This window comes from Streptomyces niveus (assembly GCF_001723055.1).
Classification (GTDB): Bacteria; Actinomycetota; Actinomycetes; order Streptomycetales; family Streptomycetaceae; genus Streptomyces; species Streptomyces niveus.
Genome location: NZ_MDCR01000074.1, coordinates 1 through 57,671, shown reverse-complemented (window position 1 = coordinate 57,671; position 57,671 = coordinate 1). Strand labels below are relative to the sequence as shown.

46 protein-coding genes and 1 pseudogene (1 of these 47 running past the window's edge) are annotated in these 57,671 nt (G+C 72.1%); 19 read left to right on the top strand and 28 right to left on the bottom strand.

Annotation, left to right across the window (positions count from 1 at the left end; all coding sequences use genetic code 11):
- The 3 genes in view from BHU15_RS10465 to BHU15_RS10455 are tightly spaced (at most 53 nt apart) and all read right to left on the bottom strand, a layout consistent with a single transcriptional unit that may run on beyond the window.
- On the bottom strand, window positions 1-304 hold the start of the coding sequence (locus BHU15_RS10465; protein ID WP_079128054.1) for an ABC transporter permease. 824 nt of this gene lie to the left of the window's left edge; 304 of the gene's 1,128 nt are visible here — the first part of the coding sequence; the start codon lies at window positions 302-304; its stop codon lies off the left edge, out of view.
- Window positions 301-1,305, bottom strand: coding sequence for an ABC transporter permease (locus BHU15_RS10460; protein ID WP_069626950.1), 1,005 nt, complete (start codon window positions 1,303-1,305; stop codon window positions 301-303). The genes BHU15_RS10465 and BHU15_RS10460 overlap by 4 nt, the downstream gene beginning before the upstream one ends.
- Before the next feature lie 53 nt (window positions 1,306-1,358).
- A complete protein-coding gene (locus BHU15_RS10455; RefSeq protein ID WP_069626941.1) occupies window positions 1,359-2,870 on the bottom strand; it encodes a sugar ABC transporter ATP-binding protein in 1,512 nt (503 codons plus the stop codon).
- A gap of 174 nt (window positions 2,871-3,044) precedes the next feature.
- Between BHU15_RS10455 and BHU15_RS10450 the strand changes: the two genes are divergently transcribed.
- Window positions 3,045-4,250, top strand: a complete 1,206-nt coding sequence (locus BHU15_RS10450) for an ROK family transcriptional regulator (RefSeq protein ID WP_069626940.1) — start codon at window positions 3,045-3,047, stop codon at window positions 4,248-4,250.
- Window positions 4,251-4,592: 342 nt separating this feature from the next.
- Window positions 4,593-6,611 (top strand): N-acetylmuramoyl-L-alanine amidase, encoded by a 2,019-nt coding sequence (locus tag BHU15_RS10445; protein WP_171908347.1) that lies wholly within the window; start codon window positions 4,593-4,595, stop codon window positions 6,609-6,611.
- Window positions 6,612-6,698: 87 nt separating this feature from the next.
- On the opposite strand, the gene BHU15_RS10440 is transcribed toward BHU15_RS10445, so the two are convergent.
- The 4 genes from BHU15_RS10440 to BHU15_RS10425 form a co-directional block, all read right to left on the bottom strand.
- A complete protein-coding gene (locus BHU15_RS10440) occupies window positions 6,699-7,814 on the bottom strand; it encodes a baeRF3 domain-containing protein (RefSeq protein ID WP_069626938.1) in 1,116 nt (371 codons plus the stop codon).
- 226 nt (window positions 7,815-8,040) lie between these two features.
- Window positions 8,041-10,371 (bottom strand): glycosyl hydrolase family 95 catalytic domain-containing protein, encoded by a 2,331-nt coding sequence (locus BHU15_RS10435; protein WP_069626949.1) that lies wholly within the window; start codon window positions 10,369-10,371, stop codon window positions 8,041-8,043.
- A 146-nt stretch (window positions 10,372-10,517) separates the two neighbouring features.
- Window positions 10,518-11,018 carry a hypothetical protein gene (locus BHU15_RS10430; protein WP_023543627.1) on the bottom strand — a complete coding sequence of 167 codons (501 nt, stop codon included), beginning with the start codon at window positions 11,016-11,018 and terminating at the stop codon, window positions 10,518-10,520.
- A gap of 76 nt (window positions 11,019-11,094) precedes the next feature.
- On the bottom strand, window positions 11,095-11,337 hold the full coding sequence (locus BHU15_RS10425) for a DUF397 domain-containing protein (RefSeq protein WP_023543626.1): 243 nt from the start codon (window positions 11,335-11,337) through the stop codon (window positions 11,095-11,097).
- A 370-nt stretch (window positions 11,338-11,707) separates the two neighbouring features.
- On the opposite strand from BHU15_RS10425, the gene paaK reads away from it, so the two are divergent.
- Entirely contained in the window at window positions 11,708-12,994 is a 1,287-nt protein-coding gene (gene paaK / locus BHU15_RS10420; protein ID WP_069626937.1) for a phenylacetate--CoA ligase PaaK, read from the top strand.
- Between the two features lie 167 nt (window positions 12,995-13,161).
- On the opposite strand, the gene BHU15_RS10415 is transcribed toward paaK, so the two are convergent.
- Together BHU15_RS10415 and BHU15_RS10410 are read right to left on the bottom strand one after the other, a co-directional pair.
- On the bottom strand, window positions 13,162-15,396 hold the full coding sequence (locus BHU15_RS10415) for an MMPL family transporter (RefSeq protein WP_069626936.1): 2,235 nt from the start codon (window positions 15,394-15,396) through the stop codon (window positions 13,162-13,164).
- Between the two features lie 327 nt (window positions 15,397-15,723).
- A complete protein-coding gene (locus tag BHU15_RS10410) occupies window positions 15,724-16,830 on the bottom strand; it encodes a calcium:cation antiporter (protein ID WP_069626935.1) in 1,107 nt (368 codons plus the stop codon).
- A gap of 126 nt (window positions 16,831-16,956) precedes the next feature.
- Between BHU15_RS10410 and BHU15_RS10405 the strand changes: the two genes are divergently transcribed.
- Both BHU15_RS10405 and BHU15_RS10400 read left to right on the top strand, forming a co-directional pair.
- On the top strand, window positions 16,957-18,789 hold the full coding sequence (locus BHU15_RS10405) for a serine hydrolase domain-containing protein (protein WP_069626934.1): 1,833 nt from the start codon (window positions 16,957-16,959) through the stop codon (window positions 18,787-18,789).
- A 43-nt stretch (window positions 18,790-18,832) separates the two neighbouring features.
- The gene (locus BHU15_RS10400; RefSeq protein WP_069626933.1) at window positions 18,833-19,534 is read left to right on the top strand and encodes a DUF6882 domain-containing protein; all 702 of its coding nucleotides are present in this window, start codon (window positions 18,833-18,835) and stop codon (window positions 19,532-19,534) included.
- 126 nt (window positions 19,535-19,660) lie between these two features.
- Here the strand turns inward: BHU15_RS10400 and BHU15_RS10395 are convergent, their stop codons facing one another.
- The 4 genes from BHU15_RS10395 to BHU15_RS10380 all read right to left on the bottom strand — a co-directional run bounded on the left by BHU15_RS10395 (window position 19,661) and on the right by BHU15_RS10380 (window position 26,267).
- Window positions 19,661-21,238, bottom strand: a complete 1,578-nt coding sequence (locus tag BHU15_RS10395) for a phytoene desaturase family protein (protein WP_069626932.1) — start codon at window positions 21,236-21,238, stop codon at window positions 19,661-19,663.
- Window positions 21,239-21,310: 72 nt separating this feature from the next.
- Complete coding sequence (locus BHU15_RS10390; RefSeq protein WP_069626931.1) at window positions 21,311-22,252, bottom strand: TauD/TfdA dioxygenase family protein; 942 nt, start codon at window positions 22,250-22,252, stop codon at window positions 21,311-21,313.
- Between the two features lie 746 nt (window positions 22,253-22,998).
- A complete protein-coding gene (locus tag BHU15_RS10385; protein WP_069626930.1) occupies window positions 22,999-25,287 on the bottom strand; it encodes a serine/threonine-protein kinase in 2,289 nt (762 codons plus the stop codon).
- Window positions 25,269-26,267, bottom strand: coding sequence for an oxygenase MpaB family protein (locus BHU15_RS10380; RefSeq protein ID WP_069626929.1), 999 nt, complete (start codon window positions 26,265-26,267; stop codon window positions 25,269-25,271). The genes BHU15_RS10385 and BHU15_RS10380 overlap by 19 nt, the downstream gene beginning before the upstream one ends.
- A 99-nt stretch (window positions 26,268-26,366) precedes the next feature.
- Between BHU15_RS10380 and BHU15_RS10375 the strand changes: the two genes are divergently transcribed.
- Window positions 26,367-27,884: an ATP-dependent DNA ligase gene (locus BHU15_RS10375; RefSeq protein ID WP_069626928.1), complete on the top strand. Its 1,518-nt coding sequence runs from the start codon at window positions 26,367-26,369 to the stop codon at window positions 27,882-27,884.
- 634 nt (window positions 27,885-28,518) lie between these two features.
- On the opposite strand, the gene BHU15_RS10370 is transcribed toward BHU15_RS10375, so the two are convergent.
- Window positions 28,519-29,178: a response regulator gene (locus BHU15_RS10370; RefSeq protein ID WP_255293075.1), complete on the bottom strand. Its 660-nt coding sequence runs from the start codon at window positions 29,176-29,178 to the stop codon at window positions 28,519-28,521.
- A gap of 5 nt (window positions 29,179-29,183) precedes the next feature.
- Window positions 29,184-30,380: a sensor histidine kinase gene (locus BHU15_RS10365; protein ID WP_069626927.1), complete on the bottom strand. Its 1,197-nt coding sequence runs from the start codon at window positions 30,378-30,380 to the stop codon at window positions 29,184-29,186.
- A 168-nt stretch (window positions 30,381-30,548) separates the two neighbouring features.
- On the opposite strand from BHU15_RS10365, the gene BHU15_RS10360 reads away from it, so the two are divergent.
- On the top strand, window positions 30,549-31,454 hold the full coding sequence (locus tag BHU15_RS10360; RefSeq protein WP_303741185.1) for an SDR family NAD(P)-dependent oxidoreductase: 906 nt from the start codon (window positions 30,549-30,551) through the stop codon (window positions 31,452-31,454).
- A gap of 66 nt (window positions 31,455-31,520) precedes the next feature.
- On the opposite strand, the gene BHU15_RS10355 is transcribed toward BHU15_RS10360, so the two are convergent.
- Both BHU15_RS10355 and BHU15_RS10350 read right to left on the bottom strand, forming a co-directional pair.
- On the bottom strand, window positions 31,521-32,561 hold the full coding sequence (locus BHU15_RS10355) for a phosphatidylinositol-specific phospholipase C domain-containing protein (RefSeq protein WP_247748500.1): 1,041 nt from the start codon (window positions 32,559-32,561) through the stop codon (window positions 31,521-31,523).
- A gap of 451 nt (window positions 32,562-33,012) precedes the next feature.
- Window positions 33,013-34,941: a potassium channel protein gene (locus BHU15_RS10350; protein ID WP_069626924.1), complete on the bottom strand. Its 1,929-nt coding sequence runs from the start codon at window positions 34,939-34,941 to the stop codon at window positions 33,013-33,015.
- A gap of 240 nt (window positions 34,942-35,181) precedes the next feature.
- On the opposite strand from BHU15_RS10350, the gene BHU15_RS10345 reads away from it, so the two are divergent.
- Window positions 35,182-35,535: a trypco2 family protein gene (locus tag BHU15_RS10345; protein WP_069626923.1), complete on the top strand. Its 354-nt coding sequence runs from the start codon at window positions 35,182-35,184 to the stop codon at window positions 35,533-35,535.
- Window positions 35,536-35,538: 3 nt separating this feature from the next.
- Complete coding sequence (locus BHU15_RS10340) at window positions 35,539-36,501, top strand: hypothetical protein (RefSeq protein ID WP_069626922.1); 963 nt, start codon at window positions 35,539-35,541, stop codon at window positions 36,499-36,501.
- A 64-nt stretch (window positions 36,502-36,565) separates the two neighbouring features.
- On the opposite strand, the gene BHU15_RS10335 is transcribed toward BHU15_RS10340, so the two are convergent.
- From BHU15_RS10335 to BHU15_RS10325, 3 genes are all read right to left on the bottom strand, one after another.
- Complete coding sequence (locus BHU15_RS10335; RefSeq protein WP_069626921.1) at window positions 36,566-37,762, bottom strand: methyltransferase; 1,197 nt, start codon at window positions 37,760-37,762, stop codon at window positions 36,566-36,568.
- A gap of 65 nt (window positions 37,763-37,827) precedes the next feature.
- Entirely contained in the window at window positions 37,828-38,064 is a 237-nt protein-coding gene (locus BHU15_RS10330) for a hypothetical protein (protein WP_135066189.1), read from the bottom strand.
- Window positions 38,065-38,101: 37 nt separating this feature from the next.
- Window positions 38,102-38,803: a TetR/AcrR family transcriptional regulator gene (locus BHU15_RS10325; protein ID WP_079128050.1), complete on the bottom strand. Its 702-nt coding sequence runs from the start codon at window positions 38,801-38,803 to the stop codon at window positions 38,102-38,104.
- Between the two features lie 376 nt (window positions 38,804-39,179).
- Between BHU15_RS10325 and BHU15_RS10320 the strand changes: the two genes are divergently transcribed.
- From BHU15_RS10320 to BHU15_RS10310, 3 genes are read left to right on the top strand one after another with little or no spacing between them, the layout of a single operon-like run.
- Window positions 39,180-39,812 (top strand): hypothetical protein, encoded by a 633-nt coding sequence (locus BHU15_RS10320; RefSeq protein WP_069626919.1) that lies wholly within the window; start codon window positions 39,180-39,182, stop codon window positions 39,810-39,812.
- On the top strand, window positions 39,809-40,498 hold the full coding sequence (locus BHU15_RS10315; protein WP_069626918.1) for a class F sortase: 690 nt from the start codon (window positions 39,809-39,811) through the stop codon (window positions 40,496-40,498). Before BHU15_RS10320 ends, BHU15_RS10315 begins: the two co-directional genes overlap by 4 nt.
- 51 nt (window positions 40,499-40,549) lie before the next feature.
- A complete protein-coding gene (locus BHU15_RS10310; protein WP_069626917.1) occupies window positions 40,550-41,350 on the top strand; it encodes a GNAT family N-acetyltransferase in 801 nt (266 codons plus the stop codon).
- A gap of 20 nt (window positions 41,351-41,370) precedes the next feature.
- Here BHU15_RS10310 and BHU15_RS41220 read toward each other — a convergent pair.
- Window positions 41,371-41,980, bottom strand: a pseudogene (locus BHU15_RS41220) (response regulator).
- Window positions 41,981-42,071: 91 nt separating this feature from the next.
- Window positions 42,072-42,380: a hypothetical protein gene (locus BHU15_RS40060; protein ID WP_069626915.1), complete on the bottom strand. Its 309-nt coding sequence runs from the start codon at window positions 42,378-42,380 to the stop codon at window positions 42,072-42,074.
- A gap of 372 nt (window positions 42,381-42,752) precedes the next feature.
- Here BHU15_RS40060 and BHU15_RS10295 point away from each other — a divergent pair, with 372 nt between their 5' ends.
- Together BHU15_RS10295 and BHU15_RS10290 are read left to right on the top strand one after the other, a co-directional pair.
- The gene (locus BHU15_RS10295; RefSeq protein ID WP_023543603.1) at window positions 42,753-42,956 is read left to right on the top strand and encodes a cold-shock protein; all 204 of its coding nucleotides are present in this window, start codon (window positions 42,753-42,755) and stop codon (window positions 42,954-42,956) included.
- 378 nt (window positions 42,957-43,334) lie between these two features.
- The gene (locus tag BHU15_RS10290) at window positions 43,335-44,864 is read left to right on the top strand and encodes a DEAD/DEAH box helicase (RefSeq protein ID WP_069626914.1); all 1,530 of its coding nucleotides are present in this window, start codon (window positions 43,335-43,337) and stop codon (window positions 44,862-44,864) included.
- A 74-nt stretch (window positions 44,865-44,938) separates the two neighbouring features.
- Here BHU15_RS10290 and BHU15_RS10285 read toward each other — a convergent pair whose 3' ends face one another.
- Window positions 44,939-45,247 (bottom strand): SCO5918 family protein, encoded by a 309-nt coding sequence (locus BHU15_RS10285; protein WP_069626913.1) that lies wholly within the window; start codon window positions 45,245-45,247, stop codon window positions 44,939-44,941.
- A 296-nt stretch (window positions 45,248-45,543) separates the two neighbouring features.
- On the opposite strand from BHU15_RS10285, the gene BHU15_RS10280 reads away from it, so the two are divergent.
- The gene (locus BHU15_RS10280; RefSeq protein ID WP_069626912.1) at window positions 45,544-45,861 is read left to right on the top strand and encodes a hypothetical protein; all 318 of its coding nucleotides are present in this window, start codon (window positions 45,544-45,546) and stop codon (window positions 45,859-45,861) included.
- 10 nt (window positions 45,862-45,871) lie between these two features.
- Here BHU15_RS10280 and BHU15_RS10275 read toward each other — a convergent pair whose 3' ends face one another.
- From BHU15_RS10275 to BHU15_RS10265, 3 genes are all read right to left on the bottom strand, one after another.
- A complete protein-coding gene (locus BHU15_RS10275; protein WP_069626911.1) occupies window positions 45,872-46,531 on the bottom strand; it encodes an endonuclease in 660 nt (219 codons plus the stop codon).
- On the bottom strand, window positions 46,528-46,953 hold the full coding sequence (locus tag BHU15_RS10270) for a hypothetical protein (protein WP_135066204.1): 426 nt from the start codon (window positions 46,951-46,953) through the stop codon (window positions 46,528-46,530). Before BHU15_RS10270 ends, BHU15_RS10275 begins: the two co-directional genes overlap by 4 nt.
- Before the next feature lie 118 nt (window positions 46,954-47,071).
- Window positions 47,072-49,747, bottom strand: a complete 2,676-nt coding sequence (locus tag BHU15_RS10265; protein WP_069626909.1) for a SpoIIE family protein phosphatase — start codon at window positions 49,745-49,747, stop codon at window positions 47,072-47,074.
- Window positions 49,748-49,927: 180 nt separating this feature from the next.
- Between BHU15_RS10265 and BHU15_RS10260 the strand changes: the two genes are divergently transcribed.
- From BHU15_RS10260 to BHU15_RS10250, 3 genes are all read left to right on the top strand, one after another.
- Window positions 49,928-52,150 (top strand): DUF6351 family protein, encoded by a 2,223-nt coding sequence (locus BHU15_RS10260; protein ID WP_069626908.1) that lies wholly within the window; start codon window positions 49,928-49,930, stop codon window positions 52,148-52,150.
- On the top strand, window positions 52,147-52,995 hold the full coding sequence (locus tag BHU15_RS10255; protein ID WP_069626907.1) for an SMP-30/gluconolactonase/LRE family protein: 849 nt from the start codon (window positions 52,147-52,149) through the stop codon (window positions 52,993-52,995). Before BHU15_RS10260 ends, BHU15_RS10255 begins: the two co-directional genes overlap by 4 nt.
- Window positions 52,996-53,073: 78 nt before the next feature.
- Complete coding sequence (locus BHU15_RS10250; RefSeq protein WP_069626906.1) at window positions 53,074-54,861, top strand: ABC transporter ATP-binding protein; 1,788 nt, start codon at window positions 53,074-53,076, stop codon at window positions 54,859-54,861.
- Here the strand turns inward: BHU15_RS10250 and BHU15_RS10245 are convergent.
- The gene (locus tag BHU15_RS10245; protein ID WP_069626905.1) at window positions 54,858-55,685 is read right to left on the bottom strand and encodes a hypothetical protein; all 828 of its coding nucleotides are present in this window, start codon (window positions 55,683-55,685) and stop codon (window positions 54,858-54,860) included. The two genes, BHU15_RS10250 and BHU15_RS10245, sit on opposite strands and share 4 nt — an antisense overlap.
- Window positions 55,682-56,596, bottom strand: coding sequence for an ABC transporter ATP-binding protein (locus BHU15_RS10240; RefSeq protein WP_069626904.1), 915 nt, complete (start codon window positions 56,594-56,596; stop codon window positions 55,682-55,684). The genes BHU15_RS10245 and BHU15_RS10240 overlap by 4 nt, the downstream gene beginning before the upstream one ends.
- A gap of 133 nt (window positions 56,597-56,729) precedes the next feature.
- Between BHU15_RS10240 and BHU15_RS10235 the strand changes: the two genes are divergently transcribed.
- The coding region (locus tag BHU15_RS10235; RefSeq protein WP_069626903.1) for a sensor histidine kinase at window positions 56,730-57,671 on the top strand (942 nt) is incomplete at its 3' end.

Here is a 57,671-nt window from a genome sequence, read left to right as displayed (position 1 = left end):
ACAGCTCGGCCGCGACGACGACGCCGGCGGTGACGATGGCGCCTACGGAGAGGTCGAACTCGCCGCAGACGATGACCAGATACTGTCCGGCGGCCAGGATCACCAGGGGCGCCGCGCGCTTGACGAAGGAGAGGAAGCTGTCGGGTTCGTAGAAGCCGGGGTCGGTGACCAGGAGGGCGAGCAGCAGCACGACGAGCAGGACGTAGACGGGGATGCCGGTGCCGAGCGCGCGGACGACACGCTTGCCCGGCGTGGCCGCGGGCACGTTCTTCGCCGGGGTTCCGGTGTCGGTCGGGGCGCTCATGCGGTCCGCCCTTCCGGCAGGGCCTTCGGTGGCTTCGGGGTCCGTCGGGGCCGGGCGTAGAGGGCGACGGCGGCGATGATGACGACGCCGCGTACGACATTCTTGAAGAACGGGTCCACGGAGAGCTGGTTGAACACGCTGTCCAGTACGGCGAGGACGAACACGCCGCCGAGGGTGCCCGCCACTCCCCCGCGCCCGCCCGCGAGCGCCGTGCCGCCGAGGACGACGGCGGCGATCGACTCCAGGTCGTAGCGCGCCTCGGTGCCGGCCCACGGCGCGCCCGCGGCGAGGCGTGCGGCGAGGAAGAGCGCGGCGGCGCCGACGCACAGCGAGCACAGGACGTGCGCGAGGACGACGGTGCGCCCGGTGCGTACGCCGGAGAGCCGGGCGGCGTGTTCGTCGCCGCCGGTGGCGTACATGTGGTGGCCGAGGCGGGTGCGGCGGGTGATGAGCCACATCAGGGCGGCCACGGCGATGAGCAGGAACACGGAGACGGGAATGGGGCCGATACGGTCGTAGCCGAGGCGCTGGAAGGAGACGGGCACCTCCCCGGCGGGTCCGGTGTAGTTGTCCTCGATCCAGCCCCGCAGGATGAACGCCATGCCGAGGGTGGCGATGAACGCGTTGACCTTCAGCCCGGTGACGATCAGTCCGTTGACGAGTCCGACGGCGACGGACAGCGCGAGGACGGCGAGCACGGCGGTGACGACACCGCCGCTCGCCATGGTCTCGGCGGCGACGAGTGTGCCGAGGCTGATGAGGTAGGCGACGGAGAGGTCGAGGGAGCCGGTGAGGATGACGGCGGACTGGCCGACGGCGACCAGGCCGAGCGCGACGCAGTTCTGGAGGATCGCGACGGCGTTGCTGGTGGTGAGGAAGTTGCCGCCCTGGGCCGCGACGACGATCCAGCCGAGGATGGTCACGGCGAGTGCGGCGAGCCAGACGCCGACGACGGGGTCGACGGAGCGGCGGACAGTGCTCAGGCCCTTGCCGCCGGACAACGATGTCCGCTTCCGGGGCGGTCCGGACGGCGCGGGAGCGGATTCGACGGTGGTCACGCGGCGCCCTCCCGTCGGGTGTCCGGGGCGCCGGAGGGGCGCTGCGATCCGGCCGTCGCCAGGCGCATGATGCTCTCCTCCGTGGCCCCGGCGGGCAGTTCACCCACGAGACGGCCCTCCGACATCACATGGATCCGGTCGCTCATCCCGATCAGTTCGGGGAGTTCGGAGGAGATGATCAGCACGGCCAGTCCCTCGCGGGCGAGTTCGCGTACGAGGGTGTGGATGGCCGCCTTGGCCCCGACGTCGACGCCGCGCGTGGGCTCGTCGAAGAGCAGCACCCGCGGACCGGCCGCGAGCCACTTGGCGATGACGACCTTCTGCTGGTTGCCGCCGGACAGGAACTGGGCCTGCTGGTCCTCGCCGCGCGACTGGAGCCGTACGCGTCCCAGGAGTGCGGTGACCTCGCGGCCCGCCGGGGGTCTGCCCCGTACCGCGACGGCGCGGGTGACCAGCAGCGCGTTGTCGCGTACGGACTGGCGCAGGGCGAGACCCTCGGTCTTGCGGTCCTCGGTGACCAGGGCGATGCCCGCGCGGATGGCCTGGCGCGGCGTCGACGGCCGCAGCGGTCTCCCGCCGACGGTCATGGCGCCGGTGGTGAAGGGCGCGGCGCCGAACAGGGCGCGGGCCAGTGACGTACGCCCCGCGCCCTGGAGGCCCGCGATGCCGACGACCTCGCCGGCGCGCAGCGTCAGATCGATGTCCCTGATCCGGGAGTTGCCGCCGCCGGTGACGGTGAGCGTCACGTCGCCGATCTCGTCGTGGCGGGCGCGCGGTGGGTAGTACGCGGTGAGGTCGCGGCCGACCATCGCGCGGACGATGTCGTCCGGGGTGGTGTCGGCGGTACGCACGGTGGTGACACGACGGCCGTCCTTGAGGACGGTGACGCGCCGCGAGAGGTCGAAGACCTCGCCCAGGCGGTGCGAGATGTACAGGATGCCGAGGCCGCGCGCGGTCAGCCGCCGCACGAGGGCGGACAGGAGCGCGACCTCGTGGTCGGCGAGCGGCGCGGTTGGCTCGTCCATGACAAGCACACGTACGTCGGAGGCGAGCGCCTTCACGATCTCGACGGTCTGCTGCCGGGCGACGGACAGATCCCGTACGAGGGTGCGCGGCGTGATGCCCGTCTCGTCGATCTCGGCGAGCAGTTCGGCGGTACGCCGCTCCATGGCCGCGCGGTCGACGAGGCCGTAGCGGGTCGGCTCCCGGCCGAGGAAGACGTTCTCGGCGACGGTGCGGTGGGCCAGGAGCGCGAACTCCTGGTGGATGATGCCGATCCCGGCGGCCTGCGCCTGACCGGGGTGGCTGAAGGTGTGCGCCGTTCCGTCGAGCGTGATCGTGCCGGTGTCGGGGGCGTGTTCGCCGGCCAGGACCTTCATCAGGGTGGATTTCCCCGCGCCGTTCTCGCCCACCAGGGCGTGGACTTCGCCGGGTTGAAGATCGAGTCCCACGTCATGGAGCACACGCACCCCGAGAAAGCTCTTGGACACGCCCTGCATCGTCAGCATCCCCTGGCTCCTCGATGGCTCCTCGGTCGCGGTCTGCTGTGCAATGTCGTGACTGGGCTTTGACCTGTCAAGGGTCCAAGCACCGTTCATTTCAGCGGAGTTGGCTCGGACTTTGGTCGATGGACGAATCAACCGTGTCTTGTGAGCAGCGAAAGTCGTCCCTAAGGTGATGCCATGTCTGCGCTGCCGGATCACAGCAGTTACGCCGTCTCCCACTCACCGGGCGAGGTGCTCACGCTGATCAGTTCCGGGGCCGCGGCGACGCGCGCGGATCTCTCCCGGCTGACGGGACTCGCGCGCTCCACGGTCTCCCAGCGGGTGGACGCGCTCATCGCGCACGGCTTCGTCGACGAGTCGGGGCCGCAGGCCGGCGGCTCGACGGGCGGCAGGCCGCCGCGCAGGCTGCGGCTGCGTACGCGCGAGCACGCGGTGGCCGGGGTGGATCTCGGCGCCTCGCACTGCCGGGTGGCGCTGATGGACATCGGCGGTACGACCCTGGCCACCCAGGAGGATCCGCTGTCGATCGGGGACGGGCCCGATTCCGTACTGCGCCATGTGGAGCGCACGCTGCACACCCTGCTGGAGAGGTCGGAGCGCGAGCCGCGGACGCTGCGGTCCATCGGGGTGGGGGTGCCGGGGCCGGTCGAGTTCTCGACGGGGCGGCCCGTCGATCCGCCGATCATGCCCGGCTGGCACCAGTATCCGATCCCGGAGTTCTTCGCCTCGCGCTTCGGCGCGCGGGCGCTGGTCGACAACGACGTGAACGTGATGGCCCTGGCCGAGCAGCGGCGCGCGTTCCCCGACACCCGCTTCCTGCTCTACATCAAGGTGGGTACGGGCATCGGCTGCGGCATCGTCGCGGACGGCAGGCTGCACCGGGGCGCGCAGGGCAGCGCGGGCGACATCGGGCACATCAAGGTCAGCGAGCAGGAGGACGCCTGCCGGTGCGGCAACTTCGGCTGTCTGGAGGCGGTGGCGGGCGGCGCCGCGATCGCGGCGAAGCTGGCGGGCCTGGGACTCGACGCGGCGTCGGGCAGTGATGTCGTACGGCTGGTGAAGTCCGGCAACAGGGACGCGCTGCGCATGGTGCGCGAGGCGGGCCGCGCGGTCGGCGAGGTGCTGGCGGGGCTGGTGAACTTCTTCAACCCCGACACGGTGGTGCTCGGCGGCGCTCTGGCGGCCGTGCACGACCAGTTGCTCGCGGGCGTACGGGAGGCGGTGTACCGGCGGTCGCATCCGCTGGCCACGCATGTGCTGCGGATCGAGCCGAGCCGTACGGGTGAGAACGCGGCGGCGTTCGGGGCGGGGATCCTCGCGATCGAGCACGCGCTGTCGCCGGCCCAGGTGGACCGGCAGCTGGCGCGCGACGTCATCTCGTGAGCCCCACCCGGTCGCCGGACAGCGCTATCTGACGGCTCGTCATGTTCAAGAAACGTCAAGGTCGGCCCAACATCGTTCCAGGCCGGTCGAGTTCGCTCATTGGTTCACACCACTGACGCGCCGCAGGCCCGTGGCCTGCCGCCCCGGCAAACGCCGGAGAAGTCCGCGACACGCGCGCTGACGTGCGAAATCCTTGCCGTCACGCCTGATTGACGGATCGCCTTCCAGCCGATACCCCTGTATCCCTGCCCTGTACTGCGCACACCCCATTCCGCACGTCGCACCCCGTCCCCGTACGACCTGTCGTGTGCCGGGTACGGCCCCGCGGGCGCTTCGCGCACCATGTCATTGGAGGCTGCATTGCAACGTTCCGCCCCCACACCCGTCAGATCCGGCCGCGGACGCGTGACGCGCACGGCGGGCGCCGTCGGCTCGGCGGCCCTGCTGCTGTCGCTGGTGTCGGCCGCCCCCTCCGCCACCGCCGAACAGCCCGCCGCCGGCTCCCTCCAGGGCGACTTCGCGGCGGCGGCCGACCGGTACGGCGTGCCGGACAGCGTCCTGCTCGGCGTCTCCTATCTCCAGTCGCGCTGGGACACCCACAGCGGCGCCCCCAGCGTGACCGGCGGCTACGGCCCCATGCACCTCACCGACGCCAGGACCGCGCTCGCCGAGGCGCCCCACCACTCGCACGGCACGGAGGACGCCCGCGGCGACACCTCCCGCGCGGTGAGGACCGGCGCGCCGGACACGGTCCGCGAGGCCGTCGTGCCCGGGAACGCCGAACTCCCGGCGCGGCTGCGCACCGTGGACCGGGCCGCGAAGCTCACCGGCCGGTCCGCCGAGAGCCTGCGGCAGGACCCCGCCGCCAACATCCAGGGCGGCGCGGCCCTGCTGGCCGACGCCCAGCGCGCTCTCGGCAGGCCGCTGAGCGCCGACCCGGCGGACTGGTACGGCGCCGTCGCCCGTTTCTCCGGCGCGGACGACTCGGCCACCGCCGCGACGTACGCGAACGACGTCTACGCGGTGATCCGCGACGGCCAGACGCGTACGACCGACAGCGGTCAGCGGGTGGCGCTGCGCGCCACACCGGGCCTCGCCCCCGACACCTCACAGGTGTCGAAGCTCGGACTGCGCCGGGTGGACGCGGGACTGACGGAGTGCCCGCGCACCGTGGCCTGCGAGTGGATCCCGGCGCCCTACGAGGAATTCGGCGAGGGCGACTACGGCAACCACGACAAGGCGCAGCGCCCCAAGGCCGGGTCCCCCGCCATCAACTCGATCGTCATCCATGACACCGAGGCGACCTGGGACACCACGCTGAAACTGGTCCAGGACCCGACGTATGTCTCCTGGCACTACTCGCTGCGCTCGTCCGACGGGCACATCGCCCAGCACGTCCCGCTGAAGGACGTCGGCTGGCACGCGGGCAACTGGTACGTCAACTCCACTTCGGTGGGCCTGGAGCACGAGGGTTTCCTCGTCTCCCCCGACGCCTGGTACACCGAGGCGATGTACCGGACGTCGTCGCGGCTGGTGCGCTACCTCGCCGACCGGTACGACATCCCGCTCGACCGGCAGCACATCATCGGCCACGACAACGTGCCCGGCACGACCGCGTCGACCATCGCCGGGATGCACACCGACCCGGGCCCCTACTGGGACTGGGCGCACTACTTCGAGCTGCTGGGCAAGCCGTTCAAGGCGGCCGGCGGGCGCGACGCGGGCGCGGTGACGATCCGTCCCGACTACGCGTCGAACCAGCCGCTCTACACGGGCTGCGTGACGGCCGGTCAGGCGTGCGCGCCGCACGGCTCGGGGGCGGTCCGGCTGCACACCGCGCCGGACGCCGCGTCGCCGCTGGTCAAGGACATCGGTCTGCGGCCGGGCGGCGGTGACTCCACGACCGGGGTCAACGACCTGGGGGCGCGGGCGTCGACGGGCCAGCAGTACGCGGTCGCCGGGCGCGAGGGCGACTGGACGGCGATCTGGTACCTGGGGCAGAAGGCCTGGTTCCACAATCCGCGTTCGGCGCCCACCGCCGTGAGCGCCCAGGAGAGGGTGCTGACGCCGAAGGCCGGTCTCGCGGAGATCCCGGTGTACGGCAGGGCCTACCCGGAGGCCGCCGCGTACCCGGCGGACATCCCGGTTCAGGCGATCTCACCGTTCCCGTACAAGCTGCTCGCCGGTCAGAAGTACGTGGTCGGTGACCGGGTGCCCGGCGCGTACTACTTCGCGCCGACCTTCGACACGACGGGTCACCGCGTGGTGAAGGGCGAGGAGGAGTACTACGAGATCCAGTTCGGGCACCGGGTCGCCTATGTGAAGGCGTCCGATGTCCGGGTCCTGCCCTCGGGCCGCTGAGACGCGGCCCTCGTAGGGCGACGGGCGCCACCGGTCTGTGGGGGGCCGGTGGCGCCTCACCCGTTTCTCCCGCGCGGGGGGGGCGGGTCAGTAGCGCAGCACCGCCGCGATCCGGTGGTGCCCGGCGAGCACGTCGTCGTCCAGGAACACCACCTGCGCGCCGCCGTCCAGCGCCGACTCGACCAGTTCGTCGACGATGTCGTCCTGTACGTCACGGCTGAGCGCCGCGCCGTCGTCACCGTCGACCGGGATCAGATGCCCGTCGCTGACCCGGGCGGAGCGCTGGAAGTGCTCCTCCACCGCGACCAGGCCGGCGCGCCTCTCGCGTACCGCCACCCACACCTCGTCCAGTCCGGCGGCGAAGGTGCGCCTGCCCTTCGCGTCGTCGAGCCGGGCCATGGTCTCCGTCTCCTCGCTGCGCGCGTGCTGCCGGACGACGGGCTGGACCGCCTTCCACAGCACCGGGGCGGGGCCGTCGGTGAGGCCGCCCTTCGCGAGGCGGCCCGCCGCCGACCTGGCGGTACTGCCCGCGTCCTCCAGCAGGGCGAGCGCGGGGGCGACACCCACCAGGTAGAAGGGACGCGGGCGCGCGGCGAGCACGGCGGTGAAGGCGTCGTCCACGGACCGCAGGAACTTACGGGTCTCCTCGTCGGTGAAGGTGCTCGGGGTGTCGCCGATCCGCTCCTCGCGCTCGACGTCCCAGGTCTCCTCCGGCGGTGTCGCCGGGAAGCCGTCGGCGCGGTGCTCCCGCAGGGAGTCGCCGTCGCCGCTCCACAGCGTCGCGCGGTCGGCGGCCACGTTCAGCACCCAGTAGTGGGGCGTCTGGGCGGTGGCGGCCACCAGGTTGCGGGTGAGATAGGTGTCGCTGACGACGACCGACTCGGGCGTCTCGCGCGGCAGGTACCAGACCTGGTGCTCGTCGGCGTCGGCGAGGATCAGCAGTCCGTCCTGCTTGTGGCGCAGGTCCACCTCGGCCATCGCCTGGTCGAGCTGCGCGCGGACGGCGATACGGGCCGCCTTCGGGATGTCGGGGTCGGCGTCCATCCGGTGCAGGGCCTCGGCGTGGGCGTTGCGCAGCCGTACCGGGTCCCCGTCGTTGCGGGGCTCGCGCCGATGCGTGGGGACGGTCAGGGACACCGCCGGATACGACCGCGGCTTGCGCAGCCTCCGCAGGACCTCGGGCGTCAGATCGTTACTGTCCATGCTGCCCCTTCGCTCGGCGGAGGTCCGACACCGGCGAACGGCCGGTATGGAGCACCCCGGACCTGTCTCCATGGTGCGGGACCGGACCGATATCCGCAGGGGGGGCGGAGCCGCCGAATCACGGCAGGGCCCCGTCCGGGCTGCCGCCGCTGCCCGGACGAGACCCTCAGGGGGTGTCCTGCCGATCCTGCCGGGCCGGCGGGACACCCCCTCGCACCGCGTGCCGTCAGTGCCGGCCGCGGCCCGCTGTGAATTCGTACACCTGTCCGGCGGTGGCGCGGAACTTCTTCTCACCGCCGGGCAGCAGCGTGCTGCGCAGGGTCACCTCGCCGGTGCGGCTCGCCGTGAGGACGATCCGGCTCGCCTTCCCCGCCGCCCAGGTGATGTCCAGGGTGGCGCCGCCGCGGGCCCGCAGCCCGGAGACCGAGCCGTCGGGCCAGGAGGCGGGCAGGGCCGGCAGGACCTCGATCGGACCGTGCTGGCTCTGGAGCAGCATCTCGGCGACACCGGAGGAGGCGCCGAAGTTGCCGTCGATCTGGAACGGCGGGTGGGTGTCCCAGAGGTTCGGCAGCGTGGAGCTCTTCAGCTGCTCGGTGAGCATCTTGTGCGCGTGGTTCCCGTCGCGCAGCCGCGCCCAGAAGTTGATCTTCCAGGCCTTGCTCCAGCCCGTACCGCCGTCGCCGCGCGCGGTCAGCGAGACCTTGGCGGCCTCCGCCCAGTCGGTGCCGACCTCGATCTGCCGGCCCGGGTGCAGACCGAAGAGGTGCGAGACATGCCGGTGGTCGTTGTTCGGGTCGTCCAAGTCCTCCTTCCACTCCTGGAGCTGACCCCACGACCCGATACGCAGTCCGGGGTCGAGTTCGCGCAGCGCCAGCCGCAGCCGCCTGCGGAACCGGGGGTCGTCGCCCAGGATCTCCGAGGCCTCCAGCGTGTTGGTGAACAGGTCGTGCACGATCTGCTGCGACATCGCCGCGCCGGCCGTGAAGTCGCCGTTCTCCGGTGAGTAGCTGGGGGTGACGACGAGCTTGCCGTCGCGCGGGTCGGTCCGCAGGAAGCCGAGCCAGAACTCGGCGGTCTCCTTCATCACCGGGAAGGCGGTGGAGCGCAGATAGTCCGTGGAGGCGTTGAACCGGTAGTGGTCGTACATCTGCTGGGTGAGCCAGGCGCCCGCCTCGGGGAACCAGAACGACTGCGGGTACTGGTGCAGGCCCGTGAAGCCGTACGGATTGGTCTCGTTGTTCACCACCCAGCCGGCCGTCTCGAAGATCTCCCGCGCGGTGACGCGGCCCGGAGCGCGCATCGAGTCGACGTAACGGTCGTACGGCACGGTGGTCTCGGCGAGGTTGGTGACCTCGGCGAGCCAGTAGTTCATCTGGAGGTTGATGTTGACGTGGTAGTCGGCGTCCCAGGGCGGGTTGGTGACGTTGTTCCAGACGCCCTGGAGGTTCGCGGGCAGTGACCCGGCCCGTGAGGAGGCGATGAGCAGATAGCGGCCGTACTGGAAGTACAGCGCTTCGAGCGCCCTGTCGGCGGCGCTCGTGCCGCCGGTGTACCGGGCGAGCAGCTGGTCGGTCGGCAGGTCGGGCAGCTGCTGGCCGATGTCGAGCGACACCCGGTCGAACAGCCCCTGGTAGTCGGCGACATGCTCGGTGCGCAGGTCCTCGTAACCACGGCCCGCCGCCCGGTCGACGGCTTCGGTGACCGCGTCGTGGGGGTCGTCGGCGCGGTAGTCGGGATAGGTGTCGGCGTAGTCGGTGCCGGCCGCGAGGACGAACCAGGCGCTGTCGGCGCCGCTGACGGTGAGGGTGCCGTTTCCGGCGGTGACGGTGCCGCCCTGGGTACGTACGCGGATCTGGCCTTCGAAGAGCAGCCCGTTGTTCTGGAGCTTGCCCTTGACGGTGAGACGGTCGCCGCTCGCGGTGGCCGTGAAGTCGTTGCGGGGGGAGGTGTAGCGGAGGGTGAAGCCGATCTTGCCGGGCTGGTCGGCGGCGAACCGGCCCGCGATGACCTTGCCGGGGTGGGAGGCGAAGAACTCCCGTGTGTACGTGGCGCCTTGGTGCGCGTACGAGACCGAGGCGAGTGCCGTACCGATGTCCAGCGCGCGGCGGTAGGAGGCGTCGGGGCCACCGGGCGCGCCGGGGACGTCGATCAGCAGGTCGCCGAAGACGTTGTACGAGCCGAAGTTGTGCTTGGGCTGGCCCAGCTCCGCGGCGACGGCCTCGGGCGTCATGGACCCCTCGGCGTCGATCCGGTCCTGGACCGCACGCAGCACACCGGGCCGCGGGCTGGTCCAGTTGCCGTGGTCGTAGTCCGGCGCGCCGGGGCCGCCGGTCCACAGGGTCTTCTCGTTGAGGACCAGCCGCTCGGAGGCGAGCGTTCCGTAGATACCGGCGCCGAGCGCGCCGCTGCCGATGGGCAGGCTCTCGCGCTCCCAGTTGGCGGCGGGCTTCGTGTACCAGAGCGTCAATTCATCGGAGGGGTCGGCGGCTGCGGCCCTACCGGCCAGAGCAGGAACACCCAGCGCGAGAGCACTGGTTACGCCGAGGGCGGACTTCATCGTGGTTCTGCGGGTGATGCCCTGAGTCATGCGGCAGACGTTAAAAGTCCGATGACTGAATTGGCAAGGCAGATGACAAAACCTCGCGGCAGTCAATTTTCCTGCCGCGAGGCGATGGGGTGGACCGGGCCTCGGCCGCGTCCTGCTCAGCCCTGCTGGAAGAGCTCCGCCGGCAGCGGCTTCAGCAGGGCGTAGAGATCGTCGGTGATCGGGCGGTCCCAGCTGGCGATGGTGACGAGGACGTTGTCGCTGCGGTCGAACTGCACGCAGGCGATACGGCTTTCGGAGAGCTTCAGCCGGCGCACGATCAGCAGGTTGTCCCCCTGCATCACGGGCACGTCCTCCGTACTGACGACGTCGACCTGCTCCTCGTTCTCCAGGGCGAGCAGCAGTTGCGCGACCTCGAAGGGGATCTGACCCTCCTCCAGCTCGCGGGCCGGTGATCCCTCGGGCAGATTGCCGATGATCATCGCGGGGCCGCGCCCGCCGAACAGGTCGTACCGCAGGAAGACGCCCTGACAGCTGCCGTCGGGGGCGGGCAGCAGGCCGGCGCCCAGATTTCCGGGCCAGTCCCCCGGGTCCATGGCCAGGACGTCGAAGTCCGGGCCCGCGGGTGTGGCGGCGCTGCGGCGGCGGAGGAAGGACATGCGGCCATGGTACGTCTCCGCGCGGCCCCGGCGACGCGGGACCCTGGGCTCGCCGGGGGTGGGACGCGGGGCGCGGTCAGGTGAGGTCGAACTCCCCGTCGCGGGCGTTGAGTACGAAGGCCCGCCACTCCGCGGGGCTGAAGATCAGCGAGGGATTCTCCGGTTTGCCGCCGTTGCGCATCGCGATGAAACCTTCGACGAAGGCGATCTGGACGTCCCCCGTGCCCTGACTGCTGGACCGCCAGTCAGCCTTGCTCAGGTCCAGCTCCGGCTTGTCCCAGCCCGCCAACGGCTGCTGGGTGGTGGTGCTCTCAGCCACGTCCCGCTCCTCCCGGTTCGTCGTCCGGGGTCAGCCTATCGATCGTTTCCGGTCCCGGACAGGCCGCTGCACGGGCCGTCCCCAACCCCCTTGCGACGGGGGCGAGTTGAGCCCCGGACGACCCGCCGGACAGCCGTTCGACCAGGTCCGCCGCCCGCTCGGCCGAGCGCCGCGGCGGAGCGCCCGCCGCTCTCCCGGGGACCCGGGGACTCCCTGAGCCTTGACGCCCGCCCGGAGGGCTGGATTACTGGGCGGGAAGAGGATCAACCGAATGATCGGTCGTCCGGAATGGCCGTCCGGCCGCGTGTCCGGGTCTGTCCGGTTCTCGGTGGATCGACCCGTTGGTACGTCAAGATTCGGAGAGTCAGTCATGACGGACGAGCTGGACGCCGGGGAACTGCTCGGCCGGGACGAGCTGGAGGCGTTGCAGCTCACGCGGCTGCGGGCGACGCTGCGCCACGCGTACGAGAGGGTGCCGTTCTACCGTGAGTCGTTCGACGCCGCCGGGCTGCGGCCGGACGACTGCCGCTCGCTCGCCGACCTCGCCCGCTTCCCTTTCACCGCCAAGACGGATCTGCGGGACAACTATCCCTTCGGGATGTTCGCCGTCGACCAGAAGGACGTCCGCCGTATCCACGCGTCCAGCGGCACCACGGGCCGCCCGACCGTCGTGGGATACACCCAGGGGGATCTGGACAACTGGGCGGACGTGGTGGCCCGCTCCATCCGGGCGGCCGGCGGGCGCCCCGGCCACAAGGTCCATGTGGCCTACGGATACGGCCTGTTCACCGGCGGTCTGGGCGCGCACTACGGGGCGGAGCGGCTCGGCTGCACCGTCATCCCGGCGTCCGGCGGCATGACCGCGCGGCAGGTCCAGCTGATCACCGACTTCCGGCCCGAGATCATCATGGTGACGCCGTCGTACATGCTGACGCTGCTGGACGAGTTCGAGCGCCAGGGCGTCGATCCCCGTACGACGTCCCTGAAGGTCGGCATCTTCGGGGCCGAGCCGTGGACGCAGGAGATGCGGCGGGAGATCGAGGAGCGGTTCGCGATCGACGGCGTGGACATCTACGGGCTCTCCGAGGTGATGGGCCCCGGCGTGGCGCAGGAGTGCGTCGAGACGAAGGACGGGCTGCACATCTGGGAGGACCACTTCTATCCGGAGATCGTCGACCCGTTCACCGGCGAGGTGCTGCCGGAGGGCGAGGAGGGCGAGCTGGTCTTCACCTCCCTCACCAAGGAGGCGATGCCGGTGATCCGTTACCGCACCCGTGACCTGACGCGGCTGCTGCCGGGCACGGCGCGGGTGTTCCGGCGGATGGAGAAGGTCACCGGGCGCACCGACGACATGGTGATCCTGCGCGGGGTGAATCTGTTCCCGACCCAGATCGAGGAGATCGTGCTGCGTACGGCGGGGGTCGCCCCGCATTTCCAGCTGCGGCTCACCCGCGACGGCCGGATGGACGCCCTGACGGTGCGGGCGGAGGCACGGGCGGGGGCGACGCCTCAGGAGCGTACGGCCGCCGCGCGGGCGATCGCGACGGCCGTGAAGGACGGGATCGGGGTGTCGGTGGGCGTCGAGGTGGTGGATCCGGAGACGCTGGAGCGGTCGGTGGGCAAGATCAAGCGGATCGTGGACCTCAGGACGCCGTGAGCGGCCCGGCGGCGTTCGGGCGGCGTTCGGGCGGCGTCCGGGCAGTCGCCGCGAACGTGGGCGCGCCGTACGGCCGTTGAGCCGCGTACCCGTCCTCCACGCCTCGACAACGCCCCGATCGCCGGCCGGGCTCTCGGAGCCCGGCCGACGATCGGGGAGACATCGGGTCAGACTCGCGCCATCCCCCTGTTCCAGTCCGAGTCGTTGTCCGGCCCCGGGTGCTGCGACTCACGCTCCAGCTTCTTCCGCAGCTGGTCGCCCTCAACGTCGACGTTCGGCAGGATCCGGTCCAGCCAGCGCGGCAGCCGCCACGCCTTGTCACCGAGCAGCGCGAGGACCGCCGGCACGATGGCCATCCGGACCACGAAGGCGTCGAAGAAGACCGCGACGGCCAGCGAGAAGCCGATCAGCTTGATCATGGACTCGCTGGAGCCCGCGAAGCCCGCGAAGACCGCCATCATGATGACCGCGGCGGCGGTGACGACACGCGCCCCGTGCCGGAAGCCGGTGACGATCGCCTGCTTGGGCTGCTCCCCGTGGACGTACGCCTCACGCATCCGGGTGACCAGGAAGACCTCGTAGTCCATGGCGAGACCGAAGACCGTACCCACCATGAAGATCGGCACCATCGACATGACCGGACCGGTCTGCTCGATACCGAAGAAGTCCGACAGCCAGCCCCACTGGAAGACCGCGACCACGGCGCCGAGCGCGGCGAGGACCGAGAGCAGGAAGCCGAGGGCCGCCTTGAGCGGTACGAGGATCGACCGGAAGATCAGCATCAGCAGCAGGAACGCCAGGCCCACGACGACCGCCAGGTAGGGCAGCAGCGCGTCGTTCATCTTCTCGGAGAAGTCGGTGTTCAACGCGGTGGCGCCGGTGACCAGGACCTTCACCCCGCTCTGCGAGGCGACCTCGCCGCCCGCGTCGCGGACGGCGTGGACCAGGTCCTCCGTCTCGACCGACGAGGGACGGTCCTTCGGGACCGCCGTGATCATCGCGGTGTCGCCGGCCTCGTTGAACGTGGCGGGTGTGACGGCGACGACGTCCTTCACGTCCTTGATCGCGCCGGAGACCTCATCGACCGTCCGCTTGGCGTCGGCGTCGCCCTTGACGTCCACGACGACGACCAGCGGGCCGTTGAAGCCGGGCCCGAAGGCGTCGGAGAGCAGGTCGTACGCCTTGCGCTGGGTGGTGCTGGTCGGCTGCGAGCCGTTGTCGGGCAGACCCATCTCCAGCGAGGCGGCCGGGACTGCGGCGACACCGAGACCGACGACTCCCACCAGGACCACGGCGGCGGGGCGGCGCAGGACGAAGTTGGCCCAGCGAGTGCCCATGTTGGGCTTGCCGTGGGAGGCCGCGGCCTGTTCGCGTTCCTGCCTCTTGCGCGCCTTCCTGCCCAGCACGCGCTTGCCCGCGAATCCCAGCACGGCCGGGACGAGCGTCAGGGCGACGAGGACGGCGATGACGACCGTGCCGGCCGCCGCGAGACCCATCTTGGTGAGCATCGGGATGTTGACGACGGCGAGACCGACGAGCGCGATGACGACGGTCAGGCCCGCGAAGAACACGGCGGATCCGGCCGTACCGGCCGCCCGTCCGGCGGCGTCCTCGGGTTCATGCCCCTCGGCCAGCTCCGCCCGGTAGCGGGAGACGATGAACAGCGCGTAGTCGATGCCGACGGCGAGACCGATCATCATCGCGAGAACGCTGGTGGTGGAGTCGAAATCCATCACGCCCGCGAGCGCGGTGATGACCGAGACGCTGATGCCGACGCCGACGAGGGCGGTGATCAGCGGCAGTCCCGCCGCGATCAGCGAACCGAAAGTGATGACGAGCACGATCGCCGCCACGGCGACGCCGATGGACTCGGTGGCCCCGGCGACGGGGATGGCCTGGAGCGCGTCGCCACCGATCTCGACCGTCAGGCCGGACTTGCGCGCGTCGGCCCCGATGTCCTCCAGCGATGTGCGTGTGTCGTCGGTCAGCTCAAGCGTGGTGACCTTGTACGAGACCGCGACGTAGGCCGTCGAGCCGTCCTGGGAGACGGCGTTGGCCGTGTACGGGTCGGTGACCTGCCCGATCTGGTCCGAACCGGCCGGCAGGTCCTTGACGACCTTCTCGACCGCGGCCTTGTTCTCGGGCGTTGTCATCTTCTCGCCGTCCGGCGCCTTGAAGACGACCCGGGCGACCGCACCGTCGACACTGCTGCCGGGGAAGCGCTCGTCGATCAGGTCGAAGGCCTTCTGCGCCTCCGTCCCCGGAATGGCGAAGCTGGACGCCGCGGTGGGCGCGGACGCGGCGCCGACGCCGGAGAGGGCCAGCACCGCCACCCACATGAGCACGACATAGATCCGGCGCCGGAACGCCAACCGTCCGAGTTTGTAGAGAAACGTGGCCACGAGGTGTACTCCCGGTCTGGGGGGGATCAGGACATGGGGAAGGGGCTCGGCGTGTTCTCGCGCCGTGCCATGGGGTGAGATCGGCCCTCAGACGGACGGGCCTTCCGGTCGGACACTCTCTGTGCCACGGGTTATGAAGTTACGCACCGTCCGACGGCATCGCACTGGGCGTATGACCCAGGTCTGGGGTGTTGCTGAGTACACCCCTATCGGGTCCAACTGCCCTCGTGGAATAGGGGGGACGTGCGGTGCGCCCGGGAACTGCCGTCACCTGTAAGGAAGTCGGCCGACGGCCGCGACACGGACGGGTGAACGGGGCGTTCCGGTCTACGGGCTGACGGCGAGAAAGACGAACGCCGCGAAGATCGCCAAGTGGACGCCGCCCTGGAGCAGGGTCGCCCGCCCCGGCACGACGGTGAGCGCCCCCACGACGACGGTGAGCGCGAGCAGCACCATATGGGTGGCGCTCAGACCGAGGACTAGCGGCCCGGACAGCCAGATGGTGGCGAGCGCGATGGCGGGGATCGTCAGGCCGATGCTGGCCATGGCCGAGCCGAGCGCGAGGTTGAGGCTGGTCTGCACCCTCTCGCGGCGCGCGGCCCGTACGGCGGCCAGGGTCTCCGGGGCGAGCACGAGAAGCGCGATGATCACGCCCACCACGGCGTGCGGCATCCCGGCCGACTCCACGCCCGACTCGATGGTCGGCGAGACGGCCTTCGCGTCGCCGACGACGGCGACCAGCGCCACGACGAGCATCACCGCGCTCAGCGTCGTGGCGCGCCGGGTGGGCAGCGGGGCGTGCTCGTCGATCTCCTTGATCTCACCCTCCTGGGTGAGCGGCAGGAAGTAGTCGCGGTGGCGGACCGTCTGCATGGCGACGAACAGCCCGTAGAGCCCCAGGGAGGCGATCGCGGCGAACGTGAGCTGGTCGGTGGAGAACTGGGCGCCCGGCTTGCTCGTGGTGAAGGTCGGAAAGACCAGGCTGAGCGTGGCGAGGGTGGCGACCGTGGCCAGCGCGCCGCCGGAGCCCTCGGCGTTGAAGACGGTGACCCGGCTGCGGAGGGCGCCGACGATCAGGGAGATCCCGATGATGCCGTTGCAGGTGATCATGACGGCGGCGAAGACGGTGTCCCGGGCGAGGGTGGAGCTCTTGGCCCCTCCGTCGACCATCAGGGTGACGATGAGCGCCACTTCGATGACGGTCACGGCGACGGCCAGTACGAGTGAGCCGAACGGCTCGCCGACCCGGTGCGCGACGACCTCGGCGTGGTGCACGGCGGCGAGTACGGCGCCCGCGAGGAGCAGAGCCACCAGGCCGACCGCGTAGCCGGGCAGATCGCGGCCCCAGCTGAGCACCAGCGCCACCAGGGCGAGCAGCGGTACGACCACGGTCCAGCGGGACCACAGCGAACGGATCCCGGTACGCGTCGTCATACACCTCACGCTGCCAGAGGTGCCGGGCGCCCGCGCGGTGAGCCGCACCGTCCTGGGCCGTACGGCACGGGGCGGTAATCTCGGACGGCGGGCGGTTTCGGACGGAGCGTCAGAGGGGTGTGCCGGATGAGCGGGGACGCGGCGGGCGACGGGATCAGCCGGCGAAGGCTCGGCGGGGGCGTCCTGGCACTGGGCGGTGCGCTGGCGCTGGCACCGATCCCGTTCGCCGACGCGGCCACGGCCATGGGCGCGGGCGCGGGTTCCGCCGCCCCCGCGGGTCCGGGCTCCGGCCGGCCCGCCGTGACGCTGCGGCGCGGGACCCCCGCGCGTGCCGGGCTGCTGCCGGGTCCGCTGGAGCGGCTGGTCGCCGACGCCGAGGCGTTCCTGGCGCCGTCGCCGGCGCACCCCTGGTACGCGGGCGCCGTCCTGCTCGCCGGGCGCGGGGACACGGTTGCCCTGCACCGGCCCATCGGCAAGGCCGTGCGCTACTCGGCGTACGACGAGGCGACCGACACCGGCGTCGAGTTCCCGGCCGACCGGCAGATCGCGATGGCCGAGGACACCGTCTTCGACCTGGCGTCGGTCTCCAAGCTGTTCACGTCGATCCTGGCCGTGCAGCAGATCGAGCGCGGGTCGCTGGCGCTGGAGGAGCGCGTCGCCTCGTACCTCCCCGACTTCGGCGGCGCGGGCAAGCAGGACGTCACGGTCCGCCAGCTGCTCACGCACACCTCGGGCTTCGCCGCCTGGATCCCGCTCTACAAGGAGCCCACGCGCGAGGCGATGCTGCGGCGGCTGTGGGACGAGGCGCCCACGAGCCCGCCCGGCGGCGTCTACCGGTACTCGGACCTCAATCTGATCTCCCTCCAGCTCGTCCTGGAGAAGATCACCGGCCGCGCCCTGGACGTCCTGCTGCGCGAGGAGATCACCGCTCCGCTCGGCCTGCACCGCACCCGCTTCACCCCTCCCCCGTCCTGGCGGCCGAAGATCGCGGCCACGGAGGACATGCGGCAGCCGTGGTCGGGCCTCGACCGCGGTCTCGTGTGGGGCGAGGTGCACGACGAGAACGCGTACGGGTTCGGCGGCGTCGCCGGTCACGCCGGGGTCTTCTCCTGCGCGTGGGACCTGGCGGTCCTGGGCCGTACGCTGCTGAGCGGCGGCGCGTACGGCCGGGCGAGGATTCTGCGCCCGGAGTCGGTGGAGCTGATGTTCACCGACTTCAACACGGATTTCCCCGGGGACGCGCACGGCCTGGGCTTCGAGCTCTACCAGCACTGGTACATGGGGGCCATGGCCACCCCGCGTACGGCGGGGCACACCGGCTTCACGGGGACCAGTCTCGTACTCGACCCGACGACCGACTCGTTCCTTGTCGTGCTCGGCAACTCCGTTCATCCGGTGCGCAGTTGGCGCTCGGGCAGCGCGCCGCGGGTCGCCGCCGCCGATCATCTGGCGCGCGCCGTGCCCGTATCGCCCGGGCGGGGCCGGAGCGCCTGGTTCTCGGGCATGGCCGCCGGCACCACGGCCACGCTCACGCTGCCGCCGCTGCGCCTGGCCACCGGGGAGGGACGGCTGCGGTGCTCCCTGTGGTGGGACACGGAGCCGGAGACCGACGTCCTGGTCCTGGAGGCGTCGGACGAGGTCGATCCCGCCTGGCTGCCGGTGCCGTTCACGACCACGGTGGCTCCCTCCGGCGAAGGGGCGGGCACACCGCATCCGGCGGGCTCGGTCTCGGGCTGGTCGGGGCGCGTCTGGCACCGGCTGCACGCCGACCTCGCCGACCGGCGCGGGCGCCGGGTGCGGCTGCGCTGGCGGTACGCGACGGGCGCCCCGTACGTCGGCCGAGGGGTGTACGTGGACGCTCTGCGGGTCGAGGACGGCGACCGTACGGTCTTCGACGACTCGCGGCACGAGGACGCGGCCCGCGTCGAAGCGGCCGGCTGGAGCCTGTCGGCGGACTGACCCGCGCGGGCCCCCGGGAATGCCGCGCACTAGGGTCTGTCGGATGACCGTGACACCCACCTTCAGCGACCCGTTCCGCCGGCTGGCCGAGCGGCACGCCGCCTGGGGCGCCCAACAGCTCGAAGCCTTCACCGAGTTCATGCCGGCCGGTCCGTGGACGGCCGACCTCGACCAGCGCCTCTACCGCCAGGCGGGCCTCGAACTGCGTATCTCGGTGCTGGGGAGCTTCGACACGACCGAGGGCTCGTGGCTGTGGGGGTGGGCGAACCCCGGTTTCGGCGGCACGCCCGTGGTCGGCGCGGCGGACGAGATCCGGCGGCTGGGCGAGGCGCACGGCATCCCCGAGTTCAGGGACGACCTGGTCGACCTGTCGGGGTTCGAGGACCCCCGGTTCGCGGTGGAGACCCTCGCGTTCGGGGCGATGGGCGCGCTCGGCGCCGCCGGTTACCTCGGCGTCCAGGCGTCCCCCGAGGGCCGTCTGTACATGGTCCCGGACGATCCGCAGGTACCGCGTGCCGTGCCGGACGGGATCACGCTGCCGCGTGTGCTGCTGACGGGCGCGGGCCTGATCGCCGGGAGTTCGCCCCGCGCCGTGGTGGCCGGGTACTTCGACCACCACGGGCTGCCGCAGCGCCAGGAGGCGGACCGCGTCAGCGCCGACCTGCCGGGCGGCTCCACGGCGGAGGTCCTGTTCGACGACGCGGGCCGTATCGCCTCCGTCGAGATGAGGAACGTCTCGCGTTAGAGGTCCGGGGCTCCGCTCGGAGCCGTGTTCCGCCTCCTCGCCGACGGCGGCGGGCACGGTGCCGCTGACGCCGACAGCGTGCACCCGACACCGTGCACCCGACACCCAAAGGAGACGAACGAGACATCAGCCGTCCGGCTCAAGCACCGCCATCGCCGCGTTGTGGCCGGGTACGCCGCTGACTCCGCCGCCGCGCACGGCGCCCGCGCCGCACAGCAGCACGTTCGCGTGCGCCGTCTCCACGCCCCACCGGCCCGTGCCGTCCGTGGCGTAGGGGAAGGAGAGATCGCGGTGGAAGATATGGCCGCCGGGCAGCCGCAGTTCACGTTCGAGGTCCAGCGGTGTCTTCGCCTCGATGCACGGCCGCCCCTCGGCGTCCACGGCGAGACAGTCGGCGATCGGCTCGGCGAGCTGGGCGTCGAGCTGGTCCAGGGTCGACTTGAGCAGTTCGTCGCGGACGGCGTCGTTGTCGGCCGCGAACAGCCGCGCGGGCGTGTGCAGTCCGAAGAGCGTCAGGGTCTGGTAGCCCCGCTCCGCCAGCTCCGGGGCCAGGATCGACGGGTCGGTCAGCGAGTGGCAGTAGATCTCGGACGGCGGCGCGGACGGCAGCCGGCCACCGGCCGCCTCCTCGTACGCCGTCGCCAACTGCCCGTAGCCCTCGGCGATATGGAACGTCCCCGCGAAGGCGTCGCGCGGGTCGACGGCGGCGTCGCGCAGTCGCGGCAGTCGGCGCAGCAGCATGTTCACCTTCAGCTGGGCGCCCTCGGCGGCGGGGGCGGGCGCCTCGTCGCCGAGGAGGGCGGCGAGCGCCTGCGGGGAGGCGTTCACCAGGACGTGGCGCGCGGCGACGCGCCCGGTGTCGCCCGCCTCCGTACGGAAGGCGACCTCGGCGTGGCCGCCGTCCGTCTCGACGCGGGTCGCCTCGTGGCCGGTGACGATCTCGGCGCCCGCCGCGCGTGCCGCGTCGGCGAGGGCGTCGGTCAGCGCGCCCATGCCGCCGACGGGGACGTCCCAGTCGCCGGTGCCGCCGCCGACCACGTGGTAGAGGAAGCAGCGGTTCTGCAGGAGGGAGGGGTCGTGGGCGTCGGCGAAGGTGCCGATCAGCGCGTCGGTGAGGACGACGCCCCTGACGAGGTCGTCGGCGAACCTCTCCTCGATAGCGGCGCCGATCGGTTCCTCGAAGAGCATGCGCCAGGCGGCCTCGTCGTCGATCCGGGCACGCAACTCGGCGCGCTCGGGCAGCGGTTCGGTGAGGGTCGGGAAGACGCGCTCGGCGACCCGCAGCGTCGTGGCGTAGAACTCCTGCCAGGCGGCGTACTCGGTGTCGCCTCCGGTCAGGGCGGCGAACGACTCCCGCGTACGGTCGGCGCCGCCGCCCACGAGCAGTCCGGTGGGCCGGCCGCCGCGCTCGGCCGGTGTGTACGAGGAGACGGTCCGCTTCCGTACGGCGAACCGCAGCCCCAGCTCGTCCACGATCTTCCGCGGCAGCAGCGACACCAGGTACGAGTAGCGGGAGAGCCGCGCGTCGACACCGGCGAAGGGGCGGGTGGAGACGGCGGCTCCGCCGGTGTGTCCGAGGCGTTCCAGGACGAGGACGGTGCGCCCGGCCCTGGCGAGATAGGCGGCGGCGACCAGTCCGTTGTGGCCGCCGCCGACGATCACGGCGTCGTAGGAGGCATGGAGGGGAGAGGCGAGTGCGGGCATGGCTCTTGGTAGCACGTTCGCCGCCGGGGCGGGAGCCCGCCCCGCGTGAGCGGGCGGTCTCTCGGCACCTGGTCAGGGCGCCGCCGGTCCGTCGCCGGTGCGCGCGAGCGCGGTGTTGTACTCCGTGTCGTCACCGGTGACCGCGCGGCTGGTCTCGCCCGCCACGGACACCGGCGCGTCGCCCACGAGGGTGATCCGCTGGACGCGGCGCGGCAGGTCGCCGTAGTCGGCGACCGCGTAGTGCTGGGTGGCGCGGTTGTCCCAGAACACCACGTCGCCGTCCCGCCAGTTCCAGCGGACCGAGTTCTCCAGCCGGGTGACGTGGCGCTGGAGGATGCCGAGCAGATCGCGGGAGTCCTCGGCGTTCCAGCCGACGAAGCGGCGGACGAAGCCGCCGAGGGTCAGGGAGCGTTCACCGGTCTCGGGGTGGACGCGGACGACGGGGTGCTCGGTGACGTACTCGGTGGAGGTGAACACCTCGCGCCGCGCGCGTGCCTCGTCGGAGTCGTCGCCCGGCCGGTAGGTGGCGTAGTCGTAGGCGTTGGAGTGCACGGCCCACAACTGGTCGGCCAGCAGGCGCAGTTCGTCGGGCAGGGTCTCGTACGCGTGCACGGTGTTGGCCCACACGGTGTCCCCTCCGTACGGAGGGATGGTCACGGCCCGCAGGACGGAGCCGAGCGGCGGGTGCTGGACGAACGTGACGTCCGTGTGCCAGTGGTTGGCGCGGCCGGCCGTGCGGCTGTAGTCCAGGTCGAGGACGGCGGGGGTGTCCTCCAGGGACGGGATGGTGGGGTGGGCGGTCGTCGGGGTGCCGAAGCGGCGGGCGAAGGTCTCCTGGGAGGCGGCGTCGAGACGCTGGTCGCGGAAGAAGACGACCTTGTGCGCGAGGAGGGCGGCGCGGATCTCGGCGATCACGGCGTCGTCCAGATCGGCGGCGAGGTCGACGCCGTCGATCCGGGCGCCGATGTGGCCACCGATCCTCTGTACGGAGATGACGGGCGCGGGCGAGGGCATGGCGGAACTCCTTGTCCGGGAAGGGACGGGACGGGCGCGCCGGCCGGACACGTTCGGCCCTGCCGACGATCGTCACAAGCGGGCCGTGAGGGGTCAACGGCGTGGGGTTACACGCGTATGGCAATCGTGCGAAGCGAGCGGGGACCGGGGCGGGTGCGGGTGCGCGCGCCGGTGGGCTGCGTCGCGGGCCGGTCGTCGGCCCGGTCGACCTGCCGCGGTCGTGGCTTCCGCCGTGGCGCGGCTGACGGCACGACGGTGCGGTGCCTCGCGGAGTGGCGGACCGGGCTGGTCGTCGGCCCGACCGGGGACTTCAGCTCATGTCTTCCGCCGTGAAGCGGCTGACACACGTGAGGGCGATGCCCCCACTGGGCAGCGGTCCGGCGTGGCCGTCGGCCCGGCCGGGGCCCCGGTCATGCCTTCCGCGCCGTGGCGCGACTGACGGCACGACGGTGCGGTGCCTCGCAGAGTGGCGGACCGGGCTGGTCGTCGGCCCGACCGGGGACTTCAGCTCATGTCTTCCGCCGTGAAGCGGCTGACACACGTGAGGGCGATGCCCCCACTGGGCGACGGTCCGGCGTGGCCGTCGGCCCGGCCGGGGTCCCGGTCATGTCTTCCGCGCCGTGGCACGGCTGACGCCACGGCGGGGCGATGGCTCGCGACGCGGCGGACGGGCCCGCCCCCGCCAGTCGTCGATCACATCGTGATCGTCGAAGATCATGCAGCTCGGCACGGTGGAAGGCCGAGGCTCAGTACTGCCCCGCCTCGCGCTGGCGGCGCAGCGTCGCCACGCGGCGGTAGAGCTCCACCGCCTCGCCGCCCCGGCCCAGTTGTTCCAGGCAGTGCGCCTCGTCGTTGCGGCTGGCCAGGGCGTCGGGGTGGTCGGGGCCCAGGGTTCGTTCGCGGGACTCCGCCACCGTGCGGTAGACGGCGAGCGCGTCGGACCAGCGGCCCAGCCAGCCGAGGCCCACGGCGACCTCGCGGCGGCTGACGAGGGTGTCCGGGTGGTCGGGGCCCAGGACCCGTTCGCGGATCGCGCACACGTCGCGGGACTCCACCAGGGCCTCCTCCCAGCGGGCGAGCCGGCCGAGGTTCACGCCCAGCCCGTGCCGGGCGCGCAGCGTCTCGGGGTCGGCGGGGCCGTGCACCCGGGTGCGGTCGTCCACGAGGTCGCGGTACAGCTCCAGGGCCTCCTCGCTACGGCCGAGCCTGCCGAGGCTTATGCCGACCTCGTAGCGCGCCGCGAGGCTGTCGGGGTGGTCGGCGCCGAGCGCGTGGGCGCGGCCGGCGGCCACCTCGCGGTACGTCTGGAGCGCTTCCGTCCAGCGGCTGAGCATGCCGAGCGCGTACGCGACCTCGTACCGCGTGACGAGCGTGTCGGGGTGGGTGGCGCCCAGCACCCTGGTGCGGGCCGTCGCGACGTCGAGCGCCATCCGGTACGAGTCCTCGATCCGGCCGAGCCGGCTGAGGTTGAAGGCCAGGTTGTGGCGGCAGCGCAGGGTGTCGGGGTGGTCGGCGCCCATGGTGCGTTCGCGGGAGGCGAGCACCGCCGCGTACACCTCGTGCGCCTCGAAGTGCCGGCCGAGCTGGCCGAGGACGTACGCCGTCTCCTGGCGCGCGGCCAGGGTCTCCGGATGGTCGGGGCCCAGCGCCCGTTCGCGCCCCTCCGTGACACGGACGAACTCCCGCAGCGCGTCCGCCGTGCGGCCCGTCCTGCTGAGCGTGAAGCCGACCTCGTAGCGGCTGCCGAGGGTGTCGGGGTGGTCGGGTCCCAGCGCGTGTTCCCGTTCGGCCGCGACCGAGCGGTGCACCTCGCCCGCCTCGTCCCAGCGGCCGAGCCTGCCCAGGCTGAGGCCCGCGCTGTGCCTGCTGTTGAGCACGGCGATCTGCTCGGGCGAGGGCGTGGGGCGCTCGGGGCGCGCGTACCCGCCGGTCATGGCACCCGTCGGTCCCGACGGTGTGGTCCATTCGCCCGTGAGCCCCGCCGTGTGGTCGGGCGGTGCGGTGCGCGGGCCCGCGGCGCCGGTCGCCTTGTGGCCGATGGTCATGCCGTGGGTCCAGGAGGGCAGCCGGGCGCCCCGCGTGTCGGGACCGCCGGCGGCATGCCCATGGGACGTGGAGCGGGCGGCCGACGGCCCGTGCGCGAACATCGGCGGCAAGGTCGGCGGCCGGCCCTCCTGGCCTGACATGGAACGGGCCGCGATGATCCGGTGCCGCAGCGCGGTCGCGTCCGCCGGACGTTCGTCGGGCGTCTTGGCGAGCAGTTCGGAGACGATCCGGTCGAGGAACTCCGGCACCTCGGACCGGTGGCTGCGCAGCGGCTGCGGCACCGTGTCCCGGTGTCCGACCAGCACGGCCCACGCGTCGTCCAGGTCGAAGGGCGGGACGCCGGTGGCGATCTCGTACAGCACACAGCCGAGCGAGTACAGATCGCTGCGATGGTCGATGTGACCGCCGCCGATCTGCTCGGGTGACATGTAGTGCGGGGTACCCATGGCGATGCCGGTGCCGGTGAGCTTGGAGGTGAAGCCGATGTCGTGGCCGAGCCGCGCGATGCCGAAGTCGCAGATCTTCACGGCCCCGTCGGTGAGCCGCATGATGTTGGCGGGCTTCAAGTCCCGGTGCACGATGCCCTGTTCGTGCGTGTACGCGAGGGCGTCCGCGACCTGTTCGGCGATGTCGACGACGTCGGGCACCGGGAGCGGGCCCTGGCTGCCGTCCTCCAGGAGCTGGCTGAGATTGCGCCCTTCGAGCAGCTCCATCACCAGATACAGCACACCGTCGTGCTCACCGAAGTCGTGTACGACGGTGACGCCCCGGTGCTGGAGGGCGGCGGCGACGCGCGCCTCGCGGCGGAACCGTTCGCGCAGGACACGGGTGAAGTTCTGATCCTGCTGCGGGCCGAGCGGCTTGAGGCACTTCACGGCGACGTGCCGGCCGAGCGATTCGTCCTGGGCCCGCCACACCTCACCCATGCCCCCGCGCCCGATCAGATCGAGCAGCCGGTACCGGCCCTGGATCAGACTCGTTTCCGCCATCGCCCGCCGTCGCCCCCGTCGCCTGTCTGCGCCCTCCCCGGCCCGTCCAGTATGGCCGCCTGTTCGCGGAGTTTGGCAGCCTGTCTCCTGAGTTGCCGTGGACCCGGCCGGGTGTCGCGCCCGAGTCTGGCCATCGCGCCTCTGATGTGGCCCGGTGGGATACGGCGGCGCAGCCGTCCGGGCACGGCGCGCAGGAGCCGGCCGGTGACGACGAGCCGGCGGGTGACCCGCTGCGGCGCGGGGGCCGCCCTGCCGTACAACTCGTGGGCGTACTCCGGCAGTGAGTCGTACGCGAGGGCGGAGACGCGGCGCCACAGCACGGCGCGGGCGGGGACGAGCAGGGGGTGTACGGGGGGATCGCGCAGGAAGTCGTCCACCTCCTGGGACTCGGGGCCGCCGGCCAGTTCGGGACGTACCCGATCGAAGTACGCGGCGAGTTCGGCGCGGTCGGCGGGCACGCGCGCCGGGTCGAGGCCCACGAGGCGGGCGCCCTCGCGGTGTTCGTCGATGTAGCGGTCGGCCTGGGCGTCGGTGAGGGGGAGGCCGGAGCGGCGCAGGACGTGCAGGTAGGAGTCGACCTCGGCGCAGTGCACCCAGAGCAGCAGGTCCGGTTCGTCGACGCCGTAGCGCTCGCCCGTCGCCGGGTCGGTGACCTTGATGTGGGTGTGGACGCGGCGGACGCGGGCGCCGGCCTTCTCGGCGGCCTCGGTGGTGCCGTAGCTGATCGTGCCGACGAAGTTGGCGGTACGCCGCAGCCGTCCCCAGGCGTCCTGCCGGAAGTCGCTGTTCTGTATGACGCCGCGTACGGCACGCGGGTGCAGGGCCTGGAGGTAGAGCGCCCGGATGCCGGCGATCCACATCATCGGGTCGCCGTGGAGCTGCCAGGTGACGGAGTCGGGGCCGAAGAGACCGGGGTCGCCGTCTCTCTTGCCGTCCGTGCCGTCCGTGCTGCCCGCGCTGTCCGTGCCCGCGTGTCCCACCGTGGCTCCCACCTCCGCTGCCGGCCGGACTGCCCAGGTTAGGGGATGCTCTCCTGGTCCCGCCGGGCGCGTGGGCGCCGGGCGTTGCAGGATGGGCGCATGCTGCTGGCCACGCTCGCCCATGTCTCGCAGGAGGTCGCCGCGACGTCGGCGCGGTCCCGGAAGATCGCCCTGCTGGCCGAACTCTTCCGCGCGGCCGGGCCCGCCGACGTACCGGTCGTCATCCCGTGGCTGGCCGGCCGGCTGCCTCAGGGGCGGATCGGTGTCGGCTGGCAGGCGCTCAAGGACCCCGTACCGGCGGCGGACACGGCGACGCTGACCATCCGTGAGGCGGACGACGCGGTCACCGCGCTCGCCGCCGTCGCGGGGCCCGGCTCGCAGGCCGAACGCAGACGGCTCGTGCAGGCGCTGCTGGGCGCGGCGACCGGGGAGGAACAGCGGTTCCTGATCGCGCTGCTCTCCGGTGAGGTGCGCCAGGGCGCGCTGGACGCCGTCGCCGGGGAGGCGCTCGCGCAGGCGACAGGGGCCCCGTCCGCCGACGTCCGCCGTGCGGTGATGCTGGCGGGGTCGCTCCAGAGCGTCGCCGAACGGCTGCTGGCGGACGGCCCCGAGGCGCTCGCGGAGTTCCGGCTGACCGTGGGCCGCCCCGTACTGCCGATGCTGGCGCAGACGGCCGGGAGTGTGGCGGAGGCCGTGGAGAAGCTGGCGCCGTGCGCCGTGGAGGAGAAGCTCGACGGGATCCGGGTCCAGGTCCACCGGCGGGGTGACGCGGTACGCGTCTACACCCGCACCCTCGACGACATCACCGACCGGCTGCCCGAGGTGACGGCCGCCGCGCTGGCGCTGGAGGGTGACCGCCTCATCCTGGACGGGGAGGTCATCGCGCTGGACGCGGACGGCAGGCCCCGGCCGTTCCAGGAGGTCGCGGGGCGGGTCGGCTCGCGCACCGACGTCACGGCGGCGGCGGTGGCCGTACCGCTGTCGCCGGTCTTCTTCGACGTGCTGGCCGCCGACGGCGAGGACCTGCTGGACCTGTCGTACACCGAACGCCGTACGACGCTGGACCGGCTGGTCCCGGAGCCGATGCGGGTACGGCGGGTGGTGGTGCCCGCGCCGGACAGCGCGGAGGCGGCGGAGTTCTGGCGGGCCACGCTGGACCGGGGCCACGAGGGCGTGGTGATCAAGGCGCTCGACACCCCGTACAGCGCGGGCCGGCGCGGGGCCGGCTGGGTGAAGGTCAAGCCGGTCCACACGCTGGATCTCGTGGTGCTGGCGGCGGAGTGGGGCCACGGCAGACGCACGGGCCGCCTGTCGAACCTCCACCTGGGCGCTCGTCAGCCGGACGGCTCGTTCGTGATGCTGGGCAAGACGTTCAAGGGCCTGACGGACGCGATGCTGGAGTGGCAGACGACACGGCTGAAGGAACTCGCCCTGGACGACGACGGTTTCACGGTGCGGGTACGTCCGGAGCTGGTGGTGGAGATCGCCTACGACGGCCTCCAGCGCTCGACCCGCTACCCGGCGGGGGTGACGCTACGGTTCGCGCGAGTGCTGCGCCACCGCGAGGACAAACGGGCGGAGGACGCGGACACGGTGGAGACGGTGCTGGGTACGTAGGGGGCCGGCCGGGGATGCGGTGCGTGCCGGCCGGTCGGGGCGCCCCCGGCTTGGTGGTCGGGCCACCGCGAGCCGGGCCCGGAGCCCAGGCGGGTTGGTCGGTCCGGCGCGAGCCGGGCCCGACGGCCCAGGTCGCGAACCCCGTTCCGCCGCCACGCGACATCGTCGCGCCCGATCGCCTCACCCTCCCCACCCGCACGGCGAACCCGCCTCACGACCGGGCCGCCGCCACGCGCTTCGTCACGAGACCCCGTCGGCGCCGCACAAACCTCCACGCGTCTGTGCGCACGACGCGACCGACGAACCGACCGTCCTCTCAAACGCCTCGGCCACGCCCCCGCACGGCGACCGGGCTGCCACCCACGCCCCGCGTCACGAGGCGCGAAGTCCCGCCCACCTCAGCGCCGCACGGCGTCCACGCCGCTGAGCGCACGACGCGACCGACGAACGGGCCGTCCCCTCGAACGCCTCGGCCGCGCCCCCGGACACGGCGAACCCGCGTCGCAACCAAGGTCGCCACCCACGCCCCCGGCACGCAAAACAAGTCCCATCCACCGTCGACGCCGCACGGCGTCCGCGTCGCACCCGCGTCGCACCCGCGTCGCGCCCGCGACCGAGCTCCCACCCACACCCGTCACGACGCCAGATCCCTCGCCACCATCGCCGCCTGTACGCGGTTCGAGACGCCCAACTCGGTGAGGATGCGGCTCACATGAGCCTTCACCGTCGACTCACGCAACCGCAGCAGCTCGCCGATGTCCGCGTTGGTCATGCCGTCCGCGAGCGTCGCGAGTACCTGGCGCTCCCTCGGGGTGAGCCGTGCCGCCGCCTCCCTCGCGGCGCGGGTGCGTGCCGCGTCGGGGCGGTGGAACCGGCTGATGACCGTGCGGGTCACCGTCGGGGAGAGCATCGCGCCGCCCTCGGCCACGATCCGTACCGCGCGCAGGATCTCGTCCGGCGCGGTGTCCTTCAGGAGAAAACCCGCCGCACCCGCCTCCAGCGCCCCGTACACGTACTCGTCCAGATCGAACGTGGTGAGCACGGCCACGGCCGGTGGCCAGGGCAGCGCCCGCAGCGCGCTCGTCGCGGCGATGCCGTCCATCACCGGCATCCGGATGTCGACCAGCGCGACATCCGTACGGAGGCGGCTCGCCGTCTCCACGGCGGCGCGCCCGTCGCCCGCCTCGCCGACCAGTTCCAGTCCGTCGTCGGTGGCGACGAGGTCGACGAGTCCCGCCCTCACGAACGGGTCGTCGTCCACGACGAGTACCTTGATCGGCCGCCGTGCGTGCACGTCGTTCACCGAACCGCCCCGGCCATCCGCCGCGCGCCCGCCGTCGAATGATGCGGCGGGACCGGCAGTTGGGCCCGGAGGACGAAACGGCCGTCGTCGCCGCGGCCGGTGGTCAGTTCGCCGTGCAGCGCAGCCACCCGTTCCCCGACACCCACCAGGCCGTAACCGCGTGGCGTGCCGGGTGAAGTGGGCTGCGGCGGGCAGCTGTTGGCGGCCCTGATCTCCACCCGGGAGTGCGAGCGTCGCACCGTGACGGTGAGGTCGACCGGTTCGCCGGGGGCGTGTTTACGGGCGTTGGTGAGGGCCTCCTGGACGATGCGGTGCACCGCCAGCCGTACGGCGGCGGGCAGCCCCGGCAGTTCCCCGGCCTCGTCCACCGCGCCGCGCACCCGGGTCCCCGCCGCCTCCGACTCGGCGATCAGCGACGGCAGGTCGTCCACGGTCGGGCCGAGCGGCGCCGGGCCCTCGTGGTCGCGCAGCGCCCCCAGCAGGTCCCGCAGGTCGTCCAGCGCGTGGGCGCTGGTGTCACGCAGCAGGCCGAGCCGTTCCCGTACCGCGTCGGGTGCCTCCGCGCCGCGCCGCTGGAGCACGCCGGTGTGCAGGACGAGCAGGCTCAGCCGGTGGGCGAGCACGTCGTGCATCTCCCTTGCGATGCGCGCGCGTTCGGCGAGCCGTACGCGCTCGTCGCGCAGCCGGTTCGCGGCCTCCAGGTGGTCGAGCTGGCGGGCCAGCGACCGGGCGAGCCGCAGGTGGCTGCGCGCCGCGAGGCCGAAGGCCAGCGGGACCGTCACGACCGCGCACGGCAGATAGCTGACCTGGTCCATGTTCACCAGCTCGCGGAAGGGCCCGTAGGCGGCGGGTACGAAGGCCAGAGCGGTGAGCCCGATCGCGACCGGCGCCGGGCGCCGGACCGTCACGCAGTACAGGGCGATCAGTACGGGCCAGATCTGGCTCTCCAGCAGGAACCCGGCCACGGCCAGCGCGGCGACCGCGACCGGCAGCCGCCGGTACAGCGGCAGCGCTGCACAGATCCCGGCGGCGACCAGCGCGCTCGCCGCCGCACCGTCGACGATCCCCGCTTCGGCCGTCAGGCCGTCGTACACCGCCTTGTACGACACGAGCGCGAACGCCGCCGCCCGCAGCAGCCGACAGTGCAGCAACGTCGTCACACGATCGCGCGGGTGGGCGTCCGTTGTCGTCATCCGCCCATCGTAGGGAGCCGGTCCGCCCCGCACATTCGACGAAAGTCGGTGCCGCCGGGCCGTCTTACGGCGGATGTGCGGGGTGCGGCGATGCCGAAGAGTCGTCGGCGACGGGGGCACGCACTGACGAGGAGGACTGTCGTGAAGGGCAGAACAGGAACCGGTCCCGTGAGCCGGCGCACCCTGCTGGGTGGCGCGGCGGCGGCGACCGCGGCGGCGGGACTGGCGTTCGGGGCGCCGGCGGCGGGCGCCGCGGGATTCCCGACCGCCGGACGGGGCAAGGGCGGCGGCGGCCGGTACGAGGGCAGGACCGTCCTTGTCACCGGCGCGACGTCGGGCATCGGCCGGGCGGCGGCCGTCGCGTTCGCCGCCGAGGGGGCCAAGGTCGGTTTCTGCGGTCGCCGGGAGCGCCTCGGTAAGGAGGTCGAGCGCGAGATCCGGGCGGCGGGCGGTGAGGCGACGTTCATCAGGGCGGACGTGCGTCGCCCCGCCGAGGTGAAGTCCTTCGTGGACCGGGTGGTTGACCGTTACGACGGCCTGGACGTCGCCCTCAACAACGCGGGAATCCAGAAGCCGTTCACCGATCTGCACGAGGTGACGGTCGAGGACTTCGACGACGTCGCGCTCACCAACACACGTGGTGTCTTCCTGGCGTTGAAGTACCAGATCCCCCACCTGCGGGCGCGTGGCGGCGGCGTCGTCATCGTGACCGGTTCGTCCAACCAGTTCATGACCCGTTCGGGGCTGGGCAGTTACACGTCGAGCAAGGGCGGTGTGACCGGTCTCGTCCAGGCGGCGGCCATCGAGAACGGCACGCACGGCATCCGCGTCGTGGCGCTGGCACCGGGGATGACCGACACCCCGATGCTGGACGTCCACCGTCCCGACGGGCTGACGGACGGGGAATGGGCGGCGGCCAAGGCCGAGTTCGGCAGGCAGGGGATCGACGCGCTGAAGCGCATGGCGACCCCGGAGGAGATGGCGAGCGCCGCGCTGGGCCTGGCCTCCCCGGACTTCGCCTTCCAGACGGGCTCGGTGGTGCTGGTCGACGGGGGTCAGCTCGCGGGGATCTGACGGGGGACGGGGATCTGACCGGGGACGGGTTGCGCGGCACGGGGGACCGCGCAACCCGCTCGCCGGCTACTGGGCGGCGCCGCGCTCCAGGACCGTGGAGAGCACGGAGGGCAGCGCGTTCCAGTCCGACGACGCGATGCTCGCGTGCCGGCCCGCCAGGAGCGCGACGCGGTCGCGTGCCTGCGCCTCCGTCGGGTTCGTGCCGTCGATGGCGGGCGCCACCGCGTGCGCGTCCGTCATGACCACGAGGTAGTGCCGCTGGTCGTACCAGGCGCTGTCGAAGCCCGCGGCGGCGTACGTGGACGCGGAGCCGTCGAAGACGACGAACCACGGCCGGATCGAGGCGTCCGCGTACCGGGTACGGGGGTCCGGGGCCGCGGCGCCGAGCACGGCGGGGAAGGCCGCCGCCTGGCCGAGCCGGCCGGCGGCGGCGAGGTCGCGCAGGTGGGTGGCGTACTCGCGGTCGGTCCACAGGGTGTCGAGGGGGTTCGCCTGCTCGACGGTGCCGGGGATCAGCTCGAAGATGAACTTGCCCGCGAGCGCGGAGCGGGCCGGCCAGCCGCGCTCCTGGACGGCGCTGTCGAGGTCGGCGTTGCCGCCGACGAGGTCGGCGGGGCGGTAGAGCGCGTCGCCGAGCGTGGAGGTGAGCAGCGCGTCGAGCGCGGCGGGGCCGCGTCCGCCGTTGTTCTGGAAGCCGTCCTTCAGCTCGACCTTGACCAGGATGGGCCGGTGGCCGGGGTTGGCGTCGTGCCAGACCTTCATGTCCTTGAGACAGCCGGGCAGTCCCTGGTCACGCGCCTTGGTGCGGAGTTCACCGGCGTTGGCGGCGTTGACGCAATTGCTGTTGCTGCCCAGCGGGTTGCTGTGCGAGACCCGCCACGACGCGCCGAACACATTGGTCCACACGTCGAGTTCGAGCATTCCGGCACCGGAGTCCAGCGCGTCGGCGAAGTACGGGAAGGTCGTCTTCTCGTACGCGTTGTGGACCCCGACCCCGGTGGAGGACGAGTACGCCAACTGCTCGTCGGCGACAGCGCCACCGGCCTGGCTCAGCACACCCACCAGCGCGAGCGCTCCGGCCGCGCTCGCGGCCACGGTCGTACGCATGAGTCTTCCCATGTTCCCGGCCTTCCCGTCATAAGAGTGAAGTGACGTGAACGGTAGGCCAGTTGAGTGACGTGCGGGGGGACGGAGTCTTACGCGGACCGGCACGTTCCGCAGTACGGCGAGAACAGACGCCACGGTGGCCGGTATCGTTCCGCGACGGCCTGTGGGACCGCGCCGCTGCTTCGCACTCTTCACGGGCGGGCGGGCGGTTCGTGGGCGTGGGCGTGGGACGAGGTGCAGGCCGGGCAGCGCCCGCACGTGCGGGACGTCGTGGACGAGGTCGAGCGCCGTGGTCTACGCCGTGGTAGCCGGACACGGCTACGCGGGCGTTCGGGTCGGCCAGGCAGTCGGCTGGCCCGCGCGGTCTTCGTGGACTCCGGCGTGCCGGACGGCGGGTTCTGACCGCTCGTGGCGGTTCGACGCCGTACCCGGGCGGCCCCGAACCCACCTCCTAGGTCGCCGGTCTCGGCGGCGCGGACTGGCGGCCCATCAGTTCGGCGAGGCCCCGTCGGGTCGCGGCCAGGACGACGCGGTCCTGGGCGCGGAGTACGTAGCCGGGGTGCAGGTCCCAGACCAGGCCGGTGGTGCGGTCCTCGTCGTGGTCGCGGCGGGTGTCGGCGAGGTCGGGGAGGCGGTCCCCCGGCGCCGCCGTGTCCAGCGCGATGATCCGCCAGGCGCCCGGCCGGAACACCTCGGCCACGGTGCGCCCTTCGAGCCTCGGGTGGCCGGCCACGTCGATGGCCGCGACCAGCAGTACCTTGCGCTCGACCGGGATCGCGCCCAGGATCTGACGCCCCATCATGGCGATGGCGAAGGCCGGCGCGGCGAGCGTGGAGACGCTGCGGCTGCGGGTGAGCGCGCGGGGGTGGGCCGCGCGCAGGGTCCGGTAGACGGCGGTGGCGAACTCGTCGTCGTACAGCCGCAGGGCGACCCGCAGGTCCGGTTTGACCGAGCGCGCGTACAGGGCGGCTTCGAGGTTGGTGACGTCGACGCTGGTGAGCGCGAGCAGGGCGTGCGCCCGGTGGACCTTGGCCGCCTCCAGGACGCCCTCCTGGGTCACGTCGCCGACCACCGTCGGTACCCGCAGGCTCCGTGCGAGCGCGATGCCCCGCGCCTCGGGGTCCTCCTCCACGCACACGACGGGTATGTCGAGTTCACGCAGTCGTACGAGGACCCTGCTGCCGATCTTGCCGAGGCCGAGCAGCACGATGTGACCGGACAGGCCCCGCGGCGGCCTGCGCAGGGCGGAGGCGTTGCGGAAGGTGCCGAGCGCTTCGAGCACGGCGGCGAGCAGCACCGGCAGCAGCAGCAACCCGGCCACCCCGGACAGGAGTTGGATGATCTGGCGGTCCAGGTCCGCACCGGTGGCCGCTTCTCCGATGGCGAACAGGTCGAGCAGGACGATGTACGTAGCGTGCAGCGGGTCGTCGTCCATGGTGATCGACGAGGCGACGGCCAGCGCCAGCACGGCGGCGGCGATCCCGGCGAACGACCAGCGCAGCCGCCGGGAGAAGAGCGAGACCAGCGGCGCCCCTCGCCCGGACGTCCGGCGGCGTGACAGCGGCTCGCCCTCGTGGGATACGGCCTCCAGGACCACGGTGCCCCGGCCGGTTGCCGCCGCCGTGCTGGCGTCGTCGGGCAGCAGCCGGGGGCCGTCGTGGCCGCTGCTGTCCGAACCCTCCGCGCCCGCAGGGTCGTTGGTGGTCGACGACAGCAGGGCGAGCGTGCACAGCCCGGGGTCGGCGACCTCGCCGGGGCCGGGCGGGTTGCGTTCCACGGCGCGCAGCATCAGCCCGTCGGCGCGGACGATCTTGCTGGTGCCCGCGACGGCGGTGGCCGCCAGCGCGGGGGCGGCGGTGTCGGCGTCCGAGAGCACGGTGGTGGAGGCGTCGAGCGCGGCGACGTCCAGTCCGGGCACGGCGACGGCCGCCGCCTGGTCGAGCAGGTCTTCGAGATGTTGGCCGAGTTTGCGGTTGTAGAGCCGGATGACGAGGCGCAGTTGGGGGTTGAGGCGCCGGGCGGCGAGAGCCGTCCTGATGTTGACCTCGTCGTCGTCGTGGACGAGCGCGAGCGCCGCCGCGTCGGCCACACCCGCCTCCACGAGAACCTCCGTGTCGAGTTCGGGCGTCTCGATGAGTCGCGGGAGTGAGGGGTCGCCGGGTCTGGCGTCGGGGCCACCGGTCGCGGGACCGTACGTCCGCGCCATGACCGCCGACATCCGCCCGATGAGCGCGGAGGCCCGGCCACGGCCGCCGAGCGGCGCGGGATCCCTGCGTTCCGCGCGTACGGGCGGGACGACCAGGGTCACCTGTTCCCCGTACACCTCACGCAGCTCACCGGCCAGCCGGTGACCGAGCGCGTCGTCCCCACACACGATCATGTGACCGGGTTGCGGGCCGTGTTGTACCTGGGGCGGAAGTTGCGGCAGAGACGTCACACGCCCAGTGTGCCCAACGGACCGTCAGAAGAGACACGTTCAGGCCGGTCAGCGCGACGCCACACACCCACACCCGTGGCTTCGCCGGGCGTGGGATACATGAGTCCGGCTAGGTTTACCCTCACCGCCCGGGGCTCCAGGTAGCGATCTCCTACCTGGGCACACGCGATGAGGAGTGACTGGGTGATTGAACTATCCGAACTCATACGTGAGTTGCGGCGCCAGCTGAACGCGGCGGAAGCGGTCGGGCAGGAAGACCAGTTCGAGCTGGGGCCGGTCGAGATCGAGCTGACGGTAAGCGTGGTCCGGGAAGACGCCGGCCCGGGTCGGATTCGCTTCTGGGTCCTGAGCGAGGGGGCCGAGGAGCCCCCGGTGAATTCCCGCACCCAGCGCATCACCCTCACTCTTCGGCCCCGGCCCTGGGACGGGAGCCCCGGCTTCTCGATCGGCGGCATCACCCGCGATTTCCCCATTGCCGGGCACAGCCCTCCCGGACCCGAGAACGATCCGGACGACGACTGGCCGGAGGAGTCCTGATCCGTGGGTGACATCGCCAAAGGTGTCCTTGGAGGCGGATGGGCCCTGGTCGTGGGGTGGGTGCTGCCCGCCGCACTCAATCTCGCGGTCTTTCTCCTCGCTGTCGCTCCCAGCCTGCGGCGGACCGCGGCCGTTGAGCGTGTCTGGCCCGACACTGCCGGTCAGACGGCCTTGCTGCTCCTCACCACCGCCGTTCTCTTCGGCATCGTGCTCAACGCCCTCCAGACTCAACTCCATCGGATCCTTGAGGGCTATCTGCTGTGGCCGCGTGGCGCGTACGACCGTGGCTGTCGGCGGCAGCGGGCCCGCAAGGAGCGGATCGCCGATCTGATCGCCCACCCGGGAGGCCGCACTCCCGTACAGCGCGCCCTCCTCAATGAGCAGTTGGCCCGCTACCCGGCGGACGACGGCCAGATCGCCCCGACCCGCCTCGGCAACGCGATCCGTCGCTTCGAGGAGTACGGCCACAACCGCTTCCGCCTCGATACCCAGGTGCTGTGGAACGAGCTGAGCGCCGCCGCACCCGCGCAGGCACGCCGCCAGGTGGAAACGGCACGTACCAGCGTGGATTTCTTCGTGGCACTGCTGTACGGGCACGGGGTGGTCGCGGTACTCGCACTGGTGGCCCTGACGTCGGCCGGGGCCGAGCGGCCCCTGCTTGTCGTCACCGCCGTCACGCTGTGCGCGCTCATGCCCCTGTGGTACCGCTCCGCCGTGTACGCGACCGATGAGTGGGCGGCGGCCGTGCGGGCCATGGTGAACCTGGGTCGCAAACCCCTTGCCGACGCCCTCGGGCTCGTACTACCGCAACAACTGGCCGAGGAACGCGCCATGTGGCAACTCGTCACCCGGATGTCCCGGCGCCCGTACCGGGACGCCGCTGACACGGCCTTCGCGCCGTACCGGGCCGCGCCACCGGATCCGAACTGTCCATTGCGTCCACCCGCTCCCGGCCCGGGTGCGTGAGGCATGACGCACGTCCGACGACGACGCAGCGCGAGGCGCGGCACCGCGCCCACGCCCCCACCGCTCAGCGCCGGACGGCCCGCAGCACCACGAACTTCGGGTCGCTCGCCATGACCTCGCAGTTGCCGAACAGCCGTCGCAGCTTGGTGTGGTAGCCGAGGTGGCGGTTGCCGACGACCCACAGCTCGCCGCCGGGGCGCAGCGCCTCGCGGGAACCGGTGAACATCCGGAAGGCCGTCGCGTCCGTCGTCGCCTGGTGGCTGTGGAACGGCGGGTTGTTGAGCACGAGGTCGACCGAGCCGGCCGTCACGGTGGCCATGCCGTCGCCCACGACGAACTCCACCGGACCTGCGGTGTCGACATTCGCGCGGAAGGTCGCCTCGGCGGACGCCACCGCCGAGAAGGACTCGTCGATGAAGGTCAGCCGGGCCGCCGGATCGGCCACGGCGACGGCCGTGCCGACGACGCCGTTCCCGCAGCCGAGGTCCACGACATGGCGCGGGCCACGGTGCCGGGGCAGATGGCGCAGGAAGAACCTCGTACCGATGTCGAGCCGTTCGGCGCAGAAGATACCGGCGTGGTTGACCACGGTCAGGCCCGTGCCGAGGCCGGCGTCCTGCGGCACGGTGTACGAGATCGGCCAGGGGCCGGTACCCGCGCGGGCGCGCTCAGCGGCCGGCGCGCAGAAGATCAGCCGCGCCTTCTTCACGGCGAGCGAGGTACGCGTGGGGCCGAGGATCTGCTCGAAGAGCTTCAGCGTCGACGTGTGGATCTCGGTGACCTTGCCGGCGCCGACGACGACGGTCCCCGGGTGCACGGCGGGCGCCAGCCGGTGCAGCTGGTCCTCCAGCAGGGACAGGCTCTTGGGCACCCGGATCAGCAGGACGTCGATCCGCTCGGGCGGTGTGTCGCGCACCGACAGGAGCCGTACGGCGTCGGTGTCGATGCCGTTGCGCAGCAGATTGGCGCGGGTCGCCCGCTGGGCGAGGTAGGAGTCGGTGATCTGTACGGGCCGGTGCGGCGCGAGCGCGGTGGCGAGGGCGCCCCACCGGTCGCCGACGACGACCACGCGGCCGGACAGATCGACGCCGACGGCACCGGACTCCTCGGAATCGGGATCGGACTCGGACTCGGTCTCGGTCTCGGCGAGATGCCGCAGCAGATACTCGTCGGCCGCGTCCCAGGCCCGGAGCGTGTCACGGGGCTGCTCGGGAAAGCGGGCAAGGTCGAGATCGCCCCAGGGCGTCGTCAAACGGTTCATCGTCCGCTCAGGCTAACCGAGCGGACGGACCACCTTCCCGGCGGCGTAACCCGCTGAACTGCCGTTCAGCCGTCCCCGTCCGTACGGTCCCGGCCCCGCGCCGCCTGTTCCCTGGCCATCTCGCGGGCCCGCTGGAGCGCGGCCCTGGCCTGTCGCACGGTCAGTACGGCGGCGAACTCGGACCGCGCGATGTCCAGGACGACGTCGGCGTCGGCGGGCGGTTCCGGGTGGTTGCGCAGCGCGATGTCGGCGGCGGCCAGCGCGAGGATGTCGTCGTCGGGCGACGCGTCCGGTCGGGACATGCTCCGCATGACCTGGTGCCAGAGCCCGCTCATCCCCTCACGCCCCCTCACCCGCCCGTAGGGCGCCGTCCCCCGGTCCCGTGGGGTGGCCGATCGTGGCGAGTACGTGCCGGATCATCTCGTCCGCCACGACCTCGCGCGGCAGCGCTCCGCCGCCGCGGGCCCAGTGCGCCATCAGCTCGTTGATGGCCCCGATCAGGGCGACCATCGCCAGCGTGTAGTCGCGCGGCACCGCCTCGCCCCGCCCGACGGCCCGGTCCGCCTCGCCGGTCAGGAAGTCGGTCCAGAGGCTGCGCCAGACCACCCGGTGGTCCTCCACGGCGCGGTTCACACCGATCACCTCGACGAAGGCGACCTGCGCGGACGCCAGGTCGGCGGTCACGGCGCCGACGTACGCGCGCACGAGCGCGCTCACCCGGGTCCGGGTGTCGGCCGTGTCGAGCCCGGGGCCGGCGAGGGCGGCGAGCGTCGCCTCCATGCCGGCCCGCGCGACCCGGTTGTGCAGCGCGATCAGCAGGGACTCACGCCCGTCGAACTCCTGGTAGAACGCGCGGATCGACACACGGGCAGTGACGCATATGCGCTCGATGGACGTGCCCACGTAACCGCGCGTCGTGAAAAGGTCGGTCGCCGTCGTCAGCAGCCGCTCGCGGCGCAGCGCCTTGCGCGCGTGTCCGGTGCCGAGGTCCGCCCCGTGGAGCCCGTCGCCGCCACCGGCGGGATCACCTGTCGATTCCATCCGCTCTCCCCGAATCACACCGTGCCCGAATCACGCCACGCGCCTGTGGCGCGGTCACCGGTAAGAGTGCTTACCGAGCATGGCACGCACCATGCGCCCGTCTGCCGGGTTTCGGTGAATTCCCCGGAGCCGTACGCGGCGGAGGTCGCACTCCGCGTCGATCCCGCCCCGTCCGTCCCACCCACCACACCGGCCACATGGTCGGCGCGGTAACCCGAGTGGCCGTCCGGGTAACCCGGGTGGCCGCAGGGACGGGCCCCCGGAGTGCGCTGACAATTCATCACTTCTAGCGTCGGGAGCGCTGTCCGGTGCGTTCGGTGTTCGCCCGCCGTGGCGCCTTTGACCTACACGGGGACAATCACGAGTGGGAGATCCGATGCGGCGCACGACTGGTACGGCCTTCGCGGCGGTCGCGGGCGCCGCGGCTCTCGTCTTCTCGGCGGCGCCCGTGTTCGCGGGTGACGAGGCCGAGTACGACTACAGCGTCTCCCCCGAGTCGATTGAGCCCGGCGGCGAGGTGACGATCCGCACCACCGGCTGCCGGGCGCCCACCGTGACCGTGTCGTCCGGGGTCTTCGAGACCGTCACCCTCAGCGAGGGCGAGGAGAAGTCGGCCAGGATCTTCGACGACGTGAAGCCGGAGGCGGAGTACGAGATCACCTTCGACTGCGACGGTGTGGTCCGCTCACTGCCGCTGATGATCAAGCCCGGCGGTCCGGGCAGACCCGGTAAGCCCGAGAAGCCCGGCAAGCCGCCCCACTCGGCGGAGCCGCCCGCGCCGTGGGAGCCGTCCCGGCCGGAACCCCTGGAGCCTCCGGAGCAGCGCCCGCACGAGCCGCGTGACCCGCGCGAGGACGGCGCGCACAAGGGCGTCAACGCCGGTGTCGGCGGCAGCACCGACGGCGGGCCGAACACGGCGGGGCTCGCGGTCGGAGCCGCGGTCATCGCCGTCGCGGCCGGCGGCGCGATCCACCTCGCCCGCACCCGGCCGGTGAACGGCTCCCGATGACGGAGACGGAACGGCTCCGGGCCTCCCGCTGGTCGACGGTCGTGCTGCTCCTGCTGGTCGGCATCTTCGTGGTGCGGCTCAGCGCCGGGGGCCTGCTCGTACTCCCGCCGCAGCCCGCGGGCGCGGGCCCCGCCGCCTCCGACGCCGGCCGGGACACCCGCACGGACGCCGTGCCGATGCCGAGGCCGGTGGGCACCGCCGCGAGGGCCGCGCCACCGCTGCCGGGGTCCACGGCGACCCGGATCCGTATCCCTTCCGTACGCGTCGACGCGCCTCTGACGCGGGTGGCGCTGGACGCCGAAGGCTGGATCGACGCGCCGCCGGCCGACAAGCCCGGTCTGGCGGGCCACTTCCGGGGGTCGGTGACGCCCGGCGAGCAGGGCACCTCGGTGATCGTCGGTCACGTGGACACCGCTCAAGGCCCCGCAGTCTTCTACGACTTGGGCCGGCTCACCACCGGCAGCCGCGTCGAGGTGACACGCGCCGACGGCACCACGGCCGTGTTCACCGTCTACGGGGTCGAGGGCTTCAGCAAGCGGAACTTCCCGGCCGGGAGCGTCTACCGCGCGACGGGCGCGCCGGAGCTGCGCCTGATCACCTGCGGCGGCGCGTTCACCGAGAAGACCGGCTACCAGGGCAACGTCGTCGCCTTCGCCCGGCTCACCGAGACCCGCAAGGCCGCCTGAGCCACGCGAAACCCGGTTGCGGTGCGCCCGGCACGCCGCTGAAGTGTGCGGATGGACACGGAAGACGTACGCGCGCTGTTCGACCGCCAGATGCGCAGAGAGGCCCCGGCCGACGGTCCCGGGGTGGTGGTCGAACGGGTCGGTGCCGTGGTCCGCCAGACGGCCACCGCCGGCGGACCGGGCGCGGTCGCGGACGGCGGCTGGAACGGCGTCCTCTGGTCGGACCTGGACGCGGATTCGGCGGATGCCGCGATCGCCGAGCAGAAGCGCCATTTCACCTCCCTGGGCCTGGAGTTCGAGTGGAAGGTCTACTCCCACGACCGGCCCCACGACCTCGCGCACCGGCTCGTCGCCGCCGGGTTCACGCCCGAGCCCCCGGAGACGCTGATGATCGCCGAGGCCGCGGCCCTGCCGGACGAGCTGACGCTGCCCGACGGGGTGCGGCTGATCGCCGTGACCGGCGCGGCGGGTGTGGAGCTGATGGCCGAGGTCCACGAGCAGGCGTTCGGCACGGACCGCTCCCGCACCCGCGAGCGGCTGCTGGCCCAACTCGCCGCCGCCCCGGGGGACGTGGCGGCGGCCGTCGCCCTGGCCGGTGACCTGCCGGTCAGCGCGGCCCGGATGGAGCTGCCGCCGGGCACGGAGTTCGCCGGTCTCTGGGGCGGCGGGACCGTCCCGGCCTGGCGTGGCCGGGGCCTCTACCGCGCGCTGGTCGCCTTCCGTACCCGCCTGGCCGCCGAGCGCGGCTACCGCTACATGCAGGTCGACGCGTCGAGCCAGAGCCGGCCCATCCTGCGGCGGCTGGGCTTCGAGGAGCTGAGCACGACCACGCCGTACGTCTTCACGCCCTGACCAGCCTCCCGATGGGGCCGTCAGACGTCGCGGCGGCGCAGCGCCGCCACGGCCACCAGCCACAGCGACGGCCAGGGCCCCAGACTGCCGACGGTCTCGGCCCTCGCGTCCGAGGTCTGGGTCAGTTTCTCGAGTGCGGCGGTCGGCGACAGACCGGCGATCCAGCGCCGCGCGCCGCCGGACAGCGGGCCGAAAGGAGCCCGATGACGGTCGTGACGGCGCCCGCCGAGTGCCGTACGAGCGTCCCGACGGCCAGGCCAGCAGACCGGCCACGGCGAAGGAGCCCGCGACGCCGAAGAGGGCCGGCAGCGCCTCCCCGGCGGGATGGCTCGCGGGCAGCAGCCCCCCGCCGACAGGCACGACGAGCGCGCAGGAGACCAGGGCGCGGTCCGCGGCGATCCGGCGGGTGGCCTCGATGCCGTCGATCCCGGGCATCCGGATGTCCATGAGGACGACGTCGGGCCGGGTGGTACGTACCGCCTCCACCGCCCTGGCGCCGTCGGCGGCCTCGGCGATCACCACGAGGTCGTCGGTGAGGTCGAGCAGCGCGCGGAATCCGGCGCGTACGACGCCGCCCGGCACCGGTCCGTACTCGACGCCGCCGCCGGCCGCGGCGGCGCGCTCCCGCATCCCGATCAGCCCGAACCCGCCGTGCCCCTAGGGCAGTTCACCCGCTCCCCCGCCCGCTCCGTCGTTCGCGATCTCCACGGTCAGCCGGTCGTCATGGCGGGGAGACCGCGGCGCGCCGGACGCCGGAGTGTCTGCCGACGTTGGTCAGGGCTTCCCGCACGATGCGGTGGACCGCCAGTTCGTTCAGCAGCTCCCCGATGTGCCCGTACAGCGCCCAGCCGGCGCAGGCGGCGCCCGTGACGGCGACGAGCAGCCAGGTGAAGGCGTCGGCCTGCCGGTGCTCGGGGTCGTTGACGGCGGCGTCGGAGGCGGTGAACAGGGCCACGCCCGCCGCCACCGGCAGATCGGCGGTGATCGGCGGCACCGCCCTGACGCGCGGACGCACGCGTTCGAAGGTCATGTCCCGGTTCACGCGTTCACGCTGAGCGGGTCCGCCGAGCCGCGTATACGCCCGTGGGAGTAGCCGCGGAGTGAAGAACCGGAGAATATTCCCCGATCACGGACGCGAAAAATTCTCCTGCGGTCCGCCCGATTTTCCGGTACGGCGCCCGGGAACGCCGAGACGTCCCGTACTCGACCGCATGCACCGTGCTACTGTAGTCGTCAGTTGCAGTTGTGGTTCCCGAAGACTTCAAGTGCTCTCGCCGACTTTATGTGCCGGTGGGCGCGCTTTTGTATTTCCGGTGCTTTTCCGGACGGGGTAATCATTTAAGGCGACGTGGGGTTCGCACAGTGCGGGCCCCCGGGCAGCATTGCCCTGAAGGAGATCAAAATGGCTAGTGGCACCGTAAAGTGGTTCAACTCGGAAAAGGGTTTCGGCTTCATCGAGCAGGATGGTGGCGGCGCTGACGTCTTCGCCCACTACTCGAACATCGCCGCCCAGGGCTTCCGTGAGCTGCAGGAGGGCCAGAAGGTGAACTTCGACGTCACGCAGGGCCAGAAGGGCCCGCAGGCGGAGAACATCGTTCCCGCCTGACGCTGAGGCGTAAGACGTAGCTGGGGCCCGCACCTTGCGATGCGGGACCCGGCTACGTTGCTTTTTCTCCGGGGCCCGCCGGGTGCGCGTGACACATTGACGTGTGGCGCTGGACCAGGTTTCTCCTCGCCGTCCTGACGGCCGGCCGGCACATCTCCACCGATGCCGGCCCCGCACCGGACTGCCGGGCCCCCGTTCTCCCGGCGACCTGGTCGCCTACGCTCGGTCGATTCCGAGTATTTCCACGTGCCGGCTCCGGCGTTCTTACGCCCCGGCGCGGTTCTGTTTTTGTTTTCCCCCGGCTCGTTCTTGCGATTCTTTGCGCGGTCATTCTGCTCAAGAGTTCCTCGATACGTGCCGCATCGAGAGAGGTTCAGCATGAACCGCACACCTCGCACGAACGACCGTTACTCACGTACCCGCTCCGGTGGCTCCGGCGGTGGCGGCAGCCGCTTCCGTCCGCAGTCGTCGGGCTCGGGCCGTTCGGGCTCGTCCGGCCGCTCCGGCGGCTACGGCCGTCGGCCCGCCGCCGTGCAGGGCGAGTTCGCCCTGCCGGTCACCATCACGCCCGCCCTGCCGGCGGTCGCGACCTTCGCCGAGCTGGACATGCCGTCGCCGGTGATGACGACGCTCGCCGGCCTCGGGGTGACCGAGCCGTTCCCGATCCAGGCCGCGACGCTGCCGAACTCGATCGCGGGTCGCGACGTCCTCGGCCGGGGCCGTACGGGCTCCGGCAAGACCCTCGCCTTCGGCCTGGCGCTCCTCGTGCGCACCGCCGGACAGCGTGCCCAGCCGAAGCAGCCGCTGGCGCTCGTCCTCGTACCCACCCGTGAGCTGGCGCAGCAGGTCACGGACGCGCTCACCCCGTACGCCCGCGCGCTGAAGCTGCGGCTGGCGACCGTCGTCGGCGGGATGTCGATCGGCCGGCAGGCCGGCGCGCTGCGCGGCGGCGCCGAGGTCGTCGTGGCGACTCCGGGTCGGCTCAAGGACCTCATCGAGCGCGGCGACTGCCGGCTGGACCAGGTCGCCATCACCGTCCTCGACGAGGCCGACCAGATGGCCGACATGGGCTTCATGCCGCAGGTCACCGAGCTGCTCGACCAGGTGCGGACCGAGGGGCAGCGGATGCTGTTCTCGGCGACGCTGGACCGCAATGTGGACCTGCTGGTCCGCCGCTACCTGCACGACCCGGTGGTGCACTCCGTCGACGCCGCCGTCGGCACCGTCACCACCATGGAGCACCACGTCCTGCACGTGCAGAACGCCGACAAGTACGCGACGACCACGGAGATCGCGGCGCGCGACGGCCGGGTGCTGATGTTCCTGGACACCAAGCACGCCGTCGACCGGCTGACCGAGCACCTGCTGAACAGCGGCGTACGGGCCGCCGCTCTGCACGGTGGCAAGTCGCAGCCGCAGCGCACGCGGACGCTCACCCGGTTCAAGACGGGCCACGTCACGGTGCTGGTGGCGACGAACGTCGCGGCGCGCGGCATCCACATCGACAATCTCGACCTCGTCGTGAACGTCGACCCGCCGAGCGATCACAAGGACTATCTGCACCGGGGCGGGCGTACCGCGCGCGCCGGGGAGTCGGGCAGCGTCGTCACGCTCGTCCTGCCCAACCAGCGTCGCGAGATGACACGGCTGATGGCCGACGCGGGGATCGTCCCGCAGGTCGCGCAGGTCCGCTCCGGTGAGGCCGAGCTGAGCCGGATCACCGGGGCGCAGGCGCCGTCGGGTGTTCCCGTGGTCATCTCCACGCCCGTCTCGGAGCGTGCCAAGAGCGGTTCGGGCAGCCGTGGCCGCAGCCGCCCGGCCCAGGGCCGCAGGTCGTCGGGCTCGGGCGCCTCGCAGAGCCGGTCGGGCGGCGGGCGCCAGTCGTCGTCGCGCAGCTGGTCCGCGTAGCCCCCACCCACGACAGGGCCCCGTCACCGGTCGGTGACGGGGCCCTGTCGTACGTCGCGGGCCGTGCGGGCCGGTCAGCTCTGCGCGGGGGTGCCGAGCATCGCCGACGCCGTCTCCAGCGGGCTGGGCTCCACCACGGGCGCGGGGGCGGGGACGCTGCGACAGGTGAACCCGAGCCGGGTCAGCGCGCGGGTGACCTCGGCGGCGGAGAAGTCGCGGCGGTCCTGCCGGGTGATGATCTCGCCCACCTGCTTCACCGGGTACGTACGGCGACTGATGACGACGGACTCACCCGTGATCGGTTCCGGCTTGATGCCCTTCATCGCCTGCTGCACCTCGCTCTTGACCAGATCGAAGGGGAAGCGGGCGATGACGCAGCGCATAGTGCCTCGGCAGGGAGAAGGGGAGAAGCGGAAAGGTCAGCATCCCACACGAATCCATGGCCCGGAAGCGAAACCTCCCCCGCCTGCGCGGGCAGATGTTCGCGGAGCATAAGTGCGCGCCGGATTCCGATTCATGGAGATGGACGCGTCAATCACCGGCCGGTGGCGAGGCCGCCGGGAGCGATACGGACGGCGATCCGGGATCGGGAGGTGATCGGGACGGAAAACCGGGCAGGTCACAGGGTGGGGCGCGAAGCCCACCCCGTACAGCGGGGTCGTCAACGCCAGGAGTTCGCATGACCGCGTACGTCATCACCGTCCCGGGCACCTTCCTGCGCACGCTCGACGCCGATTCCCGCGCGGCGCTGCTGCGGGGGCTGCGGCCCGCGGACCCGCAGCACACCGCTCTGGGTGAGGCCGAGGACCTGGACATGCTGACGGTCCACGAGGGCGGCACCTTCAGCATCCGGCTGGAGATCGAGGCCGACAACAAGCGGGCCGCCGAGACGGAGGCGAAGCGGGTGGCGGGCGCCGCGCTCACGCAGGCGGGTTTCTCGGTGGACGAGGCGCCGCTGGGCCCGGCGTTCGTGACGGGCATCGACAGCGAGTACTGACGGACAGGCCCTAGGCGGCGGACCGCGTCCCGGCCTCGCGCAGGCATTCCGTCACCAGGTCGTCGTCCAGTGCGGCGCGTACGAGCGCGGAGGCCAGGGCGGCGGGGCCCGCGTCGCCGGCCAGCCGGGTGAGCGCCGCCCCGTCGGTGCCGAGACCGAGGCGTTCCGCGCCGCGCAGTGCCTTGGTGTCGAAGTAGGGCACCACCTCGGGCCAGACCGCCTGTACCTCGCGCAGGAAGATGTCCGCCCCGGTGGGGCCGATGCCCGGCAGATCCTGGAGCAGATGGCGGAGGATCGGCACGTCGCCGTCGGCCTCGGCGCGCATACGGCGCGGGTCGGCGTGCCAGCGCCGGGTCAACAGATGGGCGCCGTCGGCGAGTTGGGTGGCGGTGCTCTCGTCGTAGCGCCGGTAGCCGCCCCGGTCGAGGGCGTCGACGCGCTGCTGCCAGGTGGCGGCGGCCATCCGTCGCGGGTTGCGCAGGCCCGCCTCGTTGAGGGCGCGCGCCGTGGAGACGGCGACGCCGGCCCGGATGGGGGCGCTCAACAGGAGGGCGAGGACGATGAGTTGGTAGAGGGGCTGCGGGGTGTCACGCAGCCGGATGCCGGCGTCCTCGGCGTAGGTGCTGCCGTGGGAGCGGAGCAGTGCGGCTGCGACGGCTTGCTGTGTCATCGAAACCTCAGGGGGGTCGTCCGCGCGCCGCGCGGCGGTCCTGTGTTGGTGCGCCCGACGGGGCGCGGCGGGCCGTAGGCGCGGCGCCTGGCACGGCGGGCGGCGTCGGCGCGGGCCTGGGCGATGCGGATCTTCTCGGCGCGGCTGGGTTCTGCCTCGATGTCGTCGGTTGAGTCGGCCTCGGTCGCGTCGTCCTCGGCGGGCGGTGTGTCCTGGTCGGACGGGGTGTCCGCGTCGGCCGGCAGTGGCGCTCGCAGATGGGGCAGCAGAAACTCCTCCATACGTCCGAGCGCCACCGTGACCAGCAGCATGAGCGCCGGAAATACGAGGGATATCAGTACGGTCGGCCACAGCCCCATGAGCCAGTCCCTTTCTCTTCCCAGCCTGAGCAGCGCCGGATTGAGCGGTCTGTTGGAGTTCACACTGGTGTGCCTGATTCGCACTCTTCACGAAGCCTATGGCGTCCGCACGGACCTCGCCCGTCGGCTCCCGTACGGCCGAGTCCAGGTTGACAAACGGCAGGGTGCGCCGGACGGGTGGTCAGTCGCCCAGCAGCGGCTGTTCGGTCCAGATGACCTTGCCCTGGGCGCTGTAGCGGGTGCCCCAGCGCTCGGCGAACTGGGCGACGAGGAAGAGTCCCCGGCCCCCCTCGTCGGTGCCCGCCGCTTGCCGCAGATGCGGTGAGGTGCTGCTGTGGTCGGAGACCTCGCAGATCAGGCTGCGGTCGCGGATCAGCCGGACGCGGATCGGACCGGAGGCGTAGCGGATCGCGTTGGTGACCAGTTCGCTGAGGATCAGCTCGGTGGTGAACGCCTCTTCGACCAGGCCCCACTCCGTCAGCTTGCGGGTGACGTCGGCCCGTAGCCTGCCCACCGCGGCGGGGTCGGCGGGGATCTCCCAGTCGGCGACGTGCGCGCTGTCCAGTACGCGGGTACGGGCGACCAGCAGGGCGATGTCGTCACGCGGGTGCTCGGGCAGCAGTGCCTGGAGGACCGCGTCGCACGCCTGCTCCGGGGTCCGGCGGGCCTGGTCGGCGAGCGTACTGCGCAGCAGCGACAGGCCGTCGTCGATGTCCCGGTGCCGGTCCTCGACGAGTCCGTCGGTGTACATGACCAGCCGGCTGTTCTCCGGCAGGTGGACCTCAAGGGTTTCGAAGGGCAGTCCGCCGAGTCCCAAGGGCGGGCCGCCGGGTACGTCGGCGAAGGCCGCCGTGCCGTCCTCGTGGATGAGGACGGGCTGGAGGTGGCCGGCCCGGGCCATGGTGCAGTTCCCGGAGACCGGGTCGTAGATCGCGTACAGGCAGGTGACGCCGGTGACTCCGGCGTCGGCCCCGTCGGCGGCCTCGTCCTGGTCGATACGCGCGACGAGTTCGTCCAGGTGCCACAGGAGTTCGTCGGGCGGCAGGTCCAGGGTGGAGAAGTTGTGTACGGCGGTACGCAGCCGGCCCATGGTGGCGGCGGCGTGCAGGCCGTGGCCGACGACGTCTCCGACGACGAGCGCCACGCGGGCGCCGGGCAGCGGGATGATGTCGAACCAGTCGCCGCCGACGCCGCCGAGCCCGCCGAGCCCGGCCTGGGCGGGCAGATAGCGGTAGGCGACGTCGATGGCGTTCTGGTCGGGGAGGCCGCGCGGGAGCAGGCTGCGCTGGAGCGTGACGGCCATGGTGTGTTCACGGGAGTAGCGGCGTGCGTTGTCGACGCTGACGGCCGCCCTGGCGACCAGTTCCTCGGCGACGGACAGGTCCTCGCTCTCGAACGCCTCGGGCGTCACGGACCGCCAGAAGGTGGCGACGCCGAGCGTCACGCCCCGCGCCCGCATCGGGACCGTGATCATCGAGTGGATGCCCTCTTCGTCCACGAGCTTCCTGGCGCGGTCGGGCTGCTGTTTGTGCCAGCCGGAGAACGCGGCGAGATCGGGGACCAGGATGGGTTCGCCGTTGACGATGGCGTCGCTCATCGGCGTGCCCGCGGCGAAGTGGATCAGTTCGCCGAGCGGGTAGAGCGAGGTCTCCTCGTCGAGACCGCTGAAGGCGGTGCGGCGCATGTCCAGCACCACGGTGGTGGGCTCCTCGCCGCGCAGGACGGCCTCGGCCAGGTCGACGGTCGCGAAGTCGGCGAAGTTGGCGGCGGCGAACTCGGTCAGCTCCTCGCAGGTGCGGGCCACGTCCAGGGTGGTGCCGATCTCCGAGCCGGCGTCGTACAGCAGCCGCAGGCGTCCCCGGGCCACATCGGCCTTTCCGGTGAGCGCCTGGAGTTCGGTGGTGTCACGCAGGGTGGTCACGCTGCCGGGCGGGCCGCCGTCCTGGTCGGTGGGGCGCTGGCTGATGGCGAGCAGCCGGTCGCCGACGGGATGGACCTCGTCGGTCGCGGTCCGGCCGGAGCCGAGCAGTGTCCCGGTGCCGGGGTCCAGGCCCAGGTCGGTGACGGAGCGGCCCTCGACGTCCGTCGGCAGGTCGAGCAGTCTGCGTGCCTCGTCGTTGGCGAGCAGCAGTCTGCCGTCGCCGCCGGCGATGAGCACTCCTTCGCGTACGGAGTGCAGAACCGCGTCGTGGTGCTCGTACATCCGGGTCATCTCGGACGGTCCGAGCCCGTGCGTCTGGCGGCGCAGCCGGCGGCTCACCAGGGCCGTACCGCCCATGGTGAGCAGGAGCACGCCGCCCGCGGACCCGAACAGCAGCGGGAACTCGTCCTCGACGACGGAGCTCACGCGTTTGATGGTGATGCCCGCGGAGACCATCCCGACCACCTTGCCGCTGGCGTCGAAGACGGGAACGACCGCCTGGATGAGCGGGCCGATGGTGCCGGTGATCTTCTCGGTGATGACACGCCCTTCGAGGGCGGGCTTGAGATTGCCGACGAACTTCTTGCCGACCCGGTCGGGAATGGGGTGGGTGTAGCGGATCCCCTTGGTGTTGAGGACGACGATGAAGTCGACGCCGGAGCGTTCCCTGGCCTGCTCGGCGGGGCGGCGCAGGACCTCGGCGGGGTTGGGGTTCTTCAGCGCGGCCTGGATGCCCGGGGAGTTCGCGAAGGTCTCGGCCACGGCGACGGACCGGTTGCGCGCCTCGCGGTCGCTGTCCGTACGTCCTTGGAGTACGAGCGCCGTGGAAGCGGCGGCGACGAGAAGTACGACGATCGCCACCTGAAGGAGAAAGACCTGGCCTGCGACTGTTCTCAGCTTCAGAACCGAACGCCGGCGGCCGTCGCGTCCGGCCATGTCCCCTTTCTACACCCCTCTCCGGGGGTGGGCGAGCCGCGGGTGCCGGTACGGGGTCTTGACCCGGCGACCTCGCCGCATGAACCATTCTGCGGGTCCAGGAGTGATCTGGAGTGAAGTGGAGTGGGACGAGTGTTCACGGGCCGGTGCGGCCGGTGAACGGATCTTGGGGGTTCATCGGTGTCCCGTCGGCCTGTCCTCGCCATCGCGCTCGCGACCGGCGCGTTGCTGCTGACCTGTCTGCCCAGTGCCGCCGCCGAGCGGCCGGGTGGAGACAAGGAAGGGGGCGGGGGCGAACGGCTCACCATCGACACGCTCTCGACCCGGCCCGATGTGGTCACCGGCGGTGACGTGCTGGTGCGCGTCGGGGTGCCCCGGGGCGTCGACCCCGACGACGTACGCGTCACCCGCGACGGCACGGACGTGACGGCGGCCTTCACGTCGGCGTTCACGTCGGAGTCCACCGCGGCGGACTCCGCGCCGGGAACCCTGACGGGGCTGGTGTCGTCGCTGCGTGAGGACGGCAGCCGGCTCGTCGCGGCCGTTCCCGGCCGGCCGGGGGCACGGGCCGCGCTCCTGGTGCGCGACCATCCGTCGACGGGACCGGTCATCAGCGGTCCGCACGAGCGGCCCTTCGTGTGCGGCACGCAGTCGTTCAAGCTGGTCGACGGCTCCACCCTGGGACCGCCGCTGGACGAGGACTGTTCGATCGCGACCCGGGTCGACCACGCGTACCGCTCCACGGACGGGAGCGTGAAACCGCTGGCCGATCCGGCGAGCCGCCCGGCGGACCTGGCGACGACCACCACGACCACCGGCGCCCGGGTGCCGTTCCTCATCCGGATCGAGACGGGCACGCTGAACCGGGGCGTCTACCAGATATCGATGCTGGCCGACCCCGCCGCGCCCGAGCCGACCCGGGCGCGGCCCGCCGAAGGGTGGAACGGGCGGCTCATGTACACGTTCGGCGGCGGCTGCCGGGGCGGCTGGTACACCCAGGGCGCGGACACCGGTGGCGTACTGGACACCGAGATGCTGGGGCGCGGGTACGCGGTGGCGTCGTCGTCCCTCAACGTCTTCGGCAACAACTGCAACGACCTGCTGGCGTCCGAGACCATGATGATGGTCAAGGAGCACTTCGTGGAGCGGTACGGCGTCCCGCGCTTCACCATCGGCTGGGGGTGCTCGGGCGGCTCGTACCAGAGCTATCAGATCGCCGACAACTACCCCGGTCTGCTCGACGGCATCATCGTCGGGTGCAGCTTCCCCGACGTGACGTCGGCGACCAACATCACGCTGCTGGACTCCCGGCTGCTGGACCACTACTTCACCGCGACGGCGCCCGGCGGGTTCAGCGCCGAGCAGCAGAGGGCCGTCGCCGGGTTCCGGGAGCGGGCGAGCATCCCGAATCTGAGCGACGGCGCGAAGCGCCTGGACCCGGACGCGGAGTTCCCCGCCGCGCTGCCCGCCGACCGGCGCTACGACGCGCGGAGCAATCCCGACGGGGCGCGGGGCACGGTCTTCGACCACACCGTGAACGTGTACGGGACCGACCGGCGCAGCGGCGCCGCGCTGCGCCCGCTGGACAACGTGGGTGTGCAGTACGGCCTCGACGCGCTGAACGAGGGCGCGATCAGCACGGAGCAGTTCATCGACCTCAACTCCCGCGTGGGCGGCATCGATCGGGACGCCGAGTTCACGGCAGCGCGTACGGCGGCCGACGGCAGGGCCACCGAGGCGGCGTACGGGACGGGCCGCGTCCTGTGGGGCGGCGCCGGGCTGGCCACCACGCCGGTCATCGACCACCGCTCGTACACCGACGATTCTCCGGGCGGCGACATCCACATGGCGGTGCACGGGTTCTCCACCCGCGCCCGGCTGATCGCGGCGAACGGTGACGCGGACAACCAGGTGATGCTCGCGGAGGACAACCGCCACGGGTTCAGTCTGAGAAGCCCGGCGCTGCGGTACGCGCTCACCGAGATGGACACCTGGCTGACCTCGCTGACGGCGCTTTCCCCCCGGGAGGGGTGGACGGCGCGGGACGTCGTGGCGCGGAAGCCGGCGTCGCTGACGGACGCGTGCTGGACCAAGGACGCGGAGCCCCGGAAGATCGAGCAGCGGCTCGGCTACGACAACGCGGGCGAGTGCGGCTCGCTGTATCCGGCCTTCCCGACGCCGAGGCTGGTCGCGGGCGCGCCGCTCGCGGACGATGTGATCGCCTGCCGGCGCAAGGCGGTTGATCCGGCGGACTACGCGGTGACGTTCACCGGTGCCGAACTCCGGCGGTTGCGCGCGGCGTTCCCCGGCGGGGTGTGCGACTGGAGCAGGAGCGGTGCGGGGCAGCGTCCGCACGGTGGCACCTGGCAGTCGCTGGGACCGGCCGTGGGCGGGGCGCGATGACCGAGGTCGCCGTACGGGCCCGGGCGAAGCTCGGTGAGGGGCCCACGTGGGACCCGGCGACGGGCCGGCTGCTGTGGGTGGACATCCTCTCCTCGCGGATCCACACCTTCGACCCGGCCGACGGCCGCCGTACGACCCTGGCCACCGAGCAGCACGTCGGCGCCGCGCTCCCCCGGGCCGGGGGCGGGCTGGTGGTCAACCTCCGTGACGGCATCGGTCTGTACGGCCCCGAGGGGGACTTCGCGTGGCTGGTGCGCGACCCGGTGCCGGGCCGCCGGGGCAACGACGCGGCGGTCGCGCCCGACGGCGCGCTGTGGGCGGGCAGCATGCGCTACGACGAGGCACCGGGCGGCGGGACGCTGATCCGGGTGGCGCCGGACGGGGCCGTCACCGACACCCGGCCCGTCACCGTGGGCAACGGCACCGGGTGGAGTCCGGACGGGCGGACGATGTACTACGTCGACACCCCAACGGGCCGTATCGACCGGTTCCGCGCCGACACCCGTTCGCCCGGTCAACCACTGGTCGACCAGGGCCCGTTGGCGACAATCGAGCCGGGCGCCGGACACCCGGACGGACTGACGGTCGACGCGGACGGCTGCGTCTGGGTCGCGCTGTGGGACGGGGCGGCGGTCCGCCGCTACACGCCGGACGGCGCGTTGGACCGTACCGTCGAACTGCCCGTACTACGCCCCACCTCCTGCGCGTTCGGCGGCCCTCAGCTGCGGGATCTGTACATCACCACCGCCGCTGTCGGCGTCGTCGACCCGCACCCCCTGACCGGCTCGCTCCTCGTCCTGCCGGACGCGGGCCAGGGCGTCCCCGGCACCCCGTTCGCCGGCTGAGCCGGGGGCCCGGGGCGGCGGGGAACCCGAGTGAAAAGGGGGTTGCAGGGCCCGTGGGGAGCGGGATTTGCTTGGCCCATGCAGCGACCGGTCTCCACCCTCCCGTCATCTGCGGCGCTCGACCACCGCTACCGGGGTGAGCATCCTGTACGGACCCTCGGCTATCTCTTCCGTCCCGACCGCCTCCGACTGGCGGTCGCCGTCCTCGCGTTCATCGGGAAGCACAGCCCGATCTGGCTGCTTCCCCTGATCACCGCCAACATCATCGACACCGTCGTCCGGCACGGTCCGGAATCCGACATCTGGCTCAACGCGGGCGTGCTGCTCGTGGTCCTGCTGCTCAACCTCCCGCTGCATCTGCTCTATGTGCGCTGTCTGGCGGGCAGCGTACGGCGCGTGGGCATGGCGCTGCGCGACGCGCTGTGCCGCCGGATGCAGCAGCTCTCGATCGGCTACCACTCGCGGGTGAGCGCCGGCGTCCTCCAGGCCAAGGTGGTCAGGGACGTGGAGACGGTGGAGCAGATGGTGCAGCAGTCCTCGGACATGGGGCTGGCCGCCGTCGTCACGCTCGTCGGCGGTCTCGTCGTGATCGGGGTGCGCGTACCGTCGTTCCTCCCCGTCTTCCTGCTCGTCGTCCCCGCCGCCGGTTTCCTGATCGTGCGGTTGCGGGGCCGTCTCCAGAGTCACAACGCGGCGTTCCGCCACGAGGTGGAGCGCATGTCGTCACGGGTGAGCGAGATGACGTCGCTGATCCCGATCACGCGCGCGCACGGTCTGGAGGGTGCGGCGATGGTCCGTATCGACGGCTCGCTGCGGCAGGTCCTCGCGGCCGGGGTGCGGCTCGATCTGCTCAACGGGCGTTTCGGGGCGCTCGCGTGGATCCTGCTCAACTCCCTTGGTGTGGTGTGTCTCGCGGGCTCGGCACTCGTGGCCTACCACGGGCTGCTGCCCATCACGGCGGGCGACGTCGTCATGCTGAGCGCGTTCTTCACCACGCTGACCAGCTCGATGGTGACGTTGCTGGGCCTGGCGCCCGTCATCAGCAAGGGACTTGAGTCGGTGCGGTCGGCCGGTGAGGTGCTTGAGGCTCCCGACCTGGAGAGCAACGCGGGCAAGGAGCAGGTCGCCTCGGTCACGGGGCGTATCGACTTCCAGGATGTCGGCTTCCGGTACGAAGGCTCGCCCGACACCGCCGTGGAGGGCTTCACGCTCTCCGCCCGGCCGGGCCAGACCATCGCCCTGGTCGGCGCGTCCGGCGCGGGCAAGTCGACCGTACTCAACCTCCTCATCGGCTTCATCCGCCCCACGGACGGGCGCATCCTGCTGGACGGCGCGGACATGGCCACGCTCGACCTGCGCAGCTACCGCCGGTTCCTGTCCGTCGTGCCGCAGGAGTCGATCCTCTTCGAGGGCACGATCCGGGAGAACGTCACGTACGGGCTCGACGGCATGGACGAGGCGACGGTGCGGCGGGCGCTGCGGGACGCGAACGCCCTCGAATTCGTCGACCGTCTGCCGGACGGCCTCGACACCGTCGTCGGCCAGCGCGGCGCGCGTCTGTCCGGCGGCCAGAAGCAGCGGCTCGCGATAGCCCGCGCGCTCATACGCGACCCCCGGGTGCTGGTCCTGGACGAGGCCACGTCCGCGCTCGACAACCGCTCGGAGGCGCTGGTGCAGGAGGCGCTGGCGCGGCTGGTCGAGGGCCGCACGGTCTTCGTCGTGGCCCACCGGCTCTCCACCATCCGGGGCGCGGACCGCATCGTGGTGATGGAACACGGCCGGATCGCGGAGGTCGGCACGCACGACGCGCTGATGACGAGCGGCGGGGTGTACGCCGGCCTCCAGCCGGCGCACCGGGCTTCTTAGGGAGCGGGGTCGCGGTGGTGGACGGCGACGGCCGCGATCACCACCGCGGCCAGCGCCCAGAGCCCGTACACGAGCCAGGAGCCGGCGATCGTCGTCGGGTGGGCCACGGGGACCGGGGAGTCGCCGACCGTCACCAACTCGGCCCACGCGCCTTGTGGAAGGGCGTGCAGGAGCGAGGCCGTCGCGTATCTGCCCTCGTTGAGGAGGGACGGCAGGACGAGCAGGAGGAGGGTGAGGGAGACGATCGTCGTCGCCGTGTGCCGGATCAGTGCCGCCAGGCCCAGACCGACGAGCGCGCACACCGGTGCGAGCAGCGCGGACGCCGCCATGACGCGCGCGGCGCCGGGGTAGTCGAAGGGCAGTCCGACGTGGTGGCCGGAGAGGATCGCCTGGGTGACGGCGAACGAGGTCACGGCGGCGACGGCCCCGAGGGCGGTGGTGACCGCCGTGACCACGACGGTCTTCGCGGCCAGTACGGAGCGGCGGGCCGGTACGGCGGCGAACGTCGTACGGATCTGGCCGGTGCTGTACTCCCCCACCAGCGTCAGCGCGCCGATGCTCGCGGCGGCCAGCATGAGGACCATCGCCCCGCCGATGGTGAAGGCGTCCCGCATGGCCCAGATCGGGACGAACAACTGCCGTATCCCCTCGGGGTAGTTCGGCCAGTTGTGGTAGTCGGCGACGGCCGCGTTCGTGTTGATCGCGACGACGAGCAGCACGCTCACCGTGAAGGCCCAGGGGGTCGAGCGGAGCGACCACATCTTGGTCCACTCGGCGGCGATCAGGTGGTGGAAGCGGGCGCGGGGGCCGGTGGGCGCGGTCATCGTGGGTCCTCCGCGCCGTATTCGACGCTGTCGGCGGTGAGTTCCATGAACGCCTCTTCGAGCGAGGCGGTGGCGGTCGTCAACTCGTTGATCCTCAACCGGTGCCGGTGGGCCAGTTCCCCGATGGCGGGCGCGTCGAGACCGGTCACCATGAGCGGGCCGTCGGCCGCCGCCGGTCGTACGTCCGCGCCCTCGGCCCTGAGCAGCGCGGTAAGCGCCTCCGTGTCCGGGGTACGGACGCGTACGCTCGACCGGGTGCCGCGGGCGGCGAAGTCCGACACGCTCTCGGCGGCGATCAGCCGGCCCCGGCCGATGACGACGAGTTCGTCGGCGGTGTTCTCCATCTCGCTCATGAGATGGCTGGAGACAAAGACGGTGCGCCCTTCGGCGGCGAGCCGCCTGAACAGCCCGCGCACCCACAACACACCTTCCGGATCGAGGCCGTTGACGGGCTCGTCGAACAGCAGCACCGGCGGATCACCGAGCAGCGCGGCGGCGATCCCGAGCCGCTGCTTCATGCCGAGCGAGAACCCGCCGATCCGCCGCCGGGCCGCGGAGGCCAGTCCCACCTCGTCGAGGACATGGTCCACCCGGCTCTTCGGGAGCGCGTTGCCGCGGGCGAGTGCGGTGAGATGGGCGCGTGCGGTGCGCCCGCCGTGGACGTCGTGCGCGTCGAGGAGCGCGCCGACGTGCCGCAGCCCGCGCGGGAGGTCGCGGAAGGGGCGGCCGTCGACGGTGGCGGTGCCGCCGGTGGGCCGGTCAAGTCCGATGAGCAGCCGCAGTGTCGTGCTCTTGCCGGCGCCGTTGGGGCCGAGGAACCCGGTCACCCGGCCGGGGCGGACGGTGAAGGTGAGGTCCTTGACGGCGGTGGTCCCGCCGTAGCGCTTGGTGAGTTCGTTGACTTCGATCACGTGGCCAACAGTGGCCGGGCGCCGGCCCGTTCGGCATCGGGCCGGCGGCCACACCGGCGGCCACGGTGGTGGCCCGTGGGCGTACGCCTCGCGGCCAATACCCCGGCGGGTGGGGGCCGGTTACGATCGGCGCATGTCGGCCACTCCTCTCTTTTCGCAGCTCGGACGGTTGATCCGGACCGGCACGGGGGCCGGACGGCTGCGCCGGGTCGCGTCGGCGGGCGCGGCCTGGTGCGGGGGTGTCGCCTATCCGGTCGCGGTGCTGCTCGCGGTGCGGAGCGGTCCCGACAACTCCACCGGCCTGCGGTTCCTCCTCTGCGCCGTGGCCACCGTGCTGCCGGTGGCCCTGCTGCGGCGCCACCCGCTGCCGGGTACGGCGCTGATGCTCGTCGGCACGTTCGCCGTCTCGGCGCAGCGGCCTTCGTGGGAGGTGGTGTATCTGCTGGTGCTGGTGAACGATCTCAATGTCCTGGCGGTCGTGGCCTCCCGTGCCCGCCGTGTCGCGTTCGCCGCCGCCGTCCCGACGCTCCTCGTCCAGATCGCGTCCGCCAGCTACTTCACGTCCGGGATGGACGTCTACATCCGGACGCTGGTCGTCCTCGTCCTGGCGCTGGTCGCCGCCTGGACGATCGGGCTGTCGGTCACGGAGCGCCGCGAGCACGCCGTGGAGCAGCGCACCCAGGTGGCGGCCCAGGCCGTCGCCGCCGAACGGCTGCGGATCGCACGGGAGTTGCACGACATGATCGCCCACAGTGTCGGGGTCATCGCCATCCAGGCGGGGGTGGGCAGCCGGGTGATCGGCACCCAGCCGGACGAGGCCCGCAAGGCGCTGCTGAGCATCGAGGCCACCAGCAGGGAGACTCTCGCCGGGCTGCGGCGGACGCTCGGGACCCTGCGCCGTACGGGACCGGTTCCCGGCGCGGAGCCCGTATCGCTCGATCCCGCACCGGGACTCGCGGACCTCGAACGGCTGGCGGCGTCGACGGCGGCGGGCGCGGGTGTCCGGGTGGAGCTGCGGTGGCGTGGGGTGCGGCGGGCGATTCCGGCGGACATCGACCTCTCCGCGTACCGCATC

Bases quoted from the DNA above. Each gene is read 5' to 3' on its own strand.
- BHU15_RS10455 (WP_069626941.1), bottom strand. From the start codon at position 2,870: ATGCTGACGATGCAGGGCGTGTCCAAGAGCTTTCTCGGGGTGCGTGTG.
- BHU15_RS10450 (WP_069626940.1), top strand. From the start codon at position 3,045: ATGTCTGCGCTGCCGGATCACAGCAGTTACGCCGTCTCCCACTCACCG.
- BHU15_RS10445 (WP_171908347.1), top strand. From the start codon at position 4,593: ATGTCATTGGAGGCTGCATTGCAACGTTCCGCCCCCACACCCGTCAGA.
- BHU15_RS10440 (WP_069626938.1), bottom strand. From the start codon at position 7,814: ATGGACAGTAACGATCTGACGCCCGAGGTCCTGCGGAGGCTGCGCAAG.
- BHU15_RS10435 (WP_069626949.1), bottom strand. From the start codon at position 10,371: ATGAAGTCCGCCCTCGGCGTAACCAGTGCTCTCGCGCTGGGTGTTCCT.
- BHU15_RS10430 (WP_023543627.1), bottom strand. From the start codon at position 11,018: ATGTCCTTCCTCCGCCGCCGCAGCGCCGCCACACCCGCGGGCCCGGAC.
- paaK (WP_069626937.1), top strand. From the start codon at position 11,708: ATGACGGACGAGCTGGACGCCGGGGAACTGCTCGGCCGGGACGAGCTG.
- BHU15_RS10410 (WP_069626935.1), bottom strand. From the start codon at position 16,830: ATGACGACGCGTACCGGGATCCGTTCGCTGTGGTCCCGCTGGACCGTG.
- BHU15_RS10405 (WP_069626934.1), top strand. From the start codon at position 16,957: ATGAGCGGGGACGCGGCGGGCGACGGGATCAGCCGGCGAAGGCTCGGC.
- BHU15_RS10400 (WP_069626933.1), top strand. From the start codon at position 18,833: ATGACCGTGACACCCACCTTCAGCGACCCGTTCCGCCGGCTGGCCGAG.
- BHU15_RS10395 (WP_069626932.1), bottom strand. From the start codon at position 21,238: ATGCCCGCACTCGCCTCTCCCCTCCATGCCTCCTACGACGCCGTGATC.
- BHU15_RS10390 (WP_069626931.1), bottom strand. From the start codon at position 22,252: ATGCCCTCGCCCGCGCCCGTCATCTCCGTACAGAGGATCGGTGGCCAC.
- BHU15_RS10385 (WP_069626930.1), bottom strand. From the start codon at position 25,287: ATGGCGGAAACGAGTCTGATCCAGGGCCGGTACCGGCTGCTCGATCTG.
- BHU15_RS10375 (WP_069626928.1), top strand. From the start codon at position 26,367: ATGCTGCTGGCCACGCTCGCCCATGTCTCGCAGGAGGTCGCCGCGACG.
- BHU15_RS10365 (WP_069626927.1), bottom strand. From the start codon at position 30,380: ATGACGACAACGGACGCCCACCCGCGCGATCGTGTGACGACGTTGCTG.
- BHU15_RS10355 (WP_247748500.1), bottom strand. From the start codon at position 32,561: ATGCGTACGACCGTGGCCGCGAGCGCGGCCGGAGCGCTCGCGCTGGTG.
- BHU15_RS10350 (WP_069626924.1), bottom strand. From the start codon at position 34,941: ATGATCGTGTGTGGGGACGACGCGCTCGGTCACCGGCTGGCCGGTGAG.
- BHU15_RS10335 (WP_069626921.1), bottom strand. From the start codon at position 37,762: ATGAACCGTTTGACGACGCCCTGGGGCGATCTCGACCTTGCCCGCTTT.
- BHU15_RS10330 (WP_135066189.1), bottom strand. From the start codon at position 38,064: ATGTCCCGACCGGACGCGTCGCCCGACGACGACATCCTCGCGCTGGCC.
- BHU15_RS10325 (WP_079128050.1), bottom strand. From the start codon at position 38,803: ATGGAATCGACAGGTGATCCCGCCGGTGGCGGCGACGGGCTCCACGGG.
- BHU15_RS10320 (WP_069626919.1), top strand. From the start codon at position 39,180: ATGCGGCGCACGACTGGTACGGCCTTCGCGGCGGTCGCGGGCGCCGCG.
- BHU15_RS10315 (WP_069626918.1), top strand. From the start codon at position 39,809: ATGACGGAGACGGAACGGCTCCGGGCCTCCCGCTGGTCGACGGTCGTG.
- BHU15_RS10310 (WP_069626917.1), top strand. From the start codon at position 40,550: ATGGACACGGAAGACGTACGCGCGCTGTTCGACCGCCAGATGCGCAGA.
- BHU15_RS40060 (WP_069626915.1), bottom strand. From the start codon at position 42,380: ATGACCTTCGAACGCGTGCGTCCGCGCGTCAGGGCGGTGCCGCCGATC.
- BHU15_RS10295 (WP_023543603.1), top strand. From the start codon at position 42,753: ATGGCTAGTGGCACCGTAAAGTGGTTCAACTCGGAAAAGGGTTTCGGC.
- BHU15_RS10290 (WP_069626914.1), top strand. From the start codon at position 43,335: ATGAACCGCACACCTCGCACGAACGACCGTTACTCACGTACCCGCTCC.
- BHU15_RS10285 (WP_069626913.1), bottom strand. From the start codon at position 45,247: ATGCGCTGCGTCATCGCCCGCTTCCCCTTCGATCTGGTCAAGAGCGAG.
- BHU15_RS10280 (WP_069626912.1), top strand. From the start codon at position 45,544: ATGACCGCGTACGTCATCACCGTCCCGGGCACCTTCCTGCGCACGCTC.
- BHU15_RS10275 (WP_069626911.1), bottom strand. From the start codon at position 46,531: ATGACACAGCAAGCCGTCGCAGCCGCACTGCTCCGCTCCCACGGCAGC.
- BHU15_RS10265 (WP_069626909.1), bottom strand. From the start codon at position 49,747: ATGGCCGGACGCGACGGCCGCCGGCGTTCGGTTCTGAAGCTGAGAACA.
- BHU15_RS10255 (WP_069626907.1), top strand. From the start codon at position 52,147: ATGACCGAGGTCGCCGTACGGGCCCGGGCGAAGCTCGGTGAGGGGCCC.
- BHU15_RS10250 (WP_069626906.1), top strand. From the start codon at position 53,074: ATGCAGCGACCGGTCTCCACCCTCCCGTCATCTGCGGCGCTCGACCAC.
- BHU15_RS10245 (WP_069626905.1), bottom strand. From the start codon at position 55,685: ATGACCGCGCCCACCGGCCCCCGCGCCCGCTTCCACCACCTGATCGCC.